Source organism: Pseudomonas parafulva NBRC 16636 = DSM 17004 (genome assembly GCF_000730645.1).
Lineage (GTDB): Bacteria > Pseudomonadota > Gammaproteobacteria > Pseudomonadales > Pseudomonadaceae > Aquipseudomonas > Aquipseudomonas parafulva.
Genome location: NZ_BBIU01000023.1, coordinates 1 through 56,762, shown reverse-complemented (window position 1 = coordinate 56,762; position 56,762 = coordinate 1). Strand labels below are relative to the sequence as shown.

At 64.2% G+C, this 56,762-nt stretch carries 50 protein-coding genes and 1 riboswitch (1 of these 51 running past the window's edge); of the genes, 23 read left to right on the top strand and 27 right to left on the bottom strand.

From position 1 onward, the window contains the following. The 8 genes from PPA02S_RS15415 to gshB form a co-directional block, all read right to left on the bottom strand. Window positions 1–256: the beginning of a dihydroorotase gene (locus PPA02S_RS15415; RefSeq protein ID WP_028631932.1), read on the bottom strand. The gene continues 1,016 nt to the left of window position 1, outside the view; 256 of the gene's 1,272 nt are visible here — the first part of the coding sequence; it begins with the start codon at window positions 254–256; its stop codon lies beyond the left edge, outside the window. Next, window positions 253–1,257, bottom strand: coding sequence for an aspartate carbamoyltransferase catalytic subunit (locus PPA02S_RS15410; protein WP_028631931.1), 1,005 nt, complete (start codon window positions 1,255–1,257; stop codon window positions 253–255). The genes PPA02S_RS15415 and PPA02S_RS15410 overlap by 4 nt, the downstream gene beginning before the upstream one ends. 12 nt (window positions 1,258–1,269) lie before the next feature. Continuing rightward, a complete protein-coding gene (gene pyrR, locus PPA02S_RS15405; protein ID WP_028631930.1) occupies window positions 1,270–1,788 on the bottom strand; it encodes a bifunctional pyr operon transcriptional regulator/uracil phosphoribosyltransferase PyrR in 519 nt (172 codons plus the stop codon). 50 nt (window positions 1,789–1,838) lie between these two features. After that, window positions 1,839–2,276 (bottom strand): Holliday junction resolvase RuvX, encoded by a 438-nt coding sequence (gene ruvX / locus PPA02S_RS15400; RefSeq protein WP_028631929.1) that lies wholly within the window; start codon window positions 2,274–2,276, stop codon window positions 1,839–1,841. Then, window positions 2,276–2,845: a YqgE/AlgH family protein gene (locus PPA02S_RS15395; protein WP_028631928.1), complete on the bottom strand. Its 570-nt coding sequence runs from the start codon at window positions 2,843–2,845 to the stop codon at window positions 2,276–2,278. The genes ruvX and PPA02S_RS15395 overlap by 1 nt, the downstream gene beginning before the upstream one ends. A 95-nt stretch (window positions 2,846–2,940) precedes the next feature. Continuing rightward, window positions 2,941–3,522, bottom strand: a complete 582-nt coding sequence (locus PPA02S_RS15390) for a hypothetical protein (protein WP_028631927.1) — start codon at window positions 3,520–3,522, stop codon at window positions 2,941–2,943. 101 nt (window positions 3,523–3,623) lie between these two features. After that, a complete protein-coding gene (locus tag PPA02S_RS15385; protein ID WP_028631926.1) occupies window positions 3,624–4,526 on the bottom strand; it encodes an energy transducer TonB in 903 nt (300 codons plus the stop codon). A gap of 110 nt (window positions 4,527–4,636) precedes the next feature. Beyond that, entirely contained in the window at window positions 4,637–5,590 is a 954-nt protein-coding gene (gshB, locus tag PPA02S_RS15380) for a glutathione synthase (RefSeq protein WP_028631925.1), read from the bottom strand. Between the two features lie 239 nt (window positions 5,591–5,829). On the opposite strand from gshB, the gene PPA02S_RS15375 reads away from it, so the two are divergent. The 7 genes from PPA02S_RS15375 to trhA are packed head-to-tail and all read left to right on the top strand — an operon-like array spanning window position 5,830 to window position 15,400. Beyond that, window positions 5,830–6,246, top strand: coding sequence for a response regulator (locus PPA02S_RS15375; protein ID WP_028631924.1), 417 nt, complete (start codon window positions 5,830–5,832; stop codon window positions 6,244–6,246). A 47-nt stretch (window positions 6,247–6,293) separates the two neighbouring features. Then, window positions 6,294–6,659, top strand: coding sequence for a twitching motility response regulator PilH (pilH, locus tag PPA02S_RS15370; RefSeq protein ID WP_028631923.1), 366 nt, complete (start codon window positions 6,294–6,296; stop codon window positions 6,657–6,659). Further along, a complete protein-coding gene (locus PPA02S_RS15365; protein WP_028631922.1) occupies window positions 6,656–7,210 on the top strand; it encodes a chemotaxis protein CheW in 555 nt (184 codons plus the stop codon). The genes pilH and PPA02S_RS15365 overlap by 4 nt, the downstream gene beginning before the upstream one ends. 47 nt (window positions 7,211–7,257) lie before the next feature. Next, window positions 7,258–9,279 carry a methyl-accepting chemotaxis protein gene (locus PPA02S_RS15360; RefSeq protein WP_245614716.1) on the top strand — a complete coding sequence of 674 codons (2,022 nt, stop codon included), beginning with the start codon at window positions 7,258–7,260 and terminating at the stop codon, window positions 9,277–9,279. Between the two features lie 14 nt (window positions 9,280–9,293). Continuing rightward, on the top strand, window positions 9,294–14,243 hold the full coding sequence (locus PPA02S_RS15355) for a hybrid sensor histidine kinase/response regulator (protein ID WP_028631920.1): 4,950 nt from the start codon (window positions 9,294–9,296) through the stop codon (window positions 14,241–14,243). Next, window positions 14,236–14,730 carry a chemotaxis protein CheW gene (locus PPA02S_RS15350; protein ID WP_028631919.1) on the top strand — a complete coding sequence of 165 codons (495 nt, stop codon included), beginning with the start codon at window positions 14,236–14,238 and terminating at the stop codon, window positions 14,728–14,730. The genes PPA02S_RS15355 and PPA02S_RS15350 overlap by 8 nt, the downstream gene beginning before the upstream one ends. 52 nt (window positions 14,731–14,782) lie before the next feature. Next, window positions 14,783–15,400 (top strand): PAQR family membrane homeostasis protein TrhA, encoded by a 618-nt coding sequence (gene trhA, locus PPA02S_RS15345; protein WP_028631918.1) that lies wholly within the window; start codon window positions 14,783–14,785, stop codon window positions 15,398–15,400. Here trhA and PPA02S_RS15340 read toward each other — a convergent pair. Both PPA02S_RS15340 and PPA02S_RS15335 read right to left on the bottom strand, forming a co-directional pair. Beyond that, entirely contained in the window at window positions 15,397–16,116 is a 720-nt protein-coding gene (locus tag PPA02S_RS15340; protein ID WP_028631917.1) for a 16S rRNA (uracil(1498)-N(3))-methyltransferase, read from the bottom strand. The genes trhA and PPA02S_RS15340 overlap by 4 nt on opposite strands. 65 nt (window positions 16,117–16,181) lie before the next feature. Then, the gene (locus PPA02S_RS15335; protein ID WP_028631916.1) at window positions 16,182–17,588 is read right to left on the bottom strand and encodes an adenosylmethionine--8-amino-7-oxononanoate transaminase; all 1,407 of its coding nucleotides are present in this window, start codon (window positions 17,586–17,588) and stop codon (window positions 16,182–16,184) included. Window positions 17,589–17,795: 207 nt separating this feature from the next. Here PPA02S_RS15335 and PPA02S_RS15330 point away from each other — a divergent pair, with 207 nt between their 5' ends. From PPA02S_RS15330 to PPA02S_RS15320, 3 genes are all read left to right on the top strand, one after another. Continuing rightward, on the top strand, window positions 17,796–19,685 hold the full coding sequence (locus PPA02S_RS15330; RefSeq protein WP_028631915.1) for a flavin monoamine oxidase family protein: 1,890 nt from the start codon (window positions 17,796–17,798) through the stop codon (window positions 19,683–19,685). Between the two features lie 208 nt (window positions 19,686–19,893). Further along, window positions 19,894–20,445, top strand: a complete 552-nt coding sequence (locus tag PPA02S_RS15325) for a cytochrome b (RefSeq protein WP_028631914.1) — start codon at window positions 19,894–19,896, stop codon at window positions 20,443–20,445. Window positions 20,446–20,478: 33 nt separating this feature from the next. Next, a complete protein-coding gene (locus tag PPA02S_RS15320) occupies window positions 20,479–21,057 on the top strand; it encodes a YceI family protein (protein ID WP_028631913.1) in 579 nt (192 codons plus the stop codon). A gap of 51 nt (window positions 21,058–21,108) precedes the next feature. On the opposite strand, the gene rhlE2 is transcribed toward PPA02S_RS15320, so the two are convergent. The 5 genes from rhlE2 to ahcY all read right to left on the bottom strand — a co-directional run bounded on the left by rhlE2 (window position 21,109) and on the right by ahcY (window position 27,643). Then, entirely contained in the window at window positions 21,109–22,980 is a 1,872-nt protein-coding gene (rhlE2, locus tag PPA02S_RS15315) for an RNA helicase RhlE2 (RefSeq protein WP_028631912.1), read from the bottom strand. A gap of 218 nt (window positions 22,981–23,198) precedes the next feature. After that, on the bottom strand, window positions 23,199–23,987 hold the full coding sequence (locus PPA02S_RS15310; RefSeq protein ID WP_028631911.1) for a substrate-binding periplasmic protein: 789 nt from the start codon (window positions 23,985–23,987) through the stop codon (window positions 23,199–23,201). Between the two features lie 63 nt (window positions 23,988–24,050). Then, window positions 24,051–25,121, bottom strand: coding sequence for a hypothetical protein (locus PPA02S_RS15305; protein ID WP_028631910.1), 1,071 nt, complete (start codon window positions 25,119–25,121; stop codon window positions 24,051–24,053). Window positions 25,122–25,213: 92 nt separating this feature from the next. After that, complete coding sequence (gene metF, locus PPA02S_RS15300) at window positions 25,214–26,059, bottom strand: methylenetetrahydrofolate reductase [NAD(P)H] (RefSeq protein ID WP_028631909.1); 846 nt, start codon at window positions 26,057–26,059, stop codon at window positions 25,214–25,216. Between the two features lie 174 nt (window positions 26,060–26,233). Beyond that, window positions 26,234–27,643 carry an adenosylhomocysteinase gene (gene ahcY / locus PPA02S_RS15295; protein WP_028631908.1) on the bottom strand — a complete coding sequence of 470 codons (1,410 nt, stop codon included), beginning with the start codon at window positions 27,641–27,643 and terminating at the stop codon, window positions 26,234–26,236. Between the two features lie 21 nt (window positions 27,644–27,664). Continuing rightward, a riboswitch (S-adenosyl-L-homocysteine riboswitch) is annotated at window positions 27,665–27,761 on the bottom strand. A 178-nt stretch (window positions 27,762–27,939) separates the two neighbouring features. Here ahcY and PPA02S_RS15290 point away from each other — a divergent pair. Further along, a complete protein-coding gene (locus tag PPA02S_RS15290; protein WP_028631907.1) occupies window positions 27,940–28,341 on the top strand; it encodes an acyl-CoA thioesterase in 402 nt (133 codons plus the stop codon). A 66-nt stretch (window positions 28,342–28,407) separates the two neighbouring features. On the opposite strand, the gene PPA02S_RS15285 is transcribed toward PPA02S_RS15290, so the two are convergent. Further along, window positions 28,408–29,643, bottom strand: coding sequence for a cation:proton antiporter (locus PPA02S_RS15285; protein WP_028631906.1), 1,236 nt, complete (start codon window positions 29,641–29,643; stop codon window positions 28,408–28,410). 281 nt (window positions 29,644–29,924) lie between these two features. Here PPA02S_RS15285 and PPA02S_RS15280 point away from each other — a divergent pair, with 281 nt between their 5' ends. Next, complete coding sequence (locus tag PPA02S_RS15280; RefSeq protein ID WP_028631905.1) at window positions 29,925–30,311, top strand: MAPEG family protein; 387 nt, start codon at window positions 29,925–29,927, stop codon at window positions 30,309–30,311. Window positions 30,312–30,329: 18 nt separating this feature from the next. Here the strand turns inward: PPA02S_RS15280 and mltA are convergent, their stop codons facing one another. Beyond that, window positions 30,330–31,481 (bottom strand): murein transglycosylase A, encoded by a 1,152-nt coding sequence (gene mltA, locus PPA02S_RS15275; RefSeq protein WP_028631904.1) that lies wholly within the window; start codon window positions 31,479–31,481, stop codon window positions 30,330–30,332. A gap of 119 nt (window positions 31,482–31,600) precedes the next feature. On the opposite strand from mltA, the gene PPA02S_RS15270 reads away from it, so the two are divergent. Continuing rightward, on the top strand, window positions 31,601–32,050 hold the full coding sequence (locus PPA02S_RS15270) for a c-type cytochrome (RefSeq protein WP_028631903.1): 450 nt from the start codon (window positions 31,601–31,603) through the stop codon (window positions 32,048–32,050). Window positions 32,051–32,106: 56 nt separating this feature from the next. On the opposite strand, the gene PPA02S_RS15265 is transcribed toward PPA02S_RS15270, so the two are convergent. The 3 genes from PPA02S_RS15265 to PPA02S_RS15255 form a co-directional block, all read right to left on the bottom strand. Continuing rightward, window positions 32,107–32,499, bottom strand: a complete 393-nt coding sequence (locus PPA02S_RS15265; RefSeq protein ID WP_028631902.1) for a DUF1090 domain-containing protein — start codon at window positions 32,497–32,499, stop codon at window positions 32,107–32,109. Window positions 32,500–32,737: 238 nt separating this feature from the next. Beyond that, window positions 32,738–33,928, bottom strand: coding sequence for a methionine adenosyltransferase (metK, locus tag PPA02S_RS15260; protein WP_003249375.1), 1,191 nt, complete (start codon window positions 33,926–33,928; stop codon window positions 32,738–32,740). A gap of 18 nt (window positions 33,929–33,946) precedes the next feature. Then, on the bottom strand, window positions 33,947–34,939 hold the full coding sequence (locus tag PPA02S_RS15255; RefSeq protein ID WP_028631901.1) for an ArsR/SmtB family transcription factor: 993 nt from the start codon (window positions 34,937–34,939) through the stop codon (window positions 33,947–33,949). A gap of 249 nt (window positions 34,940–35,188) precedes the next feature. Here PPA02S_RS15255 and tkt point away from each other — a divergent pair, with 249 nt between their 5' ends. The 10 genes from tkt to PPA02S_RS15205 all read left to right on the top strand — a co-directional run bounded on the left by tkt (window position 35,189) and on the right by PPA02S_RS15205 (window position 45,549). Next, entirely contained in the window at window positions 35,189–37,186 is a 1,998-nt protein-coding gene (tkt, locus tag PPA02S_RS15250; protein WP_028631900.1) for a transketolase, read from the top strand. Window positions 37,187–37,337: 151 nt separating this feature from the next. Beyond that, window positions 37,338–38,399, top strand: coding sequence for an erythrose-4-phosphate dehydrogenase (gene epd, locus PPA02S_RS15245; protein WP_028631899.1), 1,062 nt, complete (start codon window positions 37,338–37,340; stop codon window positions 38,397–38,399). A 12-nt stretch (window positions 38,400–38,411) separates the two neighbouring features. After that, window positions 38,412–39,575, top strand: coding sequence for a phosphoglycerate kinase (locus PPA02S_RS15240; protein ID WP_028631898.1), 1,164 nt, complete (start codon window positions 38,412–38,414; stop codon window positions 39,573–39,575). Then, complete coding sequence (locus PPA02S_RS15235) at window positions 39,575–39,826, top strand: hypothetical protein (RefSeq protein WP_028631897.1); 252 nt, start codon at window positions 39,575–39,577, stop codon at window positions 39,824–39,826. Before PPA02S_RS15240 ends, PPA02S_RS15235 begins: the two co-directional genes overlap by 1 nt. Window positions 39,827–39,966: 140 nt before the next feature. Continuing rightward, entirely contained in the window at window positions 39,967–40,296 is a 330-nt protein-coding gene (locus PPA02S_RS15230; protein WP_028631896.1) for an MliC family protein, read from the top strand. Between the two features lie 98 nt (window positions 40,297–40,394). Beyond that, window positions 40,395–41,459, top strand: a complete 1,065-nt coding sequence (gene fba / locus PPA02S_RS15225) for a class II fructose-bisphosphate aldolase (protein ID WP_028631895.1) — start codon at window positions 40,395–40,397, stop codon at window positions 41,457–41,459. A 226-nt stretch (window positions 41,460–41,685) separates the two neighbouring features. After that, entirely contained in the window at window positions 41,686–43,812 is a 2,127-nt protein-coding gene (locus tag PPA02S_RS15220; RefSeq protein WP_028631894.1) for a putative bifunctional diguanylate cyclase/phosphodiesterase, read from the top strand. Between the two features lie 39 nt (window positions 43,813–43,851). Beyond that, a complete protein-coding gene (locus PPA02S_RS15215) occupies window positions 43,852–44,352 on the top strand; it encodes a M48 metallopeptidase family protein (protein WP_028631893.1) in 501 nt (166 codons plus the stop codon). Window positions 44,353–44,364: 12 nt separating this feature from the next. Beyond that, window positions 44,365–44,661 (top strand): winged helix-turn-helix domain-containing protein, encoded by a 297-nt coding sequence (locus PPA02S_RS15210; RefSeq protein ID WP_028631892.1) that lies wholly within the window; start codon window positions 44,365–44,367, stop codon window positions 44,659–44,661. Window positions 44,662–44,811: 150 nt separating this feature from the next. Continuing rightward, complete coding sequence (locus tag PPA02S_RS15205; RefSeq protein ID WP_028631891.1) at window positions 44,812–45,549, top strand: substrate-binding periplasmic protein; 738 nt, start codon at window positions 44,812–44,814, stop codon at window positions 45,547–45,549. A 6-nt stretch (window positions 45,550–45,555) separates the two neighbouring features. Here the strand turns inward: PPA02S_RS15205 and yccS are convergent, their stop codons facing one another. The 7 genes from yccS to PPA02S_RS15170 form a co-directional block, all read right to left on the bottom strand. After that, a complete protein-coding gene (gene yccS / locus PPA02S_RS15200) occupies window positions 45,556–47,742 on the bottom strand; it encodes a YccS family putative transporter (RefSeq protein ID WP_028631890.1) in 2,187 nt (728 codons plus the stop codon). An 83-nt stretch (window positions 47,743–47,825) separates the two neighbouring features. Further along, complete coding sequence (locus PPA02S_RS15195) at window positions 47,826–49,007, bottom strand: BaiN/RdsA family NAD(P)/FAD-dependent oxidoreductase (protein WP_028631889.1); 1,182 nt, start codon at window positions 49,005–49,007, stop codon at window positions 47,826–47,828. Between the two features lie 42 nt (window positions 49,008–49,049). After that, window positions 49,050–50,387 (bottom strand): ATP-dependent RNA helicase DbpA, encoded by a 1,338-nt coding sequence (dbpA, locus tag PPA02S_RS15190; RefSeq protein WP_245614715.1) that lies wholly within the window; start codon window positions 50,385–50,387, stop codon window positions 49,050–49,052. 112 nt (window positions 50,388–50,499) lie between these two features. Beyond that, complete coding sequence (gene mdtD / locus PPA02S_RS15185) at window positions 50,500–51,927, bottom strand: multidrug transporter subunit MdtD (protein WP_028631887.1); 1,428 nt, start codon at window positions 51,925–51,927, stop codon at window positions 50,500–50,502. A gap of 94 nt (window positions 51,928–52,021) precedes the next feature. Next, window positions 52,022–53,341, bottom strand: a complete 1,320-nt coding sequence (locus tag PPA02S_RS15180) for a TldD/PmbA family protein (protein WP_028631886.1) — start codon at window positions 53,339–53,341, stop codon at window positions 52,022–52,024. Then, window positions 53,341–54,783 carry a TldD/PmbA family protein gene (locus tag PPA02S_RS15175; protein ID WP_028631885.1) on the bottom strand — a complete coding sequence of 481 codons (1,443 nt, stop codon included), beginning with the start codon at window positions 54,781–54,783 and terminating at the stop codon, window positions 53,341–53,343. Before PPA02S_RS15175 ends, PPA02S_RS15180 begins: the two co-directional genes overlap by 1 nt. A gap of 32 nt (window positions 54,784–54,815) precedes the next feature. Then, a complete protein-coding gene (locus tag PPA02S_RS15170; protein ID WP_028631884.1) occupies window positions 54,816–56,618 on the bottom strand; it encodes an acyl-CoA dehydrogenase in 1,803 nt (600 codons plus the stop codon). Window positions 56,619–56,762: the final 144 nt, after the last annotated feature.

Genomic DNA, 56,762 nt, shown 5'->3' with positions numbered 1-56,762 from the left:
CGCCGGCTACGGCGGCCCGGGTTTCACTGGCGATGGTGCCCTTGCGGCTAAAGCCCGGCTCGCGCAGAGACACGCCCAGGTCGACAAGGCCCGGTGCGGCGACCAGGCCATCGGCCTGGATCGTGCGGCTGGCGCTGAAGCCGGCCGGTGCTGTGCCAATGGCGGCGATGCGGCCACCGTCCAGGTGCAGGTCGGTGACCTGGTCCAGGCCACTGACAGGGTCGATAACCCGTGCGCCGAGAATGCTGAGGGTCACTGGGCGTTCTCCTGGTCGTATTGACGTTGGGCGTTTTGCCCGCTCATTGCCATGGACAGCACGGCCATGCGCACGGCGATGCCGTAGGTAACCTGGTTGAGAATCACCGAATGCTTGCCGTCGGCCACTGCCGACTCGATCTCCACGCCACGGTTGATCGGCCCGGGGTGCATGACGATGGCGTCGGGTTTGGCGCTGGCCAGCCGTGCGGTGGTCAGGCCGAACAGGCGGTAGAACTCGCCTTCGCTGGGCAGCAGGCCGCCGGCCATGCGCTCACGCTGCAGGCGCAGCATGATCACCACGTCCACATCCTTCAGGCCTTCGGCGAGGTCGGTATAAACCTTGACGCCGTACTGCTCGATGCCGATGGGGATCAGGGTTTTCGGGCCGATCACGCGGATGTCCGGGCAACCCAGCGCCTTCAGCGCCAGCATGTCGGAGCGGGCCACGCGTGAGTGCAGGATGTCGCCGACGATGGCCACCGACAGGTTCTCGAAGCTGCCCTTGTGCCGACGGATGGTGAGCATGTCGAGCATGCCCTGGGTCGGGTGCGCATGGCGACCGTCGCCACCGTTGATCACGGCAACTTCCGGGCACACGTGTTCGGCGATGAAGTGCGCAGCGCCAGAGTCGGAATGGCGCACCACGAACATGTCGGCGGCCATGGCCTCCAGGTTGCGCAAGGTGTCGAACAGGGTTTCGCCCTTGCTGGTCGAGGAGGTCGACACGTTCAGGCTGATCACGTCGGCCGACAGGCGCTGGGCCGCCAGTTCGAAGGTGGTGCGGGTACGGGTGGAGTTTTCGAAGAACACGTTGCACACGGTCTTGCCGCGCAGCAGCGGGACTTTTTTCACCGCCCGGGCGCCCACTTCGAGGAAGGAGTCGGCGGTGTCGAGGATTTCGGTGAGCAGTTCGCGGGGCAAACCGTCGAGCGAGAGAAAGTGGCGCAGCTGGCCCTGGTCATTGAGCTGCAGCGGGCGCTTGGCGTCGATTGGCGTCATCGCGGGGGACTCTTAAAGGGCGGAAGCGGGGGCGAGGTCCTGGCGCTCGAGGGCGAGCGGTGCGGGTCCGGACAATTTTACCCGTTCATGGGCCGCCAGTGACAGGGTGGCACCCAGCACATTAGGGCGAATGGGCAACTCGCCGGCATCCAGGTCCAGCAGGCAGACCAGGGTAACGCTGGCCGGGCGGCCGTAGTCGAACAGTTCGTTCAGGGCGGCGCGGATGGTACGGCCGCTCATCAGCACGTCATCCACCAGCACCAGGTGCTGGCCCTCGACCTCGAACGGCAGCTCGGAGGGGCGCACCTGCGGGTGCAGGCCGTTCTGGCTGAAATCATCGCGGTAGAACGAAACGTCCAGGGCACCCATGGGGCTGGCGTCGCCCATGGCTTCCTGCAGGGCTTGGGCAACCCAGACGCCGCCCGTACGGATACCGATATAGCGCGGCTCGGTGATGCCGCGGCGTGCCAGATGGGCACGCAGGTCGACCGCCATCTGCCGAATCAGCGCGGCGGGATCGGGTAGGCTCATAACAGGCTCCTCGCAAGGGTGCGCCGGTGGGTGGCCGGCAGCAGAAGTGATCAGGTATTGGCCTCCAGCCAGCCCTGCAGCAGCAGCGCAGCGGCAATGGCATCGACCGGGTTGTCGCGGTAGCTGCCGCGCTGGCCGCCCCGGGCCATGCGTTCACCTTTGGCCTCGAAGGTGGTCAGGCGCTCGTCGTGGGTATGCACGGGCAGGTTGAAACGGCCATTGAGGCGGCGGGCGAATTTTTCGGCGCGGGCGCTCATTTCGCTGGGGGTGCCGTCCATGTTCAGGGGCAGGCCGACGACGATGGCATCAGGTTTCCACTCAGCGATCAGGCGTTCTACCTGCGCCCAGTCCGGCACACCATTCTGCGCTTTCAGGGTGCACAGTTCGCGGGCCTGGCCGGTAACGACCTGGCCCACTGCAACGCCAATCTGCTTGCTGCCGTAGTCGAAACCAAGCAGCAGGCGGGGTTCGGCAGGCTGCTCGGCCATCAGGCGTGCCCCGCCTGGCTGGTGAGCAGGTGCAGGTTGATGCCCAGGCTTGCAGCGGCCGCTTCGAGGCGCAGGTCGCTGGCCAGGCCAAAGATGATTTCCGGGTCGAACGGGCAGTTGAGCCAGGCGTTGTCGGCCAGCTCGGCCTCCAGTTGGCCTGCTTCCCAGCCGGCGTACCCCAGGGTGATCAGGCTTTTTTGCGGGCCCACGCCCTCGGCGATGGCAAACAGCACGTCCTGGGAGGTGGACAACGACACGCCCTCCAGCTCGACAGTGGCCTGGTAGGTGCACTCGCTGGTGTGCAGCACGAACCCACGGTCGGTCTGCACCGGCCCGCCTTGGTAAATGGGTACCTGCAGGGTGCTGGCTGCGGGCACTTCATCCGGGCGCAACTGCTCGAGGATGTCGGCCAGGTTCAGCTCCTGCGGCCGGTTCACCACAAGCCCCATGGCGCCATGGGCGTTGTGCTCGACGATGTACGTGAGGGTCTGGGCGAAGTTCGGGTCGGCCATGTGCGGCATGGCGATCAGGAACTGGTGCTTGAGGTAGCTCGGCGTGAGGGTCTTCATGGGGGGGTAGTGTGGCGCCAGGCAGCGAGGCTGGCAAGGTGCTGCCGTGAAGAGGCAGCACCTGGTTTCGACCTGCGCATCCCTGCAATCATCCGTCAATAAATCAATTTACCCTCCGCGTTCAGGTCAATTGACACCTTTTCTTTGGAGGGGTGACCCACCAAGTCGAAAGTCGCGGAAACCTTGATGATTTTTTTACGGCTGCCACCAATGTTGTCTTCGCTGGGTTCAAACTTTACGTTGGCGCTGCCTTGCTGCGCTTGATCGAAGTACACGATCGCGAAGCCGTACTTCTCTCGAAACCACTGGCCCCAGCCGAGCGCTACCATGATGTCTGCGTTGGGCGAAGTGGTGACGTCAGCACGCCCTGATCGAAGGTTACGGAAAAGTATTTGCAATGCTGGGAAATCACCTTCTTTGTTGACAGGCAAATGGTCATCGTAGACACAGGTAAGCAGTGCCGTTCTATCGGCTGCTAACGCATGAAATGCGCCTTTGACAGACGTGTACTGGATTATTTCATCGCCTCGCTTCACGTGAACCTGTGTGTTTACGGTCGTCGTGAGTATATCGGCGCTGAGGGAGTGGCCTTCGGCTTTTGATAAATCTTCCCATAAGCTGTGCGCTTTTTTTTGGAATTGCTCTTCGAATTGCGCTTGGGGTGATGGGCTGTTCATGGCGTGTAATTCCTCGCGGTTGGATGTACCGCAATTGCACGTCGCTTTCGCTGCAGTCACAACTGGCAAAACTGCTAGATAATCTGCGCCTGGTTCAGGCATCAGTTGCTGGAAAGCCGGTCCCCACGGGCAAAGCGCCAGGTGCGGATGATCTCCAGCCGGTCGTATTCAGCCAGGTCCCCGGTAAACGGCGCAAACGGTGCCGCCAGGCGCACGATGCGCTGCGCTGCCTGATCAAGCACGGGCTGCCCGGACGATTCAAGCACCAGCACCTCGTACAGCGAGCCGTCGCGGTTGATCGAAACCATCATGCGCAGGTTGCCGTAGATCTGCTGCCGACGCGCTTCGTCGGGGTAGTTGAGGTTGCCCACCCGTTCCACCTTCTTGCGCCACTCCTCCTTGTACCAGGCGCCCTTGTCGCGCATGGTGGAGGCAGCATTGAGCCGGTGAATGCGCGGGCGTTTGGCATACAGCTGCTGTTCGTTGGCAAGCTCCGCCTCCAGGCTGGCGATCTGGCTGGACAACTGCGAACTGTCGAACGCTGGAGCCGGCGCTGCCTTGGGCTGGGGTTTGCTTTCCTTGGGCTTGGGCTCGACCTTCTGCGGCTTGGCGGCCTTGGTGGCCACCGCAGATTTTTGCGGCTTGGGCGGTGGCGCCACGTCCGGCCTGGCGGCCGGGGGCGGGGTGATCTTGTTGATCTTGCTGTCCTGGAAAGGTGCAAGTTCGGTGGTCTTGGGCACCGCTTTCTTGTCCAGCGTACCGCTGCCCTGCTGGTTGTCCTGGGCCTGGAAATCCGCCTTTTGCGGCGGCTTTTCGCTTTTGAAGGTGGCCAGGGTGATATCCATGGTGTGGCTGACCTGGGCGGGCTTGACCACGCTGAAACCCACGCCAAGGATCAACGCCAGGTGCACGAGCGCAGCCAGGAACAGGGTAAAGCCCAGGCGGTCCACCGGGCGTACGCGCGGCGGCAGCAGGTCGGCAGGGATGTCAGCGGGCAGCGTCATCGGTTATCCACGGTCAGCGTCAAGCTTGAGCCACGCCTGTGCAGGTGAGTGGCTCCCGGCGAGCGGCTGCGCATCATACCGCACTCGGCGCTTGTACTTCGTGCCCGCGGTCAGCGGGCCTTGAGCTGGCGATCAATGGCGTCCATCAGCTGGCCGCCGATGTCGGTGTTGTAGGCCGCGTCGATTTCGCGAATGCAGGTAGGGCTGGTGACGTTGATTTCGGTGAGCGAGTCGCCAATCACGTCCAGGCCCACGAACAGCAGGCCCTTTTCACGCAGCACCGGGCCCACCTGGGCCGCGATCCAGCGGTCGCGCTCGGTCAGCGGGCGCGCCTCGCCACGCCCGCCCGCAGCCAGGTTCCCCCGGGTTTCGCCACTGGCCGGGATGCGTGCCAGGCAATAAGGCACCGGCTCGCCATCGATCATCAGGATGCGCTTGTCGCCATCGACGATCTGCGGCAGGTAGGCCTGCGCCATGATCTGCTGGGCACCGTGCTGGGTCAGGGTTTCGAGGATCACCGACAGGTTCGGGTCGCCCTGGCGGTGGCGGAACACCGAAGCGCCGCCCATGCCATCGAGCGGTTTGAGGATCACGTCGCCATGGGTGGCGGCGAACTGACGCAGAATGTCGGCGCGCCGGCTTACCAGGGTTGGCGCCATGCACTGCGGGAACTGGGTGGCGAACAGCTTCTCGTTGCAGTCGCGCAGGCTCTGCGGGCGGTTGACCACCAGCACGCCTTCACGCTCGGCCTGCTCCAGCAGGTAGGTGCTGTAGACGAACTCCATGTCGAAGGGCGGGTCCTTGCGCATCAGGATCACGTCCAGGTCGGCCAGGGCGCTGTCCTGCTCTTCGCCCAGCTCGAACCAGCGGGACGGGTCGGCGAATACCTTCAGCGGGCGCATCTGCGCGCGGGCCTGGCCGGCACCCAGGTAAAGGTCGGGCTGTTCCATGTGGAACAAGCTCCAGCCGCGCGCCTGGGCAGCCAGCAGCATGGCCAGCGAACTGTCCTTTTTGTAGGAGATGGACGCGATGGGGTCCATGACAATGCCGAGGCGAACGCTCATGGGGTGGTTCCTCTTGGCGGCACGCTGCCGCGATGGATCGAAAGAAAAGTGGCTCAGGGTGGCGCTGCCGACGCCGCCGGTCAAGGGGCATGGCAGATGGAACGGGGCTGCGTACTGTGCTAAAAATGCAGCTGCAAGCCTTGGGCTACAAGCCTCAAGCGACGAGCATCCCTGCTCCGGGCCGCCATTGTCGTGGCGCACGCGTGCAACTTGCAGCTAATTCCCACGGGTAGGCGTTTATGGAACAACCCCTGAAGGTGATGGTGATCGATGATTCGCGCACGATCCGCCGCACCGCGCAGATGTTGCTCGGCGAGGTGGGCTGCGAGGTGATTACCGCCAGCGATGGTTTCGACGCCATGGCCAAGATCGTCGATCACCGGCCTGACATCATCTTCGTCGACGTGCTGATGCCACGGCTGGACGGCTACCAGACCTGCGCCGTGATCAAGCACAACAGCACCTTCAAGGACGTCCCGGTCATCTTGCTGTCGTCCCGTGACGGCCTGTTCGACAAGGCCCGCGGCCGGGTGGTCGGGTCCGATCAGTTCCTGACCAAGCCGTTCAGCAAGGACGAACTGCTCGAGGCGATCCGTGCCCACGTGCCCGGGTTCGCCGTGGAGCAACCTGCCACAGACCCACAACACGCACCCTGACCGCGCCCAGCCATGGCACGGTCTTATTTTTCTGATGGGGAGCCAGCATGGCCCGAGTTCTGATTGTCGACGACTCGCCGACAGAGATGTACCGCTTGACCGAGTGGCTTGAAAAACACGGCCACCAGGTGCTCAAGGCCAACAATGGTGCCGACGGCGTGGCCTTGGCCAGGCAGGACAAGCCCGACGCGGTGCTGATGGACATCGTCATGCCTGGCATGAACGGCTTCCAGGCGACCCGCCAGCTTAGCAAGGACCCGGTAACCCGCGACATTCCGGTGATCGTGGTGACCACCAAGGACCAGGAAACCGACCGCATCTGGGCAACCCGGCAGGGCGCCCGCGACTTCCTGATAAAACCGGTGGAAGAGGATGCGCTGATCGCCAAGCTTCAAGAAGTGCTGGGCGCTTGACCACCCGCCCGCAGGGCGCGTCGCTGACCGCCTTCGAGCTGTTGCTGGACATCGACCGGCGTTGCCGCCTGCTGGTCGCCGACCAGCCCGCCCAAGGCACCCGCCTGCAGCAATGGAGCGGCATCGGTTTTCGCATTGCCGGGCAGTGGTTCGTGGCGCCCATGGGTGAAGTGGCCGAAGTGCTGCGCGAGCCCCGCAGCAGCCGCGTGCCAGGGGTGCAGCCGTGGGTGTGTGGCGTGGCCAACCTGCGTGGCCGGCTGTTGCCGGTCATGGACCTGGGCCGCTTTCTGGGGTTGGGCCACGCTACGGCAGGCAAGCAGCGGCGCGTGCTGGTGCTGGACCATGAAGACCTGTTCGTCGGCCTGCTGGTGGACGAGGTACTCGGCCTGCAGCACTTTGCCCTGGACAGCCTGCAACTGGCGCCGCCGTTCCCCTTGGCCGAAACGGCCGCCCCCTTCGTGCAAGGGCATTTTCACCGCGCACGTGACTGGGCAATCTTCAGCCCCTTCGCCCTGGCCCAGGCGCCGGGCTTTCTCGATGTGGCGTTATAGGACGTGCGAACGTGAACAACCCAGCTACCCCGGTCACCGCCACCACCGTGACGCCCCGCACGCGCAGCATCGCGCAGATCACCGTGCTGTTCCTGATCCTGATCCTGTCGATCATCCTGCTGTTCGCCAATTTCGCCTACCTCAACACCCAGTCCAACTACGACAAGCAGTACATCGGCCATGCAGGCGAGCTGCGGGTGCTGTCCCAGCGCATTGCCAAGAATGCGACCGAAGCGGCGACCGGCAAGGCGCTGGCGTTCCGCTTGCTGTCCGACGCGCGCAACGACTTCGAGCGGCGCTGGGGCTACCTGCGCCACGGCGACAAGGCTACCGGGCTTCCGCCCGCGCCACCCCAGGTGCGCGACGAAATGGAGGCGGTGCGTGACGACTGGGAAAACCTGCGCAAGAGCACCGACACCATCCTGGCCAGCGAGCAGACCGTGCTGTCGTTGCACCAGGTGGCGGCAACGCTTGCCGAAACGGTGCCGCAGTTGCAGGTGGAGTACGAGAAGGTGGTCGAAATCCTGCTGAAAAGCGGCGCGCCTGCCAGCCAGGTTGCCGTTGCCCAGCGCCAGTTGCTGCTGGCCGAGCGCATATTGGGTTCGGTGAACACGGTGCTTGCCGGTGACGACGCTGCAGCCCAGGCGGCGGACGCGTTCGGCCGCGATGCCGGCCGCTTCGGCCAGGTGCTCGAGGGCATGCTCAAAGGCGATGCCAGCATCGATGTGACACGGGTCGAGGATGCCGATGCCCGTGCCCGCCTGGCCGATATAGCCGAGCTGTTCCAGTTCGTGGCAGGCTCGGTGGACGAAATTCTTGAAACCTCGCCTGAGCTGTTCAAGGTGCGTGAGGCTGCCGGGAATATCTTCAGCCTGTCGCAAACCCTGCTGGACGAAGCTTCGCACCTGGCCAACGGGTTCGAGAACCTGGCCAGCGGCCGTACCCTGGATACCGTTGGCGGTTATGCCCTGGGCCTGCTGGCGCTGGCGTCGATCATCCTCATCGGCTTGGTGATGGTGCGCACCACCAACCGGCAGCTGCGCGAGACGGCTGAAAAGAACGAACGCAACCAGCAGGCGATCATGCGCCTGCTGGACGAAATCGAGGAACTGGCCGACGGCGACCTCACCGTCAACGTCTCGGTAACCGAGGACTTCACCGGCGCCATTGCCGACTCGATCAACTACTCCGTGGACCAGCTGCGCGACCTGGTCGCTACCATCAACCACAGCGCGGTCCAGGTGGCAGCGGCGGTGCAGGATACCCAGAACACCGCACGGCAGTTGGCCAAGGCCTCCGAGCAGCAGGCCGAGCAGATCAGCGAAGCGTCCGAGGCAGTAGGCGACATGGTTGAATCCATCGACCGGGTGTCGGCCCATGCCTACGAGTCGGCCAAGGTCGCCGAGCGCTCGGTGGCCATCGCCAACAAGGGCAACGAGGTGGTGCACAACACCATCGACGGCATGAACAACATCCGTGAGCAGATCCAGGACACGGCCAAGCGCATCAAGCGCCTGGGTGAGTCCTCCCAGGAAATTGGCGACATCGTCAGCCTGATCGACGACATTGCCGACCAGACCAACATCCTGGCCCTCAACGCGGCCATTCAGGCTTCCCTGGCCGGCGAGGCCGGGCGCGGGTTTGCCGTGGTCGCCGACGAGGTGCAGCGCCTGGCCGAACGCTCCTCTTCGGCCACCCGGCAGATCGAGGCCCTGGTGCGCACCATTCAGGCCGACACCAACGAAGCTGTCATCTCCATGGAGCAGACCACTGCCGAGGTGGTGCGCGGTGCCCGCCTGGCCCAGGACGCCGGGGTGGCGCTGGCCGAGATCGAAGGCGTGTCGCAGAACCTCGCCGACCTTATCCACAGCATCTCCGACGCAGCCCAGTTGCAGACGTCTTCGGCCGGGCAGATATCCCATACCATGGCGGTGATCCAGCAGATTACCGCGCAAACCTCCGCAGGCTCCGGTGCGACCGCCGACAGCATCCGCCACCTGGCGCGCATGGCCAGCGAAATGCGCCGGTCGGTGTCGGGTTTCACGCTGCCACCTGCCGAGCCCCAGTGAGGATGCCCATGCCCATGTCTGGTGCTGCTGCAAGCCCGGCCCGTCACGATACGGTGGCGCTGGCCTGGGCCAAGCCTGCCCTGCTTGACTGCCTGGGGCAGGCACGCCAGGCGCTGGAACGCTTTGCCGGGGAACCCGGGGACCTGTCCATGCTGGCTTTCGTGGTGGACAACCTGCACCAGGTGCATGGCTGCCTGCACATGCTCGAACTGCCCGGTGCAACCCGCCTGGCCGAAGAGCTGGAGCTGCTCGCCAGGGCGCTTGCCGACGGCCAGGTCAGCCCACGCGGGGACTGCCTGGGTGTGTTGTTCCGCGGCCTGGAGCAACTGCCGTCGTACCTGGAGCGGCTACGGGGTGCGCGCCACGACCTGCCGTTGGTGATGATCCCGCTGCTCAACCAGCTGCGCGCCTGCCGGGGCGCAGAGCCTGTGGCCCAAGGCAGCCTGATCGACGGCGCCGCGCAGCGGTTCGCCGGGCCCGACGACCTCGCCAACCTCGACCTGTCGTTGGCTAACTGGCGCGACCAGGTGCAGGCCGGGCCGGGGCGCGATGCGCTGCGTTCGGTGGTAAGCGCGCTGTGTGACGACCTGATGCGCATCAAGGAGCGCCTGGACCAGTTCGTGCGCAGCGACCGTGAGCACAGCGAACAGCTCGACGGGTTGCTGGCGCCGCTGCGCCACGTTGCCGATACCCTGGCCGTGCTGGGCTTTCAGCAGCCTCGGCGGGTGATCATCGACCAGGTGCTGGCGTTGCAGGGCCTGGCCCAGGGCGGGCAAGCGGCGGACGACAGTGTATTGATGGATGTGGCCGGCGCGTTGCTGTATGTCGAGGCCAGCCTGAACGGCATGGTCGGGCCCCTGGAAGAAAGCGGCCACGGCGGCCTACCAGGTTCAGACTTGGCCGAGATCCGTCAGGTGGTGTTTGAAGAGTCGCTGAACGTGCTGCAGCAGGCCAAGGACCTGATCGGTGATTGCCTGGAATCGGGTTGGCCGCGGCAGCGCCTGCAGGCCTTGCCGGGGTTGCTGCAGCAGGTGCGGGGCGCCTTGGCGATGCTGATGTTGCCGGCTGCCGCCGAATTGTTCGAAGGGAGCGCCAGCTACGTGCAAGGCTGGTTGCAGCACCTGGAGGCCGAGCCCCCTGCCGACGAGCTGGCGCAGCTGGCCGATGCCCTGAGCGCTGCCGAGGGCTACCTGCAATGGCGCGTGGCCGACCCCCTGGCCGACGGCCAGCCCTTCATCGACATGGCGCGCGCCAGCCTGGCCGCCCTGGGTGTGCACTGCAAGCAAGCCCAGGATGCCCCTGTTGGCCGTGTTGACGGCGATGGCGTGGACGATGAGCTGCGCGAGGTGTTTCTTGAGGAAGCCGGTGAACTGCTGCCGGAAATCGAGCGGCACTGGCTGCGCTGGCGTGCCGACAACCAGCAGCGGCAAGCCTTGCTGGACATGCGCCGGGCGTTGCACACGCTCAAGGGCAGCGGCCGCATGGTGCATGCCGAGGCAATTGCCGAGCTGGCCTGGGGGGCCGAGCACCTGCTCAACCGCGTACTGGAAGGCCGTGGCGTGCTGGGGTCGGAAAGCCAGCTGGCGATGCAACAGGCGTTCGTTCACTTGCCGGACCTGCTGGCCGACTTTGCTGCGGGCCAGTTGCCGCAACTGACCGAGATCGAGAAGCTGGCCGGGCGCCTGCACGCCCTGGCTGAAGGCAAGGCTGCCGGGGCGGCCAAGGTCGATGGGCTGGACCCGCAGTTGCTCGAGATCTTCCGCAGCGAAGCCCAGGGCCACTTGGCCAGCATTGAAAGTTTTCTTCACAGCGCAGTGGGCCCCGAGGTGCCGGTCAGCGATGCCTTGCAGCGGGCCTTGCATACGCTCAAGGGCAGCGCTGCCATGGCCGGGGTGATGCCCGTGGCCGAGCTGGCCACGGCTTTCGACCGGCTTGTACGTGAATACAAAGGCCACCAATTGCCCCTGCAGGCCGCCGAGGTTGAATGGCTGCACGCGGCCCACGGCCTGTTTCTGCAGGCCCTGGCGCAACTGGGCAGCAGCCCCCTGGCACCCTTGCCGGGCGCTACCGCGCTGATCGAGCAGGTGGGCGTGGCGGTGGACGAACGCCTGGCTGGCGCCCAGGCCAGCTTGCCGACCACGCGGCGACGTGCCCGTGACCCGCAGGCGGTGGCCGCGTTTCTGAGCCAGGCCATGGACAGCCTGATGGATGCCGAAGCGCTGTTGTCTGGCTGGCAGCAACAGCCCGGCCAGCGAGACGGGCTCGAAACCCTGCTGGACGAAATGACCCAGCTTGGCCATGCCGCGCACCAGGCCGACCTGTGGCAGGTGGACGAGGTGTGCGAGGCGCTGCTCGACCTGTACGGCGCCGTGGAAGAGGGCAGCCTGCCGGCCGACCCGCGCTTTTTCGCCCAGGCGCATCAAGCCCACGAAGCGTTGCTCGACATGCTGGACGAACTGGCGGCCGGCCAGGACGTGGTCGCTCGCCTGGAGCTGGTGCAAAGCCTGCGTGACCTGCTGGGCGAGGGCCTGGCGCCGGATGCCACCGGCCTGGTCGGCCTGGACACGGTCACCCCGTTGCACCCGGACATGGACCTGAGCGATGCCCTCGGCCTTGGGCAGGTGCCTGCGCCGGTACTGGCTGAGCCATCGCAGTTGCCGCCTCAGGGCCCGGATAAGCCCGGCGAAGAGTTGCTCGAGGTATTTCTCGAAGAAAGCTCGGATATCGTCGAGAGTGCCGCCGCCGCACTGGCCCGCTGGCAGGCGGACCCGCGCAACAGTGCCGAGGTGGACAACCTGATGCGCGACCTGCACACCCTCAAGGGTGTTGCGCGCATGGTCGAGATCGGCCCCATCGGTGACCTGGCCCATGAACTGGAGTTTCTGTACGAGCTGCTGGCCGCAGGCCGCCTGCCACCTGGCGGGGCATTGTTCGCCCTGTTGCAAAATTGCCATGATCGCCTGGCGCAGATGCTTGACGCCGTACGCCTTGGCCAGCCGCTGCATGCCGCCACGGCACTGATCGATTACATCCGCAATTTCAGCAGTGCCGCCCTGGCCGACAACGCAGCACGCCAGGGGCCGGTTGAAGCGTTGAGCAGCGAGGGGCCCGCGCTTGCCCCGGAGCGCGCGCCGGGCGACATGGTCAAGGTCGATGCCGAGCTGCTGGACGACCTGGGCAACCTGGCCGGTGAGCACTCCGTCATTCGTGGGCGTATCGAGCAGCAAGTGAACGATGCCCAGTTCACCCTCAACGAAATGGAAACCACCCTGGAGCGTATGCGCGACCAGCTGTTGCGGCTGGATATCGAAACCCAGGGGCGTATTTCCAGCCGTCAGCAGCTTGAAAGCGACATCTATGACGACTTCGACCCACTGGAAATGGACCGCCATTCGCAGTTGCAGCAGCTGTCCCGGGCCTTGTTCGAATCCGCCTCCGACTTGCTCGACCTCAAGGAGACCATGGCCCAACGTGCCCAGGAAGCCTACGGGCTGTTGCAGCAGCAGGCGCGGGTGAACAGCCAGTTGCAGGAGGGCCTCACCGCCACCCTGATGGTGCCGTTCGAGCGCCTGGTGCCGCGCTTGCAGCGGGTGGTGCGGCAGGTGGCGAGCGAGCTGGGCAAGCATGTGGAACTGGTGGTGGGCAATGCCGAGGGCGAACTGGACCGCAGTGTGCTCGAGCGCATGGTGGCGCCGCTGGAGCACATGCTGCGCAATGCCGTGGACCACGGCCTGGAAAGCCGGGCAGCCCGTCTGGCAGCCGGCAAGCCTGAGCAGGGCACCATTCACCTGAACCTGCTGCACGAAGGCGCCGACATTGTCATCGAGATGACCGATGACGGCGCCGGCGTGCCCTTGGAAGCCGTACGGCTCAAGGCGATCAAACGTGGCCTGCTCGACCCGCAGGCACAGTTGAGCGACCACGAGATCCTGCAGTTCATCCTGCGGCCCGGTTTTTCCACCGCCGAGAAAATCACGCAGATTTCCGGGCGCGGGCTGGGCATGGATGTGGTGCACGAGGAGGTCAAGCAACTGGGTGGCTCGATGAGCATCGAATCGGCGCCGGGCAAAGGCGCGCGGTTTCTGATCCGCCTGCCGTTCACCGTGTCGATCAACCGTGCGCTGATGGTGCATTTGGGCGATGAGCAGTACGCCATCCCGCTCAACACCATCGAGGGCATCGTGCGCGTACCGCCCGCCGAGCTGGCAGCGTGCTACGAGCAAGAACCGCCACAGTATGTGTACGCCGGCCACGAGTACCAGCTGCGTTACCTGGGTGAGTTGCTGCAGGGCGGTGCACGCCCGGCCTTGCTGGGGCAGAGCGTGCCGTTGCCGGTGCTGCTGGTGCATTCCCAGGAGCAGTCGTTCGCGATCCAGGTCGACAGCCTGTCGCCCAGCCGCGAGATCGTGGTCAAGAGCCTGGGGCCGCAGTTTGCTGCGGTCGCCGGCCTTTCCGGGGCGACATTGCTGGGCGATGGCAGGGTGGTGCTGATTCTGGACCTGCTTGGCCAGTTGCGCGGCCAGCAGCGGCGCCTGGCGCGGCTGCCGGGTGGCGTACCGCAGTTGCAGTTGCTGGGCCCGGCACCGCGCAAGGCCTTGCTGGTGATGGTGGTGGATGACTCGGTGACCGTGCGCAAGGTCACCAGCCGCCTGCTCGAGCGCCATGGCATGAGTGTGATCACCGCCAAGGATGGGGTGGACGCCATGGCCCTGCTTGAAGAGCATCGCCCCGACGTGCTGCTGCTGGACATCGAAATGCCGCGCATGGACGGTTTCGAGGTGGCCACCCGCATTCGGCGTGACGAACGCATGCAACAATTGCCCATCATCATGATCACCTCGCGTACCGGCCAAAAGCACCGCGACCGTGCCATGGCCATCGGCGTCAACGAGTACCTGGGCAAGCCGTATCAGGAGTCGCTGCTGCTGCAAAGCATTGCCCACTGGAGCCAGCCCCATGCTTGAATTGATCGCCGGGCAACGCAGCAGCCTGACCGGCCTGCTGCTGACCCTGGGTGACCGCACCCTGGTGCTGCCCAACGTGGCGGTGGCAGAACTGAGCGGGCAGCGCAACCTGGTGTGCCAGCGTGGCGACCCGCCCTGGCACCTGGGCTGGGTGAACTGGCGTCAGCAGCGGCTGCCGCTGATTGGCTTCGAGGCCGCATGCGGCACCGAGACCCCATGTGGCGACCGTGCACGCGTGGTGGTGCTCAATGCTCTGGGCGACACGGGCCTGCGCTACCTGGCCTTGCTGCTGCAGGGCATCCCGCGCTCGTGCAAGCTCGACAGCCAGCTCAACTACGTGGATGTACCGTTGAGCCCGCTGGAACTGGCAGCCGTGCAGGTGGGCGACCAGGTTGCCCGGGTACCCGACCTGGTAGGGCTGGAGCGCCTGGTACGTGATGCCCAGCGCAGCGGCAAGCTAGGTCGGTCCAGTAGCCTGGATGACTGAGCGACCCGCTTGGCGCATGAAACTTGCCGCTTGATGAAAGGTCTTCTAGCACATGTATTACGGTGAACGTTTCAATGCCTGGACCCACCTGGTGGGTGCGGTTCTGGCCTGTATCGGTGCCATCTGGCTGATCGTCAGCGCGGGGCTGCAAGGCGACCCGTGGAAGATCGTCAGCTTCTCGATCTACGGCGGCACGCTGCTGCTGCTGTACAGCATCTCCACCCTTTACCACAGCACCCGTGGGCGGGCGAAGGTGATCATGCGCAAGCTCGATCACCTGTCCATCTACCTGCTGATTGCCGGCAGTTACACACCGTTCTGCCTGGTGAGCCTGCGTGGCCCCTGGGGCTGGAGCCTGTTTGGCGTGGTGTGGGGGCTGGCCGTGCTGGGCATGTTGCAGGAGATCAAGCCACGCTCCGAAGCGCGGGTACTGTCCATCATCATTTACGCGGTGATGGGCTGGATCGTGCTGGTGGCGGTCAACCCGCTGCTGCATACGCTGGGCAGCGCCGGGTTTGCCTGGCTGGCCGCAGGCGGGGTGTTCTATACCGTGGGTATCATCTTCTTCGCCTTCGACCGGCGCTTCCGTCACTGGCACGGCATCTGGCACCTGTTCGTGATCGCCGGCAGCCTCATGCACTTCGTGGCGGTTTCGTTCTACGTGCGTTAGAAGTCGCCCCACAGTTGCTGCGCCACGGCCAGTGCCACCACCGGAGCGGTTTCGGTGCGCAGCACACGCGGCCCAAGGCGTGCGGCCTGGAAACCGGCCGCCTTTGCCTGCTCGACTTCGTGGTCGTTCAGGCCGCCCTCTGGGCCGATCAGGAAGGCCAGGGTAGCGGGCCTGGCATGGCTTGCGAGTGGTTCGGCCACCGGGTGCAATACCAGCTTGAGGTCGGCTGCGGTGTTGGCCAGCCAGTCCGCAAGCGTCTGAGGGGGGTGAATGACAGGTAGCGTGGAGCGCCCGCATTGCTCGCAGGCGCTGATCGCCACCTGGCGCCAGTGAGCCAGGCGCTTGTCGGCACGTTCGTCCTTCAGGCGCACTTCGCAGCGTTCGCTGACAATCGGTGTGATCTGGCTGACACCCAGTTCGGTGGCCTTCTGGATCGCCCAGTCCATGCGTTCGCCCCGTGACAGGCCCTGGCCCAGGTGAACCTGCAAGGGGGAGTCGGCCTGGCCTGAGACGGCCTGGTCCAGGGTGACGCGCACGGTCTTCTTGCCCACTTCCAGCAGCTGCCCGCGGTACTCCTGGCCGCTGCCATCGAACAATTGCACGGCATCGCCGGGGGCCATGCGCAGTACGCGGCCAATGTAGTGGGCCTGGGCTTCGGGCAGGTCGTGCTCGCCGATGCTCAGGGGGGCGTCGATGAAGAAGCGGGACAATCTCATGGGTCAGGCTCTGATGAAAGGGGCACAGGGCGGGTGGCGGAGGAGGGCATTGCCCCCGAGCGCTGTCAGCCGGGGTCGCGGAAGTCGGGATGGAAGTTGCTCGGTACGGCAACGCTGACGCTGTCGCGGGTGGCAATGTCGATGCCTTCGCTGGCCACTTCCGCCAGGAAGTCGATCTGCTCTGGCGTGATCACGTACGGTGGCAGGAAGTACACCACGCTGCCCAATGGGCGCAGCAGGGCGCCGCGGGTCAGTGCATGCTCGAATACCTTCAGGCCACGGCGCTGCTGCCACGGGTAGGCGACCTTGCCGGCCTTGTCCTGGACCATCTCGATGGCCAGTGCCATGCCGGTCTGGCGTATCTCCGCCACATGCTTGTGGTCGGCGAGGTGCGCCGTGGCCGTGGCCATGCGCTTGGCCAGGGGCTTGTTGGCTTCGATCACGTTGTCCTGTTCGAAGATATCCAGGGTGGCCAGGGCCGCTGCACAGGCCAGCGGGTTGCCGGTGTAGCTGTGCGAGTGCAGGAACGCGCGCAGGGTCGAGTAGTCGTCGTAGAACGCCTGGTACACCTTGTCGGTGGTCAGGCAGGCAGCCAGCGGCAGGTAACCGCCGGTCAGGGCCTTGGACAGGCACAGGAAGTCGGGGCGGATGCCGGCCTGTTCACACGCGAACATACTGCCGGTGCGGCCAAAGCCGACGGCGATCTCGTCATGGATCAGGTGCACGTCGTAGCGGTCGCACGCTTCGCGCAGCAGTTTGAGGTACACCGGGTGGTACATGCGCATGCCGCCCGCGCCCTGGATCAGGGGCTCGATGATCACCGCGCTGATGGTGGCGTGGTGCTCGGCCAAGGTCTGTTCCATGACGGCGAACAGGGTGCGGGAGTGTTCTTCCCAGCTGACGCCCTCGGGGCGCAGGTAGCAATCGGGGCTCGGCACCTTGAGGGTATCGAGCAACAAGGCCTTGTAGGTTTCGGTGAACAGCGGCACATCACCTACCGACATGGCGGCAATGGTTTCGCCGTGGTAGCTGTTGGTGAGGGTGACGAAGCGCTTTTTGTCCGGTTTGCCGACGTTCTGCCAGTAATGGAAGCTCATCTTCAGCGCCACTTCGATGCACGACGAACCGTTGTCACCGTAGAACACCCGGTCGAGCCCGGCCGGGGTCATGGCCACCAGGCGCTCGGACAGCTCGATCACCGGCTGGTGGCTGAAGCCCGCCAGAATCACATGCTCCAGCTGGTCCACCTGGTCCTTGATGCGCTGGTTGATACGCGGGTTGGCGTGGCCGAACACGTTCACCCACCAGCTGCTCACCGCATCCAGGTAGCGCTTGCCCTCGAAGTCTTCCAGCCATACGCCTTCGCCGCGCTTGATCGGTATCAGGGGCAGGTGCTCGTGGTCTTTCATCTGCGTGCAGGGGTGCCACAACACCTTGAGGTCGCGTTGCATCCACTGATCGTTGAGGCCCATGAGCACTTCTCCTGGTTTGCGGCGTGGTTCGGCGGGTAAGCCTAAGCAAAGGCGCGGTGCAGGACAACCCGGCAGAAAAAGTGATTTACCTGAAGCACTTGATATCACCACGCTGGCAGGCCTTGCGGCGCTGACGTATTCTAGCGCCTCTCTCGGGGCATTCCGCCTCTCCCCGTTTTTGTAACCCCTGACTCGGAGTTTGCCGATATGGCTGCTGCTTGGGTGCGCCTGTGCGCGCTGGTATTGATTGGTGTGTCCAGCGGCGCCGCGCTGGCGAGTGACAAGACGCCCACGGCGATTGTGGTGGGCGGCGGTATGGCGGGCCTCACGGCCGCTTACGAGTTGCAGAACAAAGGCTGGCAGGTGACTGTGCTGGAAGCCAAGCCTGGCATGGGCGGGCGCTCGGGCCTGGCCACCAGCGAATGGATCGGCAATACCAAGGCGCAGCCGGTACTGAACCAGTACCTGGACCGCTTCAAGCTCGACACGTTGCCCGCGCCCGAGTTTGTCCGTACCCCTGGCTACCTGATCGATGGCGAGTATTTCAGTGCCGCCGACCTTGCCGTGAAGCAGCCGGCCACCGCCGAGGCGCTCAAGCGCTACGAAAAAACCGTCGATGACCTGGCGCGCTCCATCGACGACCCGCTGAAGCCACAGGCGACCAGCACGCTGTTCGCCCTGGACCAGATCACCGTGTCTTCCTGGCTGGACAAGCTGCAGTTGCCCGCCACCGCCCGCCAGCTGGTCAACCAGCAGATCCGTACCCGTTACGACGAGCCGTCGCGCCTGTCGCTGCTGTACTTCGCCCAGCAGAACCGCGTGTACCGTGATGTGAGCGACCGCGACCTGCGCGCGGCACGCCTGCCAGGCGGCAGCCCGGTACTGGCCCAGGCTTTCGTCAAGCAACTGAAAACCATCAAGACCAGCTCGCCAGTCACCGCCATCGTGCAGGACAAGGACGGCGTGACCGTGAAGGTGGGCAGCGTGGGCTACCGCGCCGACTACCTGGTGATGGCCGTGCCGCTGCGTGCCTTGGCCAAGATCCAGATGACCCCCGGCCTGGACAACCAGCACCTGGCGGCGATCAAGGGCACCAACTACGGCTGGCGCGACCAGCTGATGCTCAAATTCAAGAAGCCGGTGTGGGAAAGCCGCGCGCGCATGTCGGGCGAAATCTACAGCAACACTGGCCTGGGCATGCTGTGGATCGAGCCGGCCCTGAAAGGCGGTGCCAACGTGGTGATCAACCTGTCGGGTGACAATGCCCGCCTGTTGCAGGCCTTCGGCGACAAGCAGATGGCCGACCAGGTGCTGATCCGCCTGCATGCCTTCTACCCGCAGGCCCGTGGCGCCTTTACCGGGTACGAAGTGAAGCGCTACAGCGCAGATGTGGGTACCGGCGGCGCGTACCTGGCCTATGGCCCAGGCCAGATCAGCAAGTATTGGCGGCTGTGGGAGCGCCCGGTGCAGCGCGTAGCGTTTGCCGGTGAGCATACCGATGCGTTGTACCCTGGCACCCTGGAAGGTGCCCTGCGCAGCGGCCAGCGGGCCGCCAGCCAGGTGCAGGACCTGCTTGCCGGCAAGTCGTTCGACCCGGTCAAGGCAGCGCCAGTGGCCGCCACGGCGGCTGCCGGTGCTGCTGCAGCCAAGCAGGGCAAGGGTGGGTTCTTCTCCAACCTGTTCGGTGGCTCCTCCGACAAGGCCGATGCAGCGGACACGGCGCCGGCCAAAGCAGACGCAAAACCTGCTGACAAGGCCGAGCAGGGCAAGCCAGGCTTCTTCTCGCGGCTGTTCGGCGGTGGCGACAAAGCACCCGAGCCAGCTGCCAAGGCGGATGAAGTAGCGCCAGCGCCGGCTCCAGCCCCTGAGGCTGCGCCTGTGCCCGCACCTGCGCCCGCGCAGCCGGCACCCGCACCGGTGGCCAAGCCCGCGCCTGCCAAGCCAGCTGCGGCCAAGCCTGCCACAAGCAAGCCGGCGCCCGCCAAGCACACCCCTGCCCACAAGCCGGCCCACAAGCCTGCTGACGCCAAAAAGGCCCCCGCCAAGGCAGCACCTGCGAAGAAAGCAGTGACTGATACCCAGGCCAAAGCGGGCTGACCTGCAGACAGCGCCGGTGCCATCGCCCATGAGCGGCGATGGGCCGGCGCTAACAGCCGTCATTCAACGCCTTCCGTTAACGTTTCCTTAATAACGGCTCGTAACAATTGCTATCGGATTTCTCGATAATCCATAGCAATTTTTTCCGCTTTTATTCGATACGTTTCGCGCTAGTCTGTGCACAGCTTTCACGGGGAAGTAGGTCATCATGCAACTGCGCAATTCACCTTCACGCTACGGCGTTGTCAGTATGGTCATGCATTGGGGCGTGGCGCTCACCGTTTTCGGGTTGTTCGGTCTAGGCCTCTGGATGGTCGGCCTCGACTACTACAGCCCGTGGCGCAAGGCAGGCCCTGACCTGCACAAGAGCATCGGCCTGGTGTTGTTGGCCGTCATGCTGCTGCGGGTACTGTGGCGCTTCGTCAGCCCGCCGCCACCGGCACCTGCCAGCCACGGCCCGCTCACGCGGGTGGCTGCAAAGCTTGGGCATCTGGGCCTGTACCTGGGGTTGTTTGCGCTGATGACTGCCGGGTACCTGATCTCCACCGCCGATGGCGTTGGTATTCCGGTGTTCGGCTTGTTCGAAGTGCCTGCACTGGTCAGCAACCTGCCGGACCAGGCCGACGTGGCTGGGGTGGTACACCTGTGGCTGGCGTGGGGCGTGGTGATCTTCGCGGGGTTGCATGGCCTTGCTGCACTCAAGCACCATTTCATTGACCGTGACGCGACCCTCACCCGCATGCTGGGCCGCAAAGCTTGATCCTCAACTCAATTGCAAAGGAAGGAAGTGACGATGTTGAAAAAGACTTTTGCCGCTCTGGCGCTCGGTACCGCTCTGCTCTCCGCCGGCCAGGTCATGGCTGCCGAGTACAAGATCGACAAGGAAGGCCAGCACGCATTCGTTGACTGGAAGATCAGCCACCTGGGCTACAGCTTCATTCACGGCACCTTCAAGGACTTCGACGGCAACTTCAGCTGGGACAGCGCCAAGCCTGAAGCCAGCAAGATCAGCGTCGACCTGAAAACCGCCAGCCTGTGGTCGAACCATGCCGAGCGTGACAAGCACATCGCCAGCGCCGATTTCCTGGATGTGAAGAAATACCCGGATGCCAAGTTCGTCTCCACCAGCGTCAAGTCCACAGGCGAAAAAACCGCTGACGTGACCGGTGACCTGACCCTGCATGGCGTGACCAAGCCGGTCACCTTCAAGGCCACCTTCAATGGTGAGGGCAAGGACCCATGGGGCGGCGAGCGCGCAGGCTTCAATGCCACCACTACCCTTGACCTGAACGACTTCGGTATCAAAGGCCCAGGCCCGACTTCGCAGACCCTGGATCTGGATATCAGTGTTGAAGGCGTGAAGCAGAAGTAATAGCTGTGCGTTGAATGAGAAAGGGGCCGCTAAGCGGCCCCTTTTTTGTTATCAGCCCTTGCGCGTTAACAACGCAGGGCGCTCACCGCGTGGGCGGGCGGGCAGGTCTTCCAGTTGCTCAGGCGTCGGGAAACGGTCGAGCTTGGATTCCTTGCGGATGATCACCGGCTGGCTCTGCGGCTGGCGAGGGCTGCGCACGGCCGGCTCGGCGTCTTCGCGGGCTGGGCGGCCACGGCCTGCGCCACCATCACGGCGGGCACCGCCACCATTGTGGGCACGGGGCGGGCGCTTTTCACCGGCACCGGAACGTGGCTGGCCGCCATTGCGGGCCTGACCGCCGCCGCCTCCGTTGCTGCGCTGTTGGCCATTGCCTTGCCCCTGGCCCTGACCGCCAGGGCGACGGTTGCGGCCCTGGCCCTTGCCGTTCTGGTAAGGGCTGACGTAGTCGGCACGGTTACCGAAGTTGTCCACATCGTCATCCAGGAACACTTCTGGGTCACGGTCGGCAGGCGCCTTCGGGACACTGCTGTTGCTGGCCTGCTGGCGCGGCTTGTTGTCCCGCGGTTTGCGTGGCTGCTGCTGGCGCTCGCCACTGGCCTGCTTTTCGGCGGGCTTGTCTGCAGCCTGCTGGCGTGTCCGGCCTTTGTCCTTGCCCTTGTCCTTGCGGCCGCCGTTGGCGTCCTTGCTGCCTTCGCCACGGGCCTGCTGGTTGCGCCCGCCGCGGCCGTTGGGCTGCTGGCGCTCGCGCACTTCCGGCTTTTCGGCCTCTACCTGGCTGGCGTCGAAGCCCATGAGGTCGCCGTCGGCGATTTTCTGCCGGGTTACCCGCTCGATGCTCTTGAGCAGTTTCTCTTCGTCGGGTGCAACCAGGGAAATCGCTTCCCCCGAACGGCCGGCACGGCCAGTACGGCCAATACGGTGTACGTAGTCTTCTTCTACGTTGGGCAGTTCGAAGTTGACCACATGGGGCAGTTGGTCGATGTCCAGGCCACGCGCTGCAATGTCGGTGGCAACCAGTACGCGCACGGTGTTGGCCTTGAAGTCAGCCAATGCCTTGGTGCGGGCGTTCTGGCTCTTGTTGCCGTGGATGGCCGCGGCGGTGAGGCCGTGCTTTTCCAGGTACTCGGCCAGGCGGTTGGCGCCGTGCTTGGTGCGGGTGAACACCAGAACCTGCTCCCACGCGCCGAGGGTGATCAAGTGCGCCAGCAGGGCGCGCTTGTGGCTGGCGGGCAGGCGGTAGACGCGCTGCTCGATACGCTCGACGGTGGTGTTGGGCGGGGTGACCTCGATACGCTCCGGGTTGTGCAGGAGCTTGTCGGCCAGGTCGGTGATGTCTTTGGAGAACGTAGCCGAGAACAGCAGGTTCTGGCGCTTGGACGGCAGGCGTGCCAGCACTTTCTTCACGTCATGGATGAAGCCCATGTCGAGCATGCGGTCGGCTTCATCGAGAACCAGGATTTCAACGTGGGCCAGGTCGACCTTGCCTTGGCCTGCCAGGTCGAGCAGGCGGCCTGGGCAGGCGACCAGTACGTCGACACCCTTGGCGATGGCCTGCACCTGCGGGTTCATGCCGACACCGCCGAAGATGCAGGCGCTGACCAGTGGCAGGTCACGGGCATACACCTTGAAGCTGTCGTGCACCTGGGCTGCCAGCTCGCGGGTTGGGGTAAGTACCAGTACGCGGGGCTGACGCGGGCCGTGGCGCTGCGACTTGTCGGGGTGGCCGGCGGGGAACAGGCGCTCGAGGATCGGCAGGGCGAAACCGCCGGTTTTACCCGTACCTGTCTGTGCGGCAACCATCAGGTCGCGGCCTTGCAACACGGCGGGAATGGCCCGCTGTTGCACGGGGGTCGGCTGGGTATAGCCCGCAGCTTCGATAGCGCGGACAAGAGCCTCGGAGAGACCGAGGGAAGCAAAGGACATGGGCAATCCTGTTCTCGTGTGGGCTGGGCCCGTAGGGATGTTCTGCCTGGCGCGACGGGCATCTGTAGGATGCGATCGCGTCCGGTCCAGCTGGGCTTTCACTGCACATCCGGGAAACGGAAGGCTGACGCCAGGGTGCGTCTATGCCGATCGGGATGCCTGTTGCGAGGCCGAGCGTCCGGGCGTGAGCCGGGCGGGAAGGCCCGAGTATAACAGAGCTAGCGCGCTGTGCTGCTTTCCTGCTGCTCAACGGCGTCAAGAATGTTTTTGGAGTCGTTTATGTAACGCTCGATGATGGCCGCATAGGCGGGCTCCTGCTTGAAACGCCGCAACTCCTCGGTAAAAGCGTGGGCCAGGGCCTCGCGGCCGGGCTTGCGCACGAGGCCCAGGAACTGCGCCTTGCGGCTGATCACCAAGGGCAACGGTTCGACCTGCTGTTGCAGGCCCATGTGCTGGATCAGGTACTGGCCCACCTTGCGGTCGGTGATCGCCAGGTCGATGCGCCCCAGCACCAGCTTGCCGAAGTTGGCCTCATGGGTGGGTGCGGCCTCGCGTTGAAAGGCCGACGCCTGGTTGAACGCGGCTCCGTAGTCATAGCCAGGTGAGGTACCGATACGCAGGTTGCCGAGGTCGTTGAGGTTGTCGACCGAGTGCCGGCGTGCGTTCGCCTGGAACAGCACGAATTCCACCACCGACATGGGTTCTGCCGGGAACAGCAGGTAGGGGTGACGCGCGTCTGACTGGAAAATATCCATGACACCATCGGCCTGGCCCTGTTCGACCATCGCCAGGCAGCGTTTCCAGGGCATGAACTGCCATTCAACCTGTACCCCCAGGCGTGCGAACACCTGGGTGGTAACTTCGACGTCGATGCCGCGTGGTTGGCCCTCTTGTTCATACACGTAGGGTGCCCAGTCATCACTTACCAGACGCAGCCGCTCGCCCAGCGCCAGAGGGCTGAGGCAGGTAAGCAGCAGGGTCCAGAACAGGCAGGCGTAATGGCGCATGGCCGGAGATTACGCGCTCGGCCAGGCCAAGGCCAGTACCCGATGGCAAGCCCCCGGCGCGCTCTAGCGCGCCCTCATCAGGTGGGCCTCGACATCCTTGCGCCGCTCGCCCAGCGACAGGCGCAGCCCCGGGTGGCGCAGGCATTGGCGCACATGCTCGGGCGCCACGTGGCCGCACCGGCCGGTGAGGTTCTCCAGTGCCTTGTCCCACCACGCCGGTGCGCACGCCCGGTCGAATTCGTTGGGGTAGGGGTAACAGCCGTACAGCAGCTCGCGTGCGAATTGGCGCTCACGGCTGGGCAGGGTGAGGGTGAGGGCCTTGTAGCCCAGGCGGTGCAGTACTGGCGGGCGGGGCAATTGGTCATTCACCTTCGCCACATCCGCCAGCGCAGCAGCGCTCAGCAGGTCGTGGCCATGCTTGCGCAGCCAGGCCTGGATCTTGGCGCGAAACTGCGCCTTGTGGCTCCAGTAGTGGTGGATCACGTCGGTGCATTCATGCACTGCCAGCCTGCGGTAGGCGGCCACCGCCAGGCAGAATTCTTCCAGTGCGTAGGCTTCTGGTGCCACGGGGTGCAGTTCGTCCATCAACGCGAGCGCATGGTCGAGGGTGCCGGCATCGCCCCGGGCCAGGCCGATGACACCTGAATTGACCATGGGCATGCTGTCGTCAGCCAGCCCGCGTTCTGCCAGGGTAGCGTGCAGCTTGCGGTACAGCACGCTGTGCCTGTCGGCGCCGTAGCGCGGGCCGATGGCATTGCACAGCAGGCGGCCCGAAGCCACGCGGTTGAACAACTGCATGGGCGACTGGCGGAAAAACGTATCAGTGTCGATCAGTACTGCCAGTGGGTGCTGCTGCAAGACCTGGCGCAAGACCACATGCTTGCTGCGAAAGTGGTACCCGTGCGGTGCATTCCAGGCTTGGCGGGTGGCGTCGTCGATGAAGTGGGTGGTAATGGGTAGCCCGCTGTAGGGCTGCAGGTTGTCGGTGTACACCTGGATATCCAGGTACTCGCCAGCGGCAGCGTTCAGGCAGGCAAGGGCACTGACGATGCTGAAGCAGGCTTCCTGATGGTAGGTGGCGGGGCCGAAGGCCAGGTAGACGAGTTGGGGGCGTGGCGGCTGGGCATACGGCATGGCAGGCAGGACCTGTTTAACCCGGAAAAGAAGAAGGCTTCAGCCTATGGCCAAAGCCTTAATTTTTTCTTAAGCCGCTATGACAAAACGTGTCAGCGAGGCAGCTTCAGGTTGTTCCAGATCGCCATGCTCGGCTCGGCCTGGTTCAGGGTATAGAAGTGCAGGCCCGGCGCGCCGCCTTGCAGCAGCTCTTCGCACATGCGGGTGATCACCTCTTCGCCAAACGTCTGGATGCTGGCAGTGTCATCGGCATAGGCTTCGAGCTGCTTGCGGATCCAGCGCGGGATCTCGGCACCGCAGGCGTCGGAGAAGCGCGCCAGCTTGCTGTAGTTGGTGATCGGCATGATGCCGGGCACCACCGGGATATCCACACCCTGCTGCTGTACCCGCTCAACGAAATAGAAGTAGCTGTCGGCGTTGAAGAAGTACTGGGTGATGGCGCTGTCGGCACCGGCCTTGACCTTGTGCACGAAGTTGGCCACATCGGCCTCGAAGTTGCGCGCCTGGGGGTGCATCTCGGGGTAGGCGGCTACCTCCAGGTGGAAGTGGTCGGCGGTTTCCTGGCGGATGAACTCGACCAGGTCACTGGCGTAGCGCAGTTCGCCGCTGGCCATGCCCATGCCCGAGGGCAGGTCACCGCGCAGGGCAACGATGCGCTTGATACCCGCCGCCTTGTATTCGGCCAGCAGTGCGCGCAGCTCGGCCTTGGTGTCGCCCACGCACGACAGGTGCGGTGCGGCAGGTACCTTCACTTCGTTTTCCAGTTGCAGCACGGTATTGAGCGTGCGGTCGCGCGTGGAGCCCCCTGCACCGTAAGTGCAGGAGAAGAAGTCCGGGTTGTAGGTAGCCAGCTGGCGGGCAACGCCCATCAGCTTTTCATGACCGGCGTCGGTCTTGGTCGGGAAGAACTCGAAACTGTAACGGCGTTCCTGTGACATCACTCGTTCCTCAGGCAGCAAGCGCCAAGCCGAAAGCGGCAAGCGGCAAGCTGCAAGTAAAAGCCAGATCGGTTATGGCCGATCTGGCTTGGGCATCGTTCGTCAATCTTTAAGCTGCAAGCTGCAACGGCACGGTCTGCCTTTACTTGCCGCTTGAAGCTTCAAGCTTGCCGCTTAATACCGGTAAGCATCAGGCTTGAATGGGCCTTCGACGGTGACGCCGATGTAGTCGGCCTGTTGCTTGGTCAGCTGGGTCAGCACGCCGCCGAAGCCACGGACCATTTCCAGGGCCACTTCTTCGTCCAGCTTTTTCGGCAGTACTTCAACTGTCAGGCGCTCGGCCTTTTTCTCGGCCGAGAGGTCGGCGTACTTCTGCTCGAACAGGAAGATCTGTGCCAGTACCTGGTTGGCGAACGAGCCATCCATGATGCGGCTTGGGTGACCGGTAGCGTTGCCCAGGTTCACCAGGCGGCCTTCGGCCAGCAGGATCAGGTAGTCATCGTTCTGCGGGTCGAAGTTGCCAGCGCCGGTGCGGTGGATCTTGTGCACCTGCGGCTTGACCTCTTCCCAGGCCCAGTTCTTGCGCATGAAAGCGGTGTCGATTTCGTTGTCGAAGTGACCGATGTTGCACACCACAGCACGCTTCTTCAGGGCCTTGAGCATGTTGGCATCGCAGACGTTGACGTTACCGGTGGTGGTGACGATCAGGTCGATCTTGCCCAGCAGGGCCTTGTCGATGCTGGCTTCGGTGCCATCGTTGATACCGTCGATGAACGGCGAAACCAGCTCGAAGCCATCCATGCAGGCCTGCATGGCGCAGATCGGGTCCACTTCGGTGACCTTGACGATCATGCCTTCCTGGCGCAGCGACTGCGCCGAACCCTTGCCCACGTCACCGTAGCCGATGACCAGCGCCTGCTTGCCCGACAGCAGGTGGTCGGTGCCGCGCTTGATGGCATCGTTCAGGCTGTGACGGCAGCCGTACTTGTTGTCGTTCTTGCTCTTGGTGACCGAGTCGTTGACGTTGATGGCCGGCACTTTCAGCTCGCCTTTGGCCAGCATGTCCAGCAGGCGGTGCACGCCGGTGGTGGTCTCTTCGGTCACGCCGTGGACGCGCTCGAGCACTTGCGGGTACTTCTTGTGCAGCAGTTCGGTGAGGTCGCCACCGTCATCGAGCACCATGTTGGCGTCCCATGGCTGGCCATCCTTGAGGATGGTCTGCTCCAGGCACCACTCGTATTCCTGCTCGGTTTCGCCTTTCCAGGCGAACACAGGGATGCCGGCGGCGGCGATGGACGCGGCGGCCTGGTCCTGGGTGGAGAAGATGTTGCAGGACGACCAGCGCACTTCGGCACCCAGGGCGACCAGGGTTTCGATCAGCACGGCGGTCTGGATGGTCATGTGGATGCAGCCCAGGATCTTCGCGCCCTTGAGCGGCTGTTCGGCCTGGTATTTGCGGCGCAGGCCCATCAGTGCAGGCATTTCCGATTCGGCGATGATGGTTTCGCGACGGCCCCAGGCGGCCAGGGAGATGTCGGCGACTTTGTAGTCGGTGAAACCAGCAGGCATGTTTGCAGCGCTCATCAAGAGCCTCCATTCGTAGTGTGCGAATGGGCGCCGTTGTGCGTTGAGCGTCCGCAGGAGCGGACAACGCCCCATCCGAGCCTGACAGGCCTAGCCTGCTGCAGCGCCCCTCGGACAGGTGGCGGGCATGGCCCCGCTGTGGGCAGCCATGTGAAACGGCGACGATTATAGCCGCGAGCGGCACCATCCCCAAGGTTTTCTGTCGATTAATCGAGACGATAGTCGATGTTCAATGGAGCGGCGCCGGCCGCTCTGCCATGATGGCTGCACGTAAGCCAGTGTGTTCAGGAGTACAGATGAACTTTCACACCCGCAAGTGGGTTAAACCCGAAGACCTCAACCCTAATGGCACCTTGTTCGGCGGCAGCCTGCTGCGCTGGATCGACGAAGAGGCCGCGATCTACGCCATCGTCCAGCTGGGTAACCAGCGGGTGGTGACCAAGTACATGTCGGAGATCAACTTCGTCAGCGCCTCGCGCAAGGGTGACATCATCGAGCTGGGCATCACCGCCACCGAGTTTGGCCGTACCTCCATCACCCTGCGCTGCGAAGTGCGCAACAAGATCACCCGCAAGAGCATCCTCACGGTCGAGCGCATGGTGTTCGTGAACCTGGGCGAAGATGGCCTGCCGGCGGCGCACGGGCGTACCGAGATCAAGTACGTGCAGGACCAGTTCCCCGACTCTGCGGTGGAATAGCTGTACATCGCCGGCAAGCCGGCGATGTTCTTCAGGTCAGGTCAGGTCAGGTCAGGTCAGGTCAGGTCAGGGCTGCGCGCTGACTTTGCGCACCACGCGCCCGATGCTCAACCCCTGCACCAGAATCGACGACAACACCACGATGTAGGTAATCGACAGCAGCAGGTCACGTTCCTCGCCCAGCGGCAGCGACAGCGCCAGGGCCACGGATACCCCGCCGCGCAGGCCGCCCCAGGTCAGCACCCGCACCGTGCCCTTGGGTACCGGGCGCCAGCGGCGCAGCAGGACGATCGCCGGTGCCACGGTGAGCAGCCGCGACAGCAGCACCGCCAGTGCCAGCACGCTGCCAGCCGCCAGGTGCATCCAGTTGAACGGCAACAGCAGCAGCTCCAGGCCGATCAGGGCGAACAGCAGCGCATTGAGCATGTCGTCGATCAGTTCCCAGAAGCCGTCCATGTAGCGGCGGGTCATGTCGTTCATCGCCAGGTTGCGCCCCAGGTTGCCGATGATCAGGCCCGCGACCACCATGGCGATCGGTGCCGACACGTGCAGTTCGTAGCACATGGCCGAGCCGCCAATCACCAGCGCCAGGGTCAGCATCACCTCCACCTGGTACTGCTCGACGCTCTTGATCATGCGGTAAGTGGCGTAGCCGATCAGGCCGCCGAACAGCACGCCGCCGATGGCCTCGCGGGCGAACAGGATCGCCGTGTCGCCCATGCTCGGCGTTTCGCCCAGCTGAATGATGCCCAGCAGCACGGTGAACACCACCACGGCCGTGCCGTCGTTGAACAGCGACTCGCCCACGATGGTGGTCTTGAGCGGCTTGGGTGCATTGGCGGTACGCAGCGCACCCAGCACGGCGATAGGGTCTGTGGGGGAGATCAGTGCACCGAACAGCAGGCAGTAGATCAGCGGTACCTGCCAGCCGAACAGGGCGAACACCCAGTGTGACAGGTAGCCGATCACCACGGTGGCGATCAGCACGCCGACGGTGGCCAGCAGGCCGATGGGCCAGCGGTAGTTGCGCAGGTCGGAGAGGTTGACGTGCAGGGCGCCGGCAAACAGCAGAAACGCCAGCATCCAGTGCATCAGCAGGTCATTGAAGTCGATCTGGTTCATCAGCCCTTCGACGCGGGCTTCCAGGCCAGGGAAGCCGATGAGGCTCAGGCCCTGCAGCAGCAGTGAGAACAGCAGCGCCGTCACCATCACGCCGATGGCGGGGGGCAGGCCGATGAAACGATAATTGACGTACGTAAGCAGGGTGGTCAGGCAGATAAACGCGGCAACTAATTCGAGCATCCCAATTCCTGTAAAAGTGGCTTCCAAGTCTTTACCCGAATAGCTCGGGCAGTTCTTTGATGACCTGGCGAGGGGTTCGGGACACAGGGTTTGACCGGATTGCTGGAAAACGTTCCAGGCCGTGGCCCCATTGCTCTATGGTCATCGGCTGTGCAAGCGTGAGGACACGGGCTGCCTCGAAGAACCTTTTAGCGGGCCGGGACTCCTAGCTTGCGGGCGGGTGCTGGCCCGCAAGCTGGTGATGAAGCTCTGAACCGACAACTGAACGAGGAACCCTGTCCATGACCGTTGCCCTGTGGTGCATCCTGATCGCGATGATCCTGCCGCCGCTCTGCGCGCTGATCGCCAAACTTGCCAGTGGCCGTTTCGGCGCGAAGCACAACCATGACCCGCGTGCCTTCCTCGACACCCTGTCCGGCCTGCCGCGCCGCGCGCACGCCGCGCAGCAGAACGGCTACGAGGCGTTTCCGGCGTTCGCCGCCGCGGTGCTGGTGGCTGACATCGTCGGCAATGCCGAGCAGGTCACCCAGGACGTGCTGGGGGTGATGTACATCACCAGCCGCTTGCTCTACATCATCTGCTACCTGGCCGACTGGGCAATATTGCGTTCGCTGGTGTGGTTCGCGGGCCTGGCGATCATCGTGGCGTTTTTCGTGGTCTCTGCCTGACGCCAGGCGCGGTGGGTGTCACGGCACCTTGGGTACTTCTGGCAATGGCATGCCTTTGGGCCACAGCATCCAGATCTGCCCTTGCTGCTTCATGTTGCCGGCCAGCTCGCCTGCCGCTGGCCCGGTCCCCCAGAACAGGTCTGCGCGTACTTCGCCGGTGATGGCCCCGCCGGTATCCTGGGCGCCCACCGGCCGTACCACGGGGGTGCCGTCAGGGCGTGTGGTGGATAGCCACAGCAGGCTGCCCAGGGGGATCACCTTGCGGTCGATGGCCACGCTGTACCCTGCAGTCAACGGCACGTTCAGCGAGCCGCGCGGGCCTTCATTGCTGTCCGGGCGGGTGCTGAAAAACACGTAGCTGGGGTTGCTGGCCAGCAGTTCAGGCACACGCTGCGGGTTGGCCTGGGCCCATGCATGGATGGCGCCCATGCTCACGTCTTCCTTTTTCAACTGGCCCTGTTCCACCAGCCAGCGGCCAATGGGGCGGTAGGGGTGGCCGTTCTGGTCGGCATAGCCCAGGCGCAGCTGGCGGCCATCCTCCAGTTGCACCCTGCCGGAACCCTGTATCTGCAGGAACTGCAGGTCCATCGGGTCGGTGAGCCAGGCCAGTACCGGTGCTTTCACGCCGTCCCGGTTGATCACCTCGGCGGTGTCGTAGGGCTTGAGTACCCGGCCGTCCAGGCGCCCGCGCAGGCGCTTGCCCTTGAGCTCGGGGTAGATGCTGGCCAGGTCCACCACGATCATGTCGTCCGGCGGCCCATAAACAGCCACATGGTTGGTGGCCGACGGGCTCAGGCTACCGGGGTAGACAGGCTCGTAGTAGCCGGTGATCAGGCCGGTGGCGCTGTTTTCGGCAGAGCGCAAGCCATACACCTGCAGGTTCTGCTCAAGGAATGTACGCACCTGGGCAGCGCTTGCGCTGTCGCTGCCGGCGGCTTCGCAGGTGGCTGCCCACACCGGGTCACGCCTGAGTTTTTCACAGCCACTGCGCCAGGCATAAAAGCCCGCCAGCAAGTCTTCATCACTGACGGCAGGCAGGTCTTGCCAAGTGGCCGGGGCGTAGGTGGCGACGGCGTGGGGTTCGGGTTTTGCGTTGTCGCCGCCATTGCAACCGGCCAGCAGGGCCAGTACCGGGAGCGTCCAGGCCAGGTGGCGCAGGGCATGTGTCATGGGTTGCATTCCTAGAGAGGGCGAACATGAATATTCGCCCTGTTTTTCATGTGGCTATTGGTGTTTGTGCCTGGCAACGCGATACTGCACGCCCATTTGCCGAGGCCGAAGTGAGCGTGATGTACAAGCGATTGACGGTAGTAGTGCTGGTAACCCTGGCCATGGGCGGTTGCGATCGGGTTGACCCGAACTCGCCGCTGGGCCAGCGCAAGGTCATTTTCAAGGACATGATGAAGACCAGCGAAGACCTGGGCGGCATGCTGAGGGGGCGCTTGCCGTTCAACAGCGAAAAATTCGCTGCCGGCGCGGTGCAGCTGGATGAACTGGCCCACAAGCCGTGGCAGCACTTCCCGCAGGCGCGCGACGATGCCGCTGACAGCAGCGCCCGGGCCGAGGTGTGGGAGCGCCAGGCGCGTTTCCACGACTTGGCAAGGCAGTTGGAACACGCCACTGGCGAACTGGTGGCCGTTACCCGCGCCCAGCCCCTGGAAGCAGCGCCGCTCAAAGCGCCGATGGACAGGGTGGAGGCGGCGTGCAAGGCCTGTCATACCGAGTTTCGTAACCACTGATTGCCCGCGCCTGCTCAGGGGCCTGGGCGGGCGGCGCATGCTGGCGTCGCCCGCTGTCAGCGGTCCAGGTCGTCTACCGCTTCCTGCAGTTCTTTGCGCGACTCGGCCAACTTGTCTTTACGCTTGTTGATCTTTTCTGCGTCGCCCTTTTTCTCGGCTTTTTTCAGGTCTTTTTCCCGCTGGGCCACTTCGTGGCGTGCATCGAGCACCTTTTGCTCACGCTCTTTGCGCAGGCTGGCGTCGGTGCAGTTGGCAACGCCGCGCAGTGCTTCTTCCAGCCCGGCAACCTGGCCGCTGTTGCCTTGGTCGCGGGCGATCTTCAACTGGTTCTCGATGGCGCTGCGCTTGGCGGCGCAACCGGTCAGGCCTGCATCGGGCTGGGCTGCCTGCAGGTTGCTGGCGGCCAGGCCAAGGGTGGCGAGCAGGATGAAAGTTGAAGCGCGTTTCATGAAAAGCCTCCAGGACGGGGCGTAGTAGCGAAAAAGTAAGACGGAAATCCTGCCTTGGTTTTGCGGATTAAGAAACCCTAACCGGAAATTTCACTGCAACTATCGGGTTTTTCCGACAGGGAAATTGGTAAGAATTCATTGCCCCGAGGTAGGGGCGCTGGATTCTTGCGCCTTGGGGCTCACAAAAAAAGCCCCTGCCGATCGCTCGGCAGGGGCCCTGATGTTCGCCAACGATCGGTTACAGGCCGGCAGCGTCACGCAGCGACTGGGCGCGGTCGGTGCGTTCCCAGGTGAAGGTGGTGAAGGTGTCGTCGCCGACAGTCTTCTGCTGCGGGGTGCGGCCGAAGTGGCCGTAGGCAGCGGTTTCCTGGTACATGGGGTGCAGCAGGTCGAGCATGGTGGTGATGGCGTACGGGCGCAGGTCGAAGCACTCGCGCACCAGCTGGATGATCTTGTCGTCCGATACCTTGCCGGTACCGAAGGTGTTGATCGAGATCGACGTCGGTTGCGCCACGCCGATGGCGTAGGACACCTGAATCTCGCAGCGCTCGGCCAGCCCGGCCGCCACGATGTTCTTGGCCACGTAGCGGCCGGCGTAGGCGGCGGAACGGTCGACCTTGGATGGGTCCTTGCCGGAGAACGCGCCACCACCGTGGCGGGCCATGCCGCCATAGGAGTCGACGATGATCTTGCGCCCGGTCAGGCCGCAGTCACCCACCGGGCCACCGATGATGAAGTTGCCGGTGGGGTTGATGTGGTATTGGGTACCCTTGTGCAGCAGTTCGGCCGGCAGGGTGTGCTTGACGATCAGCTCCATCACCGCTTCCTGCAGGTCTTTCTGCGACACCTCAGGGTTGTGCTGGGTCGACAGCACCACGGCGTCGATGCCCACCACCTTCCCGTTTTCGTAGCGGCAGGTGACCTGGGACTTGGCGTCCGGGCGCAGCCACGGCAGCAGGCCAGACTTGCGCGCTTCGGCCTGGCGCTCTACCAGACGGTGCGAGAAGCAGATAGGCGCCGGCATCAGCACCTCGGTTTCATTGCTGGCATAGCCGAACATCAGGCCCTGGTCGCCAGCACCCTGGTCTTCAGGCTTGGAGCGGTCCACGCCCTGGGCGATGTCCACCGACTGCTTGCCGATGATGTTCATCACCGCGCAGGTGGCACCGTCGAAGCCCACGTCGGAGCTGTTGTAGCCGATGTCGATGATGACCTTGCGCACCAGGTCCTCGAGGTCGACCCAGGCCGAGGTGGTCACTTCGCCGGCGATGATCGCCACGCCGGTTTTTACCAGCGTTTCACAGGCTACGCGGGCGTATTTGTCCTGGGCGATGATCGCGTCCAGAACGGCGTCCGAAATCTGGTCGGCGATCTTGTCCGGATGCCCTTCGGACACGGACTCGGAGGTGAAAAGGGAGTATTCGCTCATCTCGAGGGTTCCTGAAATTTACCGATGGTGTATGTCGCCAGCCGTCCGCTGGAAATGACGAACCTGGATCTGGAAACCGTTGCGCAGGCCTACGTACAGGCTGTCTGCGTGTGCCAGCCCGGCTGCATGGGCCCAGCGGGCCAGGTCGTCCTGTTCGAAGCCAAGCCACAGGTCGCCGCAGGCTTCGCGCGCCCACCCCTGGTCATGGCTGCACAGCTCGGTGACCAGCAGGCTGCCGCCTGCCTTCACCCGCTTGGCCAGCTGGCGCAACGCCAGGGCCGGGTCGCTGAAGTGGTGCAGCACCATGTTCAGCACAACGCAGTCGGCGGCCACATCCGTTGCACACAGTGCATCGGCCAACTGCAGGTTTACGTTACCCAGCCCTTCGCGCTGGCACACCTGGCGCGCCAGTTCGAGCATGGTCGGGCTGTTGTCCAGTGCCGTGACCTGGGCGAAGCGCCGTGCCAGGTCGGGGAGAAACCCGCCATCGCCGGGGCCGACTTCCAGGGCGCTGGCACCGGGTTGGAAGTGCAGCTTGTCGAGCAGCGCCAGGAGGCTCTCGCGGTATTGCGGCAGCCCTGCGATCAGGTCTTGCTGGGCACGGAATTTTTCTTCCACGCGCAGGAAAAAGTCCTGGCTGGTGGCGGCGCGGCGCTGCTGCACCTGGGCAATACGCGCCTGAACATCGGCGGGCAGGGCCAGGTCATCGACCTCGTCGAGCAACGCCGCATGCAGGCGCCCGCCCAGGCGCAGGCTGTCGGGCAGGGCGCGGCGATAGAAGATGGCATTGCCTTCGCGACGGGTGGCCACCAGGTCGGCCTGGGCCAGCACCTTGAGGTGGTGGCTCATGCCCGACTGGCCTATGCCGAAGATCTGCGCCAGTTCCAGCACGCCGAAGGAGTCGTTGGCCAGTGCCCGCAGCACATTCAGGCGCAGCTCATCGCCACTGGCCTTGCACAGGGCGGCCAGTGTTTCGCGTTGTTCCGGGATGGCGTGCGCGGGGACATTCATGGTGCGGCAGTCTAGACAGGCAGCGCTGCCCTAGCAAGGCCAATATCAAAAAGTTTTGATATTGGGGCAAGCTGCAAGCTTCAAGCTGCAAGCTGCAAGCTTGAGAGTGGCCTGAACCGGGCTCTGCTTCATCGCTTGCAGCTTAAAGCTTGCCGCTTGCAGCTTTAAAGTTGCCCCAAGCCCCCCCAGTGGGCGAAAATGGCTGCCTTTCTTGTGTCACTCCCTATTCAAGCCCCCAGGAGATCAGCGATGCCCAGCCGTCGTGAACGTGCCAACGCCATTCGTGCCCTCAGCATGGATGCCGTGCAAAAGGCCAACAGCGGCCACCCAGGTGCCCCCATGGGCATGGCGGATATCGCCGAAGTACTTTGGCGCGACTACCTCAAGCACAACCCGAGCAACCCCAAGTTCGCCGACCGTGACCGCTTCGTGCTGTCCAACGGCCATGGCTCGATGCTTGTCTATTCGCTGCTGCACCTGACCGGCTACGACCTGTCGATCGACGACCTCAAGGGTTTCCGTCAACTGCACAGCCGCACCCCGGGTCACCCGGAATACGGCTACACCCCAGGCGTTGAAACCACCACCGGCCCACTGGGCCAGGGTATTGCCAACGCCGTAGGCTTCGCCCTGGCTGAAAAAGTCATGGCCGCGCAGTTCAACCGTGACGGCCATACCATCGTTGACCACAACACCTATGTGTTCATGGGCGACGGCTGCATGATGGAAGGCATCTCCCACGAAGTGGCGTCGCTGGCCGGCACCCTGGGCCTGAACAAGCTCATCGCCTTCTATGATGACAACGGCATTTCCATCGACGGCGAAGTGCACGGCTGGTTCACCGACAACACCCCGGCCCGTTTCGAAGCCTACAACTGGCAGGTGATCCGCAACGTCAACGGCCACGATGCCGAAGAAATCAAGATGGCCATCGAGACGGCGCGCAAAAGCGACCGCCCGACCCTCATCTGCTGCAAAACCACCATCGGCTTCGGTTCGCCGAACAAGCAGGGCAAGGAAGAATCCCACGGTGCGCCGCTGGGCAACGACGAAATCGCCCTGACCCGCCAGGCCCTGAACTGGAACCACGGCCCGTTCGAAATCCCGGCCGACATTTATGCCGAGTGGGACGCCAAGGCCAATGGTGCCAAGGTGGAAGCCGAGTGGAACCAGCGCTTCGACGCCTACGCCAAGGCCTACCCGGAGCTGGCAGCCGAATTCAAGCGCCGCAGCGCCGGCGAACTGCCAGCCGACTTCAGCGAGAAGGCCCAGGCCTACGTCAACGAAGTGGCGGCCAAGGGTGAAACCATCGCCAGCCGCAAGGCCAGCCAGAATGCACTGAATGCCTTCGGCCCGCTGCTGCCGGAATTCCTCGGCGGCTCGGCTGACCTGGCCGGCTCCAACCTGACCCTGTGGAAGGGTTGCAAAGGTGTGGAAGCGGCCGATGCCAGCGGCAACTACGTGTTCTACGGCGTACGCGAGTTCGGCATGACCGCCATCATGAACGGCGTGGCCCTGCACGGCGGCCTGGTGCCTTACGGCGCCACCTTCCTGATGTTCATGGAATACGCCCGCAACGCCGTGCGCATGTCCGCACTGATGAAGCAGCGTGTTATCCACGTGTACACCCACGACTCCATCGGCCTGGGCGAAGATGGCCCGACCCACCAGCCGATCGAGCAGCTCACCAGCCTGCGCACTACCCCGAACCTGGACACCTGGCGCCCCGCCGATGCCGTGGAATCGGCAGTCAGCTGGAAAAACGCCCTGGAACGCAAGGACGGCCCATCGGCGCTGATCTTCTCGCGCCAGAACCTGCAGCACCAGGAGCGCGACGCCCAGCAGATCGCCAATATCAGCCGTGGCGGCTACGTGCTCAAGGACTGCGCCGGCGAGCCGGAAGTCATCCTGATCGCCACCGGTTCCGAAGTGGGCCTGGCTGTTCAGGCGCATGCCAAGCTGACCGAGCAGGGCCGCAAGGCGCGCGTGGTATCCATGCCCTGCACCAGCGTGTTCGACGCCCAGGATGCCGCCTACAAACAGTCCGTACTGCCGCTTGAAGTGGGTGCGCGCATTGCCATCGAGGCTGCCCACGCGGACTTCTGGTACAAGTACGTGGGCCTGGAAGGCCGCGTCATCGGCATGACCACCTATGGTGAGTCGGCCCCGGCGTCGGCACTGTTCGAAGAATTCGGCTTCACCGTGGAAAACATCCTGGGTACTGCCGAAGAACTGCTGGAAGACTGATGTAACGGTCTGCGGGCGGTGTCGCCTGCATTGGCGGGCAAGCCCGCCCTCACTGGGTTGCATGTGCATCCAGTGGGGGCGGGCTTGCCAGCGAATGCCACACCGCAATGCCCGCAGGCTGACGAAAACAACATTGTCTCGTGAGCCCCGAATGCCCCACCTGCGTCCCTACAAAGTTGCACTCAACGGTTACGGCCGTATCGGCCGTTGTGTTCTGCGCGCGCTGTTCGAGCGTGGGGCGCGGGCCGGTTTCGACATCGTTGCGCTCAACGACCTGGCCGATCAGGCCAGCCTCGAATACCTCACTCGCTTCGACTCCACCCATGGCCGGTTCCCCGGCGAGGTCAGGGTCGATGGCGATTGCCTGCACATCAATGGCGACTGCGTGAAGGTGATGCGCAGCGCCACGCCAGAGGGCATCGACTGGGCGGCCCTTGGCATCGACCTGGTGCTGGAATGCTCCGGCGCCTACCACACCCGGGCCGATGGCCAGCGCTTTCTGGATGCCGGCGCGCCACGCGTGTTGTTCTCGCAGCCCATGGCCAGCGAGGCCGATGTGGATGCCACGGTGGTGTACGGCATCAACCAGGCGTGCCTGACAGGCAGCGAACGCCTGGTGTCCAATGCCTCCTGCACCACCAACTGTGGCGTGCCGCTGTTGCGGGTACTGGACCAGGCGTTTGGCATCGAGTACGTGCAGATCACCACCATTCACTCGGCGATGAACGACCAGCCTGTGATCGACGCCTACCACCACGAAGACTTGCGCCGCACGCGTTCGGCCTTCCAGTCGGTGATCCCGGTGTCCACCGGTTTGGCGCGCGGTATCGAACGCCTGCTACCGGAACTTGCCGGGCGAATCCAGGCCAAAGCGGTACGCGTGCCCACGGTCAACGTGTCGTGCCTGGACATCACCCTGCACACCGCCCGCGACACTACGGCGGCCGAGGTCAACAGGGTGCTGCGCGAGGCCGCGCTGGAAGGCCCGCTCAAGGGCCTGCTGGCCTATACCGAGCTGCCGCACGCCAGTTGTGATTTCAACCATGACCCGCATTCGGCCATCGTCGATGCCAGCCAGACCCGCGTTTCCGGCCCCCGGCTGGTCAACCTGCTGGCCTGGTTCGACAACGAATGGGGGTTTGCAAACCGTATGCTCGACGTTGCCGACCACTTCCTGCACGTCGTTCACCCAACCCGCAACAAACAGCCCTGAAGGACTGCATTCATGACCGTGTTGAAGATGACCGACCTCGACCTGAAAGGTAAGCGCGTACTGATTCGCGAAGACCTCAACGTGCCTGTGAAGGACGGTGTGGTAACCAGCGACGCGCGTATCCAGGCCGCACTGCCGACCATCAAGCTGGCCCTGGAGAAGGGCGCAGCGGTCATGGTCTGCTCCCACCTGGGGCGCCCCACCGAGGGCGAGTTCTCTGCCGAGAACAGCCTCAAGCCGGTTGCCGACTACCTGAGCAAGGCCCTTGGCCGCGATGTGCCGCTGGTTGCCGATTACCTGAACGGTGTGCAGGTCGATGCCGGTGACCTGGTGCTGTTCGAGAACGTGCGGTTCAACAAAGGCGAGAAAAAGAACGCCGACGAGCTGGCGCAGCAGTACGCTGCCCTGTGCGATGTGTTCGTCATGGACGCGTTCGGCACCGCGCACCGCGCCGAAGGCTCGACCCATGGCGTTGCCAAGTTTGCCCAGGTTGCCGCCGCCGGCCCGCTGCTGGCGGCAGAGCTAGATGCCCTGGGCAAGGCACTGAAAGCCCCGGCCAAGCCGATGGCGGCCATCGTCGCCGGCTCCAAGGTGTCCACCAAGCTGGACGTGCTGAACAGCCTGAGCACCGTATGCGACCAGCTGATCGTGGGTGGCGGCATCGCCAACACCTTCCTGGCCGCTGCCGGGCACCCGGTGGGCAAGTCGCTGTACGAGCCGGACCTGGTCGAAACCGCCAAGGCCATCGCAGCGAAGGTGAGCGTGCCGCTGCCGGTTGACGTGGTGGTCGCCAAGGAATTCGCTGAAAGCGCCGAAGCCACCGTCAAGGCCATTGCTGACGTCGCCGCCGACGACATGATCCTGGACATCGGCCCGCAGACGGCTGCCCAGTTCGCCGAACTGCTGAAGTCGTCGAAAACCGTGTTGTGGAACGGCCCGGTTGGGGTGTTCGAATTCGACCAGTTCGGCAACGGCACCCACGTGCTGGCCAAGGCCATCTCCGACAGCGCTGCGTTCTCCATTGCCGGTGGCGGTGATACCCTGGCAGCCATCGACAAGTATGGTGTCAGCCAGGATATCTCCTACATTTCCACCGGTGGCGGCGCGTTCCTCGAGTTCGTCGAGGGCAAGGTGCTGCCAGCCGTGGCGATTCTGGAAGAGCGGGCCAAGGCTTGATGATTTCGTCGTCTGGCAAAGGGAGTGGCCTCATGGTCAAGCAATTGCCTGTCATGCTGTTGGCCGGCCTGCTGAGCGCCTGCGCTGGCAGCCCGGCGTCGCAGGACGACCCGGCGCAGCCGCCCAAGGGCGGCTGCTACCAGTCCGAGTGGCAAGCCGAGACGGTGCCGGTGATCAGCAAGCGCGTGGGCCCCGACGGTTTGGAAAAGTACGACGAGGAACACCAGCGCAAGGCGCCAGGCTGCCCTTGATCGGGTGCCTGGCAACCTGAAGGCAGGTTTGTGGTCTTGTGAGTGGGCCCGCCCGCTTACGCGCTTTATGTGGCAGCCGGCTTGTCAACGCAACGAAGCGCGCTGACGGGGTGCAAGGTAGCCCAAACCGAGGAAACAGAATGAAAGCGTTTCTGGCCGTAACGGCCCTGGCAACCCTGGCAGGTTGCTCGCTGCTCAAGCCAGCGCAACCTGCCCCGGCAGACAACTGGACCCGCTGGGTCTGCGATACACAAACCGAAGTGCTGTGGCGCTTTGCCGACCCGCAGCAGGACCAGGTGGATGTCCGCCTGGGTGGCGGTGACCAAGTCTACCGCCTGAAGGCCGAGCCGGGTGCCTCGGGTGCGCTGTACAGTGACGGCATGCTGGCCTTCCACACCAAGGGTGATGAGGGCCTGGTGTACTGGGTGGCGACCAACGATCTGATTGGGCGGGGCTGCAAGGCACCGTGACTGGCCGGGCCGCAAGGTGGCCCACATAACTTGAACAGCAACCGCCCCTGCGGCAGGCTTGCACGAAACAACGACGCTTGTCGGGAGAGAGATACACAATGGCACTCATTAGCATGCGCCAGATGCTGGACCACGCCGCCGAGTTCGGTTACGGCGTACCAGCTTTCAACGTCAACAACCTCGAGCAGATGCGCGCCATCATGGAAGCGGCCGATAAAACCGACTCCCCGGTGATCGTGCAGGCCTCCGCCGGTGCTCGCAAGTACGCCGGTGCGCCTTTCCTGCGCCACCTGATCCTGGCGGCCATCGAAGAATTCCCGCACATCCCGGTGTGCATGCACCAGGACCACGGCACCAGCCCCGACGTATGCCAGCGTTCCATCCAGCTGGGCTTCAGCTCGGTGATGATGGACGGCTCGCTGGGCGAAGACGGCAAAACCCCGACCGACTACGAGTACAACGTACGCGTCACCCAGCAGACCGTTGCCATGGCCCACGCCTGCGGCGTATCGGTTGAAGGCGAACTGGGCTGCCTGGGCTCGCTGGAAACCGGCATGGCCGGTGAAGAAGACGGCATCGGTGCCGAAGGCGTCCTGGACCACAGCCAGATGCTGACCGACCCGGAAGAAGCGGCCGACTTCGTCAAGAAAACCCAGGTAGACGCCCTGGCCATCGCCATCGGCACCAGCCACGGCGCCTACAAGTTCACCAAGCCGCCTACCGGTGACGTGCTGGCCATCGACCGCATCAAGGAAATCCACAAGCGCATCCCCAATACCCACCTGGTGATGCACGGTTCTTCCTCGGTACCGCAGGAGTGGCTGGCGATCATCAACCAGTACGGCGGCGACATCAAGGAAACCTACGGCGTGCCGGTCGAAGAGATCGTCGAAGGCATCAAGTACGGTGTGCGCAAGGTGAATATCGACACCGACCTGCGTTTGGCATCCACCGGTGCGATTCGTCGCCACATGGCGGTCAACCCAAGCGAATTCGACCCTCGCAAGTTCTTCGCCGAAACCGTGAAGGCCATGCGCGACGTGTGCATCGCCCGTTACGAAGCCTTCGGCACTGCCGGCCATGCCTCCAAGATCAAGCCGATCTCCCTGGAAGGCATGTTCCAGCGCTACGCCAAAGGTGAACTGGTGGCCAAGGTCAACTAAGCCACCGGCGATTGAAAAACCCGCAGCGATGCGGGTTTTTTTTGCCCCCAGAAAAGGTATGCCGCGCTTCAGCGCGCGGATTATGTCGGCGAGATGACTGCCGTTCGTCTACCTTGATCTCAACGAGTGATAGCTTTCTGATTGCAGTGCGTGCTATCGGCGTGCGTCTGGAGTACAACTGGATCAGGCGGTATTTTTGAAGTCGGTCACAAAATAGAGAAGCAGCATGGATGGCGCTCAACTCCAACACCTGTCACAGGATGGCAGCTCGGTTCTTCTGGTAGTCGATGATTACCCCGAGAACCTCATCAGCATGCGGGCCCTGCTGGCCCGTCACGATTGGCAAGTGCTGACCGCCGCTTCCGGGCTGGAGGCCTTGAACGCGCTGTTGGCAAACGACGTAGACCTGGTTTTGCTGGATGTACACATGCCGGAGATGGACGGCTTTGAAGTCGCACGCCTCATGCGCAGCAACCATCGCACGCGCTTCACCCCGATCATATTCCTCACCGCCAATGAGCAGTCCGAGGAGGCGGTGCTGAAGGGCTACGCCAGCGGCGCTGTGGACTACATGTTCAAGCCATTTGACCCCAAGATCCTCAAACCCAAGGTGCAGGCCCTGCTCGACCAGCAACGCAACCGGCGTATGTTGCAGGGGCTGACCCGCGAGCTGGAGGCGGCGCGGGCATTCAATGCGTCCATTTTGGATAACGCTGCCGAAGGCATTCTGGTGGTGGACGAGCAAGGCATCATCCGCTTTGCCAACCCCGCCATCTGCCGCCTGCTTTCGGCGCCGGTGCAGCAACTGCAGGGGGCCTACCTGTTGGGGCTGGTGCAACTGGCCAGCGCCACGTTGTGGCAGGAGTCGGAGTTCTACCAGGCCTACCTGGCCCGGCGCATCTTCCGCGTGCACGATGCCCAGCTGCGCCGGTTGGGCGGTGAGCTGCTGCCGGTCGCCTTGTCGTGCGCGCCACTGCCAGTTGACCAGCAGGCCATGGTGGTGACCGTGCTAGACATGTCGGCGGTGCACAATCTGCACCAGCAACTTGAGTACCAGGCCATCACCGACCCGCTTACCGGGCTGCTGAACCGGCGCGGGTTCTACCAGGCTGCCGAAAGCGCGCTGCTGCGCAACGAGCGCTCGGACCGGGCCAAGGCACTGATGTACATGGACCTGGACGGCTTCAAGCGCATCAACGACTCGCTCGGCCACGATGCCGGTGACCGCGTGCTGCGCTGGGTGGCGGACCAGCTCAAGGACTGCCTGGGCAATGAGGCGCTGCTGGCGCGCATGGGGGGGGACGAGTTCACGGCCTTGTTCGACGGCCTGCCCTACCCGGAGCAGGCCGGGCGCTATGCTGAACGTTTGCTCGAACGCATTTCCATCAGCCATCAGGTGGATGGGCTGGATGTTTGCCTTGGGGTCAGTATCGGCATCGCCACGTACCCGGACTGCGGGGCGAATGTAGAAGGCCTGCTGCGTGCTGGCGATGCGGCCATGTACGCGGCCAAGCAGCAGGGGCGCCAGCAATACCGCTTCTACGATGAGGAACTCAACGGGCGGGCGCGGTCGCGGCTGATGCTGGAGGACGGCGTGCGCTCGGCCATCGAGCAGCAGGACTTCACCCTGGTCTACCAGCCGCAAGTGGCGTTCGCCGATGGCCGCCTGCGTGGCTTCGAAGCCTTGCTGCGCTGGCAGCACCCCAGTGTCGGTGACGTCCCCCCGGGCCTGTTCATACCCCTGCTGGAGGAAGCTAGGCTGATTAATCGGCTGGCCAGCTGGATCTACGGGCAGAGTGCGGCCCAGCGCAAGGCCTGGTACGCGCATTTTCCCAAGGACCTGGTGCTTGGCATCAGCCTGAGCCGCGCTCAGTTTGCCGCACCTGGGCTGGTGGACGAGCTGGAGCGGGTGATCCAGCGTTACCAGCTGCAACCGGCACACCTGGAAGTGGAAGTGGCAGAAACGTCCCTGATGTACAACATCGACGCTGCTGTAAAACAGATCGACCGGCTGCGCACGCTGGGTGTGCGGGTGGCCCTGGATGACTTTGGCGCAGGCGACTGCTCGCTGCGCATGCTGCGTGACTTGCCCATCGATACCCTCAAGCTCGATCGGCACTTGGTGGCGCGCCTGCCGGATTCGGCGGTGGATGCGGCGCTGGCGCGCAGTGTGCTGGGGCTGTGCGTCGACTATGGCATAACGGTGATCGCCGAAGGCGTGGAAACCCAGGCCCAGGCTGATTGGTTGAAGGCCAGTGGCTGCGCCTATGTGCAGGGTTTTCTGGTGGCGCACCCGATGACGGCCACCGACGCCGGTAGCTTCCCGGCGATTTTCCCCTGGCCAGCGACGTGATTGGCTAGAATCGCCATTCGTTTCGCCAACTGTGTTGCCATGAACGCCTTACGTTACTTGCAAGCCTACCCCCCGCACCTGCAGCAACAGGTGCGGCAGATGATCGATACTGACCGCCTGGGCGAGTACCTGCAGCGGCGCTACCCCGACCGCCACGCTGTGCAAAATGACAAGGCGTTGTACGGCTATGCCCAGGAGTTGCGCCAACGCTACCTGCGCACCGCCCCACCCCTGGACAAGGTGCTGTTCGACAACCGCCTGGACCTCACCCACCGGGCGTTGGGCCTTAACACTGCGGTGTCGCGGGTGCAGGGAGGCAAGCTCAAGGCCAAGAAGGAAATCCGCATCGCGTCGCTGTTCAAGGAAGCCGCGCCGCAGTTTCTGCGCATGATCGTGGTGCACGAACTGGCGCACCTGCGCGAGCGCGACCATAACAAGGCCTTCTACCAGCTGTGCCAGCACATGGAGCCGGACTACCACCAACTGGAACTCGACCTGCGCATCTACCTGACGTACCGGGAACTGCCAGGCAACTGTTAAGGACCACGTAGCATGGAAGTGAGCAAGACCAAGAGCAGCTTCTACCGCCGCCTGTACGTGGCCTGGCTGATCGACAGCCAGACTGCGACCAGCGTGCCCGCCCTGATGGAGGCGACCGGCATGCCGCGGCGCACCGCCCAGGACACCATCGCCGCACTGGCCGACCTGGACATCGCCTGCGTTTTCGAACAGCAGCCAGGGGCGCGTAACCATGCCGGGCACTACCGTATACAGGACTGGGGAGCGATTGACCGGCAGTGGATTGGCCGCCATTTGCAGCAGTTGCGCGAGGTGCTGGGTTACCCCTGAGCGGCATGCGCCGCACAGCACCTTGCATATGAAAAATCCAGGCTTCGGCCAGAATAGAGGCTAAATGACACTATTGGCCGCTGCCCTCGCCAGGCGCTTTGTGTAAGCTCAGCCGCAGTGTGTGCCCCTCCACGGCGAAAGGACTTGAACATGCGGCCATTGCTTTGTGTGCTCGGGTTGTTGGCAATGACAGTGGCGCTGCCCGCCACCGCACACGGCAAATTGCGCCTGGTGGCAGACCGCTGGCCGCCGTTCACCGATGCCAGCTTGCCGGGTGGAGGGCTGGCAACCAGTATCGTCACCACCGCGCTGGCCCGGGCCGGCTATAGCAGCGGCTTTGAAGAAGTGCCCTGGTCGCGGGCGCTGCTGGGCGTGAGCGAGGGGCGTTACGACGTGCTGATCAATGCCTGGTACAACGACGCGCGCACCCAAAGCGGGCTGTTTTCAAAAGCCTACCTCACCAACCGCATTCGCCTGCTGGAACGCAAGGGCAGCAGTTTTCGCTATCAGCGCATGGCCGACCTGTACCCCTATAGCATCGCCGTGGTTCGCGACTACGCCTATTCGGCCGAGTTCGACAGCGATCCACGCCTGCACAAGGTCCCTGTAAGCACCTTTTCGTCAGCTGTGCGCATGCTGGCGGCAGGGCGGGTGAGCCTGGCGATAGAGGACGAGTATGTGGCCCGGTATCACCTGCAGCGCGAACCCGAGCAGGTGCGCGACACCGTTACCCTGGTGGAGCCGCCGCTTGCTGAAAACACCTTGCACATCCTGGTCAGCCTCAAGCACCCCGAGCACACGCGCATCGTCGCCCGGTTCGAGCGGGCGATCGCGGCGATGAAGGCGGACGGCAGTTACGAGCAACTGCTTCACCGATACGGGTTATGACCCCCGTCAAAGGGCCGGTGCATCTTTCTTCATCAAGTGTGCAGCCAGGGTGCGCAACGGCCCTAACTGGCGGCAGATCAACGCCAGTTGGGTTTGCACCAGCCTTTGATGCTCATCCACGTCATCGGGCATCTGCTCCAGGGCATTGGCTAGGGCTTCTTCGGCATCGCTGTGGATGTCTACCGGCAACCCCGCCGACAGGCCGTTGGCGATTTCGTCGAGGCTGTTGGCCAGGCTGCCGCCTGCGCCTTCGATCAGTTGCTCCTGCACTTCGGCCGGCAGGGCTGTGTCGCGGTGGGCGCCCAGCCCGGAGAGGTAGCTGAGCAACGTGTGGGACAGCACCAGGAAGCGGAAGCCCACGTCCGCTTCCTTGCGGAAGTGCCCAGGCTCCATCAGCATGTTGGCCAGGGTGGTGGACAGCGCTGCATCGGCGTTGTGGGCGTTGCGCCGTGCCAGGCGATACGCCAGGTCGTCGCGCTTGCCGTAGGCATACTGCTGCATGATCTGGCGCAGGTACACACTGGCGCAGGCCAGGGTGTTGGCCAGCGCCTTGTTCAGCCGCCGCCCCTGCCAGTCGGGCAGGAACAGGAACACCGCCATGATGGCGATCAGGCTGCCCACCAGGGTGTCGAACAGGCGCGGCAGGAACAAACCGTAACCGTCGCCGATCTGGTTGAAGCAGAACAGCACCATCAGGGTGATCGCGGCAGTGGCCAGGGTATAGCGGGTGGTACGGTTGACGAAGAAGACAACCCCGGCCACCACGGCGAACAACGACTGGATGACCGGGTTGGGGAACAGGTCGAACAGCGCCCAGCCGACGGTCAGGCCAACGGCAGTACCGATGATCCGCTGCACCAGCTTGCGCCGTGTTGCACCGTAGCTGGGCTGGCACACGAACAGGGTGGTGAGGATGATCCAGTAGCCCTGGGTAGGGTGGATGAGGTGCACCATGCCGTAGCCGATCGACAGCGCCAGCGGCAGGCGCAGGGCATGGCGGAACACCAGGGACGTGGGCGTCAGTTGCGTGCGCAGCCGCTTCCACACGTCCTTGAGGGTGCGCGGCGAGCGGTCCAGCAGGCTGCTGTCGCTGGCGTCCGCCAGGCTGTCCGGGTTGCTGGCCGCACTGAGCAGGCGGTCCAGCGTGGCCAGGTTAGCCGCCAGCGCCCGCAGCGAGCGCAGCAGCCCGCGCCAGGCCGGGTTGTTCTGGTTGCGCAGGTACTCCAGCGACGCGTTGAGGTCTTCGAGTGCCTCGGCAAAGCCGCTGGCCAGCACGAACGGCTGGCGCAGGCGTATCGAGCGGGCCAGCTCCTGGCAGGACGAGCCTTGTTTGCGCAGCAGCCGCTGGCAGCGGAACATCACGTCGCTGTGGAAAAACGCCTCGGTCAGAGCGTTGTAAGGGTAGTGCGAGGCGCTGACCCTTTCGTGGATGTCCTGCGCCAGGAAATACAGCTTGAGGTAGCGGCTGACCTTGGAGTTGGGCTGGCTGTTGCCCACCCGATGCAGGATGATTTCCTTGGCGGCGTTCAGCGCCGCCACTACCTTGCCGTTCTGCTGGGCCAGTTCCAGGCGGCGGGCCTCTACATCCAGGGTGCGGATGGGCTCGAACAGGCTGGCCTTGAGCTTGAGGTAGGTGCCTAGCTCGAAATACAGCTTGGCCAGGCTTTGCTGCACCGGTTGGTTGGAAAACAACGCCTGCCACAGCACGGACAGCAGCCCATACCAGGCGGCGCCGGCCACCAGCAGCATGGGCTCGTGCCAGAAGTCCGTCACCATGCCACCGCGCTGGTCCACCCCGATCATGGTGTAGACGGCGGTAATCAAGGTGGCAGAGGCAATGGCGCCATAACGCTCGCCCAGCGCGCCCAGCATGGTCAGCGCGAACGCGGCCAGGGCGAGTGCGGTCACGAACAGCAAGGGGTAGGGGAACAGCAGTTCCACAGCTAGGGCGGCAATGGCAAAGCACACCAGGGTGACGGCCAGGGCGCTCAGGCGGCCCTGCCAGCTGTCGTCGGTCTCGGCCAGGGCGCTGGCGATGATGCCGAGGAACAGCGGGATCAGCAGGCCCATTTCGTTCTGGTGCCAGCACAAGGCCAGGCTGCCGGTGAGGGCGATGGTTACCCGGATGCTGTAGCTGAACTTATCCTGGCCCCACAGGCGACGCAGTGACTGACGCAACGAGCTCGATGACATGATGGCCTGCTAGGCAGTGATCGAATGAATGCATTGAACACGGACCAGCAAGAAGCGTTCCGTGCTGCGCAATGAATTCTACCCTACACGAACTGCGCTGCGGCATTGGCCGAGGCCCAGGCCCACTGGAAATTGAAACCGCCCAGGTGGCCGGTCACATCCAGCACTTCGCCAATGAAGTACAGCCCCGGGCTCTTGAGCGATTCCATGGTCTTGGACGACACCTCGCGGGTATCAACCCCGCCCAGGGTTACTTCGGCGGTGCGGTAACCCTCGGTACCGGCCGGCACCACCTGCCAGTGGGCCAGCGTGTCGGCGATGTGCTGCAGCTCGGCCGGGGTGTACTGCTTCATGGGCCTCGAGTTGAACCACTGCTCCGCCAGCAGGGTGGCCAGCTTGCGGGTGAACACCTCGCCCAGCACCGTCTTGAGTTCGGCGTTGGCGCGTTCTGCCTGCATCTGTTGCAGCCAGCCCAGTGCATCGCGGTCGGGCAGCAGGTTGATCTCGACGGTGTCGCCGGCTTCCCAGAACGATGAAACCTGCAGGATGGCCGGGCCACTCAGGCCACGGTGGGTGAACAGCAGGTTCTCGCGGAAGCTGCTGCCGTTGCAGCTGGCTGTGCAGTCCAGCGAGGTGCCGGACAGCTCGGTACACATGGCCTTGAGTTGCGGCTCGGTGATGGTGAACGGCACCAGGCCGGCGCGGGTGGGCAGCAGCGTGTGGCCGAACTGGCGCGCCACCTGGTAGCCAAACCCGGTGGCACCCAGCGTGGGGATGGACAGGCCACCCGTGGCGATCACCAGGGACTGGCAGGCGAACGTACCGCCGCTGGTTTGCAGCCGGTAGCCGCTGTCGGTTTTCTCGACCTGCTCGATGCTGGTGTGCATGCGGATTTCGGCACCGGCTTCATCGCACTCGGCCAGCAGCATGTCGAGGATGTCGCTGGCCTTGTTGTCGCAGAACAGCTGTCCGAGCTTTTTCTCGTGGTACGCCACGCCATGCTTGCAGACCAGCTCGATGAAGTCCCACTGGGTGTAGCGGGCCAAGGCTGATTTGCAGAAGTGCGCGTTGTGCGAAAGGAAGTTGCCCGGCTCGGTGTACAGGTTGGTGAAGTTGCAGCGCCCGCCGCCGGACATGAGGATCTTTTTGCCGGGCTTGTTGGCGTGGTCGAGGACCAGCACCTTGCGGCCACGGCGGGCGCTGAGCTGGGCACACATCAAGCCGGCGGCGCCGGCGCCGAGAATGATTACATCGGTGGAGTGCACGTTCTGAACCTTCAGATTTGAAATGCTGAGCCCTGTGGGGCCTTACAAAATGCGGACTTTCAGGGACCGACCCTTGATCTTGCCGCTGTTGAGCCGCTGCATGGCCTGCTTGGCCAGTGCCCGTTCCACGGCAACGAATGCCTGGAAGTCGAAGATGGCGATTTTACCGACCTGCTTGCCCGGGATGCCCGCATCCCCCGTCAGCGCACCCAGGATGTCGCCCGGGCGCAGCTTGTCCTTGCGCCCGGCGGCGATACACAGGGTGCTCATGACTGGCAGCAGCGGCTCGCCGCCCTTGTTCTTCAGGCTGTCCAACGGGTCCCAGCGCAACGGGCTGTTCTGCAAGGCTTCGATGGCCTGGGCCCTGTGGCCCTCGGCCGGCGCTACCAGGCTGACGGCAATGCCCTTCTCGCCGGCACGGCCGGTGCGGCCCACCCGGTGCACGTGGATCTCGGCGTCGCGGGCCAGTTCCACGTTGATGACCATGTCCAGGCCGTCGATATCCAGGCCGCGGGCTGCCACGTCGGTGGCCACCAGCACCGAGCTGCTGCGGTTGGCGAACATTGTCAGCACCTGGTCGCGGTCACGTTGCTCCAGGTCGCCGTGCAGCGCCTGTGCGACGATGCCCTTGGCGGTGAGGTGGGCGACCACATCCTCGCATTGCTGCTTGGTGAAGCAGAAGGCCACGCAGGACTGCGGGCGATAGTGGCCCAGTACGCGGGTCACCGCCTCCAGGCGCTGCTGGGGGTCGATCTCGATGAAGCGCTGTTCGATCTGGTTGTCGGTGTGCAGGCTCTCGACCTTCACCTGCTGCGGGTCACGCATGAAGTCTGCCGCCAGTTGCTTGATGCCGGCCGGGTAGGTGGCCGAGAACAGCAGGGTCTGGCGACGTGCCGGGGTCTTGCCGATGATGCTGGCGATGGCATCGAAGAAGCCCATGTCCAGCATGCGGTCGGCTTCGTCCAGCACCAGTGTGTTGAGCCCGCTGAGCACCAGGGTGCCTTTGTCGAGGTGTTGCTGGATACGCCCCGGCGTGCCGACGATGATGTGCGCGCCATGCTCCAGCGAAGCGATCTGCGGGCCCAGGGACACCCCGCCGCACAGGGTGAGGATCTTGATGTTGTCCTCGGCCCGCGCCAGGCGGCGCAGCTCTTTGGCCACCTGGTCGGCCAGCTCGCGGGTGGGGCACAGCACAAGGGCCTGGCAGCCAAAATAGCGCGGGTTGATGGGGTTGAGCAGGCCGATGCCGAAGGCGGCGGTCTTGCCGCTGCCGGTCTTGGCCTGGGCGATCAGGTCCTTGCCTTTGAGAATGACCGGCAGGCTCTGGGCCTGGATGGGCGTCATCGAGGCATAGCCCAGGGCGTCCAGGTTGGCCAGCATGGCGGAAGACAGCGGCAATGTGGCAAAGGCGGTGGTGTCGGTGGTCACGAGGCGGGCCTGCGGTGCGAAGCGAAAAATGCCGCACAGTCTACCAGCCTCGATGCCATTCCCCCTAAGACTCCATGTGCTGTTCCGGACGACGGGCACGCCTTCCGTCCGTGGGCGCCAGCTGCAGGAAAATCGCTGCAGCCAGCATGGCCATGACGCCGATGGTGAAGAACGTCAGCTGGAAGGCGCCAAGGGTGGTTTCAACGCCTTCGGCGCTGCCCGCCGCTGTGAACCCGCCCAGCAACGCGCCAGCACAGGCAACGCCCAGGCTCAGCGACAACTGTGCCACCACCGACAGCAGGCTGTTGCCGCTGCTGGCGCTGGCGTCGTCGAGGTCGATCAGCGTTACCGTGTTCATGGCGGTGAACTGCAGGGAGTTTACCGCCCCCAGCAGGCCCAGCTGCACCAGCAGCAGCCAGTACGGCGTCTGCTCGTCTACCAGGCCCAGGCCGGCCAGCAGCAGCCCCAGCAGCAACGTGTTGCCGGTAAGGATGATGCGGTAGCCCAGGCGCTCGATCAGCGGCCGGGCGATGGACTTGGCGAGCATGGCGGCGGCGGCCAGCGGGATCATGCTCATGCCGGCCTGGGCCGGCGAGTAGCCAAGCGCCACCTGCAGCAGCAACGGCACCAGAAACGGCAGGGCACCGCTGCCCAGGCGGGCGAACAGGTTGCCGAGGATGCCGATGGCGAAGGTGCGTACGCGGAACAGGCTGGGTGAGAACAACGGCTCCGGGTCGCGCCCGGCGCGCAGCCAGTACGCCGCCAGGCAGGCCATGCCGGCGAACAGCAGCAGCATCACCCGCAGGTGGGGCAGGTGCAGCTCGCCCAGGCCTTCCATGGCGATGGTGATCAGCACCATCGCTGCGCCAAACAGCACAAAGCCCGGGCCGTCGAAGGTGGTGCGCTCAGCGCCGCGCAGGTCGGGGATGAACTTCCACACCGCATAGCAGCCAATCAGGCCTACCGGCAGGTTGAGCAAGAAGATCCAGTGCCAGCTCAGGATTTCCACCAGCCAGCCGCCCACCGTGGGGCCAAGCAACGGGCCGAGCAGGCCGGGGATGGTGATGAAGCTCATGATCCGCACCAGCTCGGTGCGCGGGTACGCGCGCAGCACCACCAGCCGGCCAACCGGCAGCATCAGCGCCCCACCGAGCCCCTGCACGATGCGCGCGAAAATCAGGAAGCCCAGGCTGTTGGCGACTGCGCACAGCAGCGAACCGAAGCTGAACAGCAGGATGGCACTGAAGAAGATGCGCTTGGTGCCGAAGCGGTCGGCGATCCAGCCCGAGGCCGGGATCAGCAGGGCGACGGTGAGCATGTACGAGATGATCACCCCCTGCATGCGCAGGGGGTCTTCGGCCAGGGACCGGGCCATGGCTGGCAGCGCGGTGTTGAGGATGGTGCCGTCCAGCGACTGCATGAAGAAGGCAATGGCCACTACCCACGGGATCCAGCGGGCGGTGACAGGGTCCAGCGGGGTGCGTTCGGGCATGACGTCCTCGTTTGTCGTTACCGGCCTCATCGCGGGGCTGTGGCGCACGCCCGTGTGGCGGTGGGCTTGCCCGCGATGAGGCCGGTAATGCCAGTCACAATGTCAGGTTAAGCCCTTTGACCAGTACCCCCGGCAAATGACTCGATCCGGTACTGCGCTGCCCATAGGTACTGGTCGACAGGATCATCTCCCGCTCCAGGGTCAGGTCTTCCAGCTGGCTGCCCAGCAAACTGTACAGGCTGTCGTCGAAGCGCATGGTATTCACCGGCCCCTGTATCGCCCCGTTCTCGACCCAGAACGTGGCAAAGCGGGTCAGCCCGGTCATGCGCGCTGCGGGCAGGTCGGAGTAGTTCAGGTACCACAGGTTGCTGATATACAGGCCGGTGCCGAGGCGCTGCAGTACCGCTTCGCTGGGCAGGTTCCCGCCGGCCATGCTCAGTGCACAGGGCGATTCGTAGCTGTCGGCGCCATTGGCCACCCGCTGGAACTCTGCGGCGCTGCGTGCACTGGTCAACTGCTGGCGGGCCTTGCCGTGCTGAATCAGCGGCACGTCCATGCGCGGCGAGCCTTCATCGGAAAACGCCGGGCTCAGCGAGCCGCTGACCTGCTCGCTGAAACTCACCAGCGGGCTCAATTGCCCATCGCCGTTGTACAGGCGCTGCAGGGCACTGTTACCGGTGGCCAGGGCCTGGGCCGAGAAGCCTCCCCAGCACAGCATCCCGGCAATTTCGTCCATGGCTGCAGGCGCGAGGTACGCACGATAGCTGCCAGGCTTGAGGGTAATGGCCGGTTGGCCCAAAAAGCCCAGCTGGTCACGGGCCTGGCGCAGGCGGTGGGTAAAATCACCCGCGTTCCAGGCTTGCCCGGCATAGTTGGCTTTGACGGCCTGTCCATTCTCGTGGAACAGGCTCCAGTCCATGTTGAAGCTGTTGGCCTGGTGCCAGCCGAGGGCGCCGAATGAGCTGGCAAAGCCACGGCACACAGGGCCGGCGGCATAGATACCGACCAGGTCCAGGTCACCTGCCTCGCGTTCGATCAGCGCCAGTACTTCATCAAGCGCCGGCAGCGGTGCTGCCTGGCAGCTCAGGCTATTCCAGGGGGCGGTGTTCAGTTGCAGATACGGGTCTATTGGCAGCAGGGGTAGCGTCTGGCGTAGCAACTGCATGGCAGCCTCCAGCCGCTGGCTGTCTACCTGTGCCTCACCGCTCAAGGTGACCAACTGCTCAGCCTGGCGGCCGTCGCGGATCAGCCGCAGGTGCGTGCTGGCCTGGCTTACATCCCCCGCCTGGCGCACCTTGGCGTGGTTGAAACGCACAAACCGAGACTGCTCGGCGCTGTAGCCGAGGGTGAATTGCTCGCCGGCGTGCAGGGCGTTGTGCGCCACCCCCACCAGGGCTTCGAAAGCATGTTGCATCAGGCCTGCCCTCCGAACACGTCGATCTGGCGGAACACGCAGGCTGGGGCCGCATGGCCGACCCTTACCACCTGGTTAGGCTCGCCCTTGCCGCAATTGGGCGTGCCCAGCACCTGGAACGTGCTGCGGTCGCCGACGGCGGCCAGGTTGCGCCAGAACTGCGCCGAGATACCGCGGTAATTGGGGTTCTTGACGATGCCCTTGAGCTCGCCGTTCTCGATCAGTTGCCCCCATTCGCAGCCGAACTGGAATTTGTTGCGGGCGTCATCGATTGACCAGGAGCGGTTGGTGCGCATCAGGATGCCGTGCTCGATACCCTGCACCAGTTGTTCCAGTGACCGATCACCCGGCTCGATGTTCAGGTTGGCCATGCGGTCGATGGGCGCCCTGTTCCAGCTACAGGCACGGCTGTTGGCAACGCCCTCCAGGCCAGAGCGGTACTGCGACAGCGCGCCCCCCAGCGGGCGCAGCAACACGCCGTCACGGATCAAAAACTGCTTGGTTGCCGGGGTGCCGTCGTCATCGAAACCATAGCTGGCCAGTTCTTCGCTTATGGTCGGATCGAACGTCACGTTCAGCAATGCCGACCCGTATTGCAGGTGGCCAAAGTCACTGGCTTTTATGAAGCTGGTGCCCGCGTAGTTGCGCTCGTCGCCCAGGATGCGGTCCATTTCCAGGGGGTGGCCGATGGACTCGTGAATCTGCAGCATCATCTGGTCGGGCATCAGCAACAGGTCACGCTGGCCCTCAGGGGTGTTGGGCGCCAGCAGCAGTTGCAGGGCCTGGTCGGCCACCCGCTGGGCCGCGCCTACCAGGCCGCAACGCTCGACGACCTCGAAGCCACCCTGCTGGCCGAAGTTTTCCCGGCCCAGGCTGCGGCTCTGGCTGTCCTGGCCATCGCTGGCGGTGACGCTCAGGCCGGGGAATAGAAAGCGTTGAGCATGGCGCAGCTCGGCGCCAGCAGAGTTCAGGTAGGTTTGCTCTACCACACTCACGCCCAGGCTGGCTTGCCAGTCCACCAGGCGCTCATCGGCGGGCACGCTGGCTGACTCTGCCGCGAGCAGGGCCAGGCAGTTGGCAAGGGAGGGTATGGCCTCATCGAAATGGGGCGAGACAACGTCATGCTGCCCAGTGGGAACGGCCTGCCCACGCAGGTCGAGCAGGCTGTGCCGGGCGATTTGCCGCGCCAGCGCCTCGGCCTGTTCCAGTGCACGCTGCAGGCCTGCCTGGCTGAGGTCGGCAGTGGCGGCGTAAGCCTCTACCCCAGCCACCCGTGCGGTCAGCATGGCGCCTTCGTCCTGGCTGAAAAACGGTGGTTCGGCTACGTTGCGCCGCACCGACAGCGCCTGGTGCGACTGTTTGACGTGACGCAGGGAAAACACCTCGGCCGAACTGCGCAGCGCGGCGAAGCGCTGGCGCAGCAAGGCGCTGGAATCGAACATGGGCAGGCCTCCGTTTGCGCGGTGGCTCCCCCTTAGAACCACTCATCCTGCATGTCGAGGCAGGTCGCATCGCGGGCCTCGAGCAGTGCCAGGTCATTATGGCAGCCAGGCACCTCCCAGGTCAGGAAATAACGCGCCGCCTGCAACTTGCCCCGGTAGAAGTCGCGGTCACCGTCATCACCCTTCAATAACCCGAGCTCGGCGTGGATGGCTTGCTCCAGCCAGCGCCAGCCGATCACGCAATGGCCGAACACTTTCAGGTACAGGGCCGAGTTGGCCAGGGCCTGTGCAGCGTGGCCCTGCGCGAGGTCGCCAAGCAGAGCCAGGGTGACCGCCTGCAGGCGGTTGACCAAGTGTTCGAGCGGCTCGCGCAGCGAGTCCAGGTTGGGGTGGTGGCTGGCGCGTTCGCCGGTGGCTGCCATCAGGCGCATCAGTTGCTTGAGGCCGGCGCCGTTGTGCTGCGCCAGCTTGCGGCCGAGCAGGTCGAGTGCCTGTATGCCTTCGGTGCCTTCGTGAATCGGGTTCAGGCGGTTGTCGCGGTAGTACTGCTCCACGGGGTACTCACGGGTGTAGCCGTGGCCGCCGAGTATCTGCACCGCCAGCTCGTTGGCCTTGAGGCAGAAGGCCGAGGGCCACGACTTGACCACAGGGGTGAGCAGGTCGAGCAACTGCTGGGCCTGCTCGCGTGTGGCCTGGTCGCGGGCTGTGTGGGTATCGTCGAACAGGCGCGCCGCATACAGCCCCAGGTCGAAAGCGCCTTCAACGTAGGCCTTCTGCGCCAGCAACATCCGCCTCACATCGCTGTGGGCGATGATGGGCACGGGTGGGGTGTGCGGGTTCCTGTCTTCCAGTGGCCGGCCCTGGGGGCGCTGGCGGGCATAGTCCAGTGAGTACAGGTAGCCCGCGTAGCCTAGCATCACAGCGCCCATGCCCACGCCGATGCGGGCTTCGTTCATCATCTGGAACATGCAGGCCAGGCCTTGGTGCGGCTGGCCGACCAGGTAGCCGATGCACTGGCCGTTGTCGCCGAAGTTGAGCGCAGTGGAGGTGGTGCCGCGCCAGCCCATCTTGTGGAATAGCCCGGCCAACAGCACGTCGTTGCGCGGGCCCAGGCTACCGTCGGGGTTGACGCGGAACTTGGGCACGATGAACAGGGAGATACCTTTCACCCCGGGTGGGGCGTCCGGCAGCTTGGCCAGCACCATGTGCACGATGTTCTCCGACAGCGCGTGATCACCGCCGGAGATGAAGATCTTGTTGCCCTTGAGCCGGTAGCTGCCATCGCCCACCGGCTCGGCGCGGGTGCGGATATCGGCCAGCGACGAGCCGGCGTGGGGTTCGGTCAGGGCCATGGTGCCGAAGTATCGGCCTTCGATCATGGGTTGTAGAAACAGCCGCTTCTGTTCCTCGTTGCCAAAACTCTCGATCAGGTTGGCGGCGCCCATGGTCAGGAAGGGGTAGGCAGTGGTGCCGGCGTTGGCCGCCTGGAAGTGGGCAAAGCAGGCCTGTGACACCAGGCTGGGCAGTTGCATGCCGCCGGCTTCGAAATCCCTGTTGGCGTTGAGAAAGCCTGCCTGGAGAAAGGCGTCGACGGCGGGTTTGACCTCGGGAATCAACTCGGCGCAGCCGTTCACATAGCGCGGTTCGTTTTCATCGGCTTTGCGGTTGTGCGGTGCGAAGCATTTCTCGGCAATGGTGCGCGCCGTGGTCAGCGCCGCGTCGAAGGTTTCGCGGCTGTGCTCGGCGAAACGCGGGCGCTGGGTGAGGGCTTCGGCGTCGAGGACTTCGTAGAGTTCGAAGGTGAGGTTGCGGGAGCTGAGCAAGGTCTCGGGCATGGTCGCGGTCCTGATGCTGAATGCGGCGAGTGTAGGGGGGTGGTTGTGGGAGCGACAGGTTAATAGGTGTGGGTGATATGGGTTTAGAACGTAGTGGCGGCATGCCGGTGCTTGCCGTGGTGTTTTCTGCGCTTATGAGACCGA

Bases quoted from the DNA above. Each gene is read 5' to 3' on its own strand.
- metF (WP_028631909.1), bottom strand. From the start codon at position 26,059: ATGTCACAGGAACGCCGTTACAGTTTCGAGTTCTTCCCGACCAAGACC.
- tkt (WP_028631900.1), top strand. From the start codon at position 35,189: ATGCCCAGCCGTCGTGAACGTGCCAACGCCATTCGTGCCCTCAGCATG.
- PPA02S_RS15180 (WP_028631886.1), bottom strand. From the start codon at position 53,341: ATGCAACATGCTTTCGAAGCCCTGGTGGGGGTGGCGCACAACGCCCTG.
- PPA02S_RS15280 (WP_028631905.1), top strand. From the start codon at position 29,925: ATGACCGTTGCCCTGTGGTGCATCCTGATCGCGATGATCCTGCCGCCG.
- mltA (WP_028631904.1), bottom strand. From the start codon at position 31,481: ATGACACATGCCCTGCGCCACCTGGCCTGGACGCTCCCGGTACTGGCC.
- pilH (WP_028631923.1), top strand. From the start codon at position 6,294: ATGGCCCGAGTTCTGATTGTCGACGACTCGCCGACAGAGATGTACCGC.
- trhA (WP_028631918.1), top strand. From the start codon at position 14,783: ATGTATTACGGTGAACGTTTCAATGCCTGGACCCACCTGGTGGGTGCG.
- gshB (WP_028631925.1), bottom strand. From the start codon at position 5,590: ATGAGCGTTCGCCTCGGCATTGTCATGGACCCCATCGCGTCCATCTCC.
- mdtD (WP_028631887.1), bottom strand. From the start codon at position 51,927: ATGCCCGAACGCACCCCGCTGGACCCTGTCACCGCCCGCTGGATCCCG.
- PPA02S_RS15170 (WP_028631884.1), bottom strand. From the start codon at position 56,618: ATGCCCGAGACCTTGCTCAGCTCCCGCAACCTCACCTTCGAACTCTAC.
- PPA02S_RS15270 (WP_028631903.1), top strand. From the start codon at position 31,601: ATGTACAAGCGATTGACGGTAGTAGTGCTGGTAACCCTGGCCATGGGC.
- PPA02S_RS15390 (WP_028631927.1), bottom strand. From the start codon at position 3,522: ATGAACAGCCCATCACCCCAAGCGCAATTCGAAGAGCAATTCCAAAAA.
- PPA02S_RS15375 (WP_028631924.1), top strand. From the start codon at position 5,830: ATGGAACAACCCCTGAAGGTGATGGTGATCGATGATTCGCGCACGATC.
- PPA02S_RS15220 (WP_028631894.1), top strand. From the start codon at position 41,686: ATGGATGGCGCTCAACTCCAACACCTGTCACAGGATGGCAGCTCGGTT.
- PPA02S_RS15330 (WP_028631915.1), top strand. From the start codon at position 17,796: ATGGCTGCTGCTTGGGTGCGCCTGTGCGCGCTGGTATTGATTGGTGTG.
- PPA02S_RS15175 (WP_028631885.1), bottom strand. From the start codon at position 54,783: ATGTTCGATTCCAGCGCCTTGCTGCGCCAGCGCTTCGCCGCGCTGCGC.
- ahcY (WP_028631908.1), bottom strand. From the start codon at position 27,643: ATGAGCGCTGCAAACATGCCTGCTGGTTTCACCGACTACAAAGTCGCC.
- PPA02S_RS15210 (WP_028631892.1), top strand. From the start codon at position 44,365: ATGGAAGTGAGCAAGACCAAGAGCAGCTTCTACCGCCGCCTGTACGTG.
- PPA02S_RS15235 (WP_028631897.1), top strand. From the start codon at position 39,575: ATGATTTCGTCGTCTGGCAAAGGGAGTGGCCTCATGGTCAAGCAATTG.
- PPA02S_RS15240 (WP_028631898.1), top strand. From the start codon at position 38,412: ATGACCGTGTTGAAGATGACCGACCTCGACCTGAAAGGTAAGCGCGTA.
- yccS (WP_028631890.1), bottom strand. From the start codon at position 47,742: ATGTCATCGAGCTCGTTGCGTCAGTCACTGCGTCGCCTGTGGGGCCAG.
- PPA02S_RS15340 (WP_028631917.1), bottom strand. From the start codon at position 16,116: ATGAGATTGTCCCGCTTCTTCATCGACGCCCCCCTGAGCATCGGCGAG.
- PPA02S_RS15310 (WP_028631911.1), bottom strand. From the start codon at position 23,987: ATGCGCCATTACGCCTGCCTGTTCTGGACCCTGCTGCTTACCTGCCTC.
- PPA02S_RS15265 (WP_028631902.1), bottom strand. From the start codon at position 32,499: ATGAAACGCGCTTCAACTTTCATCCTGCTCGCCACCCTTGGCCTGGCC.
- rhlE2 (WP_028631912.1), bottom strand. From the start codon at position 22,980: ATGTCCTTTGCTTCCCTCGGTCTCTCCGAGGCTCTTGTCCGCGCTATC.
- PPA02S_RS15385 (WP_028631926.1), bottom strand. From the start codon at position 4,526: ATGACGCTGCCCGCTGACATCCCTGCCGACCTGCTGCCGCCGCGCGTA.
- PPA02S_RS15285 (WP_028631906.1), bottom strand. From the start codon at position 29,643: ATGCTCGAATTAGTTGCCGCGTTTATCTGCCTGACCACCCTGCTTACG.
- pyrR (WP_028631930.1), bottom strand. From the start codon at position 1,788: ATGAGCCTACCCGATCCCGCCGCGCTGATTCGGCAGATGGCGGTCGAC.
- ruvX (WP_028631929.1), bottom strand. From the start codon at position 2,276: ATGGCCGAGCAGCCTGCCGAACCCCGCCTGCTGCTTGGTTTCGACTAC.
- PPA02S_RS15355 (WP_028631920.1), top strand. From the start codon at position 9,294: ATGTCTGGTGCTGCTGCAAGCCCGGCCCGTCACGATACGGTGGCGCTG.
- dbpA (WP_245614715.1), bottom strand. From the start codon at position 50,387: ATGCTGGCCAACCTGGACGCCCTGGGCTATGCCTCGATGACGCCCATC.
- PPA02S_RS15410 (WP_028631931.1), bottom strand. From the start codon at position 1,257: ATGACGCCAATCGACGCCAAGCGCCCGCTGCAGCTCAATGACCAGGGC.
- fba (WP_028631895.1), top strand. From the start codon at position 40,395: ATGGCACTCATTAGCATGCGCCAGATGCTGGACCACGCCGCCGAGTTC.
- PPA02S_RS15350 (WP_028631919.1), top strand. From the start codon at position 14,236: ATGCTTGAATTGATCGCCGGGCAACGCAGCAGCCTGACCGGCCTGCTG.
- PPA02S_RS15320 (WP_028631913.1), top strand. From the start codon at position 20,479: ATGTTGAAAAAGACTTTTGCCGCTCTGGCGCTCGGTACCGCTCTGCTC.
- PPA02S_RS15395 (WP_028631928.1), bottom strand. From the start codon at position 2,845: ATGAAGACCCTCACGCCGAGCTACCTCAAGCACCAGTTCCTGATCGCC.
- metK (WP_003249375.1), bottom strand. From the start codon at position 33,928: ATGAGCGAATACTCCCTTTTCACCTCCGAGTCCGTGTCCGAAGGGCAT.
- PPA02S_RS15290 (WP_028631907.1), top strand. From the start codon at position 27,940: ATGAACTTTCACACCCGCAAGTGGGTTAAACCCGAAGACCTCAACCCT.
- PPA02S_RS15325 (WP_028631914.1), top strand. From the start codon at position 19,894: ATGCAACTGCGCAATTCACCTTCACGCTACGGCGTTGTCAGTATGGTC.
- PPA02S_RS15255 (WP_028631901.1), bottom strand. From the start codon at position 34,939: ATGAATGTCCCCGCGCACGCCATCCCGGAACAACGCGAAACACTGGCC.
- PPA02S_RS15230 (WP_028631896.1), top strand. From the start codon at position 39,967: ATGAAAGCGTTTCTGGCCGTAACGGCCCTGGCAACCCTGGCAGGTTGC.
- PPA02S_RS15305 (WP_028631910.1), bottom strand. From the start codon at position 25,121: ATGCCGTATGCCCAGCCGCCACGCCCCCAACTCGTCTACCTGGCCTTC.
- PPA02S_RS15335 (WP_028631916.1), bottom strand. From the start codon at position 17,588: ATGGGCCTCAACGATCAGTGGATGCAACGCGACCTCAAGGTGTTGTGG.
- PPA02S_RS15215 (WP_028631893.1), top strand. From the start codon at position 43,852: ATGAACGCCTTACGTTACTTGCAAGCCTACCCCCCGCACCTGCAGCAA.
- epd (WP_028631899.1), top strand. From the start codon at position 37,338: ATGCCCCACCTGCGTCCCTACAAAGTTGCACTCAACGGTTACGGCCGT.
- PPA02S_RS15205 (WP_028631891.1), top strand. From the start codon at position 44,812: ATGCGGCCATTGCTTTGTGTGCTCGGGTTGTTGGCAATGACAGTGGCG.